This window comes from Streptomyces sp. NBC_00158 (genome assembly GCF_045160885.1).
Classification (GTDB): domain Bacteria; phylum Actinomycetota; class Actinomycetes; order Streptomycetales; family Streptomycetaceae; genus Streptomyces.
The window spans coordinates 3,578,436-3,635,102 of the sequence record NZ_CP108161.1; the positions used below are offsets into that span (position 1 = coordinate 3,578,436).

51 protein-coding genes and 1 riboswitch (2 of these 52 running past the window's edge) are annotated in these 56,667 nt (G+C 71.6%); of the genes, 26 read left to right on the forward strand and 25 right to left on the reverse strand.

Going from position 1 to position 56,667, the window contains the following annotated elements; genetic code table 11:
- The 3 genes from pheA to OG553_RS16470 all read left to right on the forward strand — a co-directional run.
- Positions 1–250, forward strand: partial view of a prephenate dehydratase gene (gene pheA / locus OG553_RS16460; RefSeq protein WP_405979698.1) — the end only. The gene continues 686 nt to the left of window position 1, outside the view; the window shows 250 of its 936 coding nt (coding positions 687–936); the start codon falls outside the window, past its left edge; the stop codon is at positions 248–250.
- Between the two features lie 561 nt (positions 251–811).
- On the forward strand, positions 812–2,089 hold the full coding sequence (gene serS, locus OG553_RS16465; protein ID WP_405979699.1) for a serine--tRNA ligase: 1,278 nt from the start codon (positions 812–814) through the stop codon (positions 2,087–2,089).
- A complete protein-coding gene (locus OG553_RS16470) occupies positions 2,086–2,898 on the forward strand; it encodes an HAD family hydrolase (RefSeq protein ID WP_405979700.1) in 813 nt (270 codons plus the stop codon). The genes serS and OG553_RS16470 overlap by 4 nt, the downstream gene beginning before the upstream one ends.
- A 172-nt stretch (positions 2,899–3,070) precedes the next feature.
- Here OG553_RS16470 and OG553_RS16475 read toward each other — a convergent pair whose 3' ends face one another.
- Entirely contained in the window at positions 3,071–3,634 is a 564-nt protein-coding gene (locus OG553_RS16475; protein ID WP_405979701.1) for a hypothetical protein, read from the reverse strand.
- Positions 3,635–3,798: 164 nt separating this feature from the next.
- Between OG553_RS16475 and OG553_RS16480 the strand changes: the two genes are divergently transcribed.
- The gene (locus tag OG553_RS16480) at positions 3,799–4,791 is read left to right on the forward strand and encodes a sensor histidine kinase (protein ID WP_405979702.1); all 993 of its coding nucleotides are present in this window, start codon (positions 3,799–3,801) and stop codon (positions 4,789–4,791) included.
- 10 nt (positions 4,792–4,801) lie between these two features.
- The gene (locus tag OG553_RS16485; RefSeq protein WP_405979703.1) at positions 4,802–5,461 is read left to right on the forward strand and encodes a response regulator; all 660 of its coding nucleotides are present in this window, start codon (positions 4,802–4,804) and stop codon (positions 5,459–5,461) included.
- A 77-nt stretch (positions 5,462–5,538) separates the two neighbouring features.
- Here OG553_RS16485 and OG553_RS16490 read toward each other — a convergent pair whose 3' ends face one another.
- From OG553_RS16490 to OG553_RS16510, 5 genes are all read right to left on the reverse strand, one after another.
- Entirely contained in the window at positions 5,539–6,222 is a 684-nt protein-coding gene (locus tag OG553_RS16490) for a rhomboid-like protein (protein WP_405979704.1), read from the reverse strand.
- Between the two features lie 84 nt (positions 6,223–6,306).
- Entirely contained in the window at positions 6,307–7,026 is a 720-nt protein-coding gene (locus OG553_RS16495; RefSeq protein ID WP_405979705.1) for an ABC transporter permease, read from the reverse strand.
- 13 nt (positions 7,027–7,039) lie between these two features.
- Positions 7,040–7,951, reverse strand: coding sequence for an ABC transporter ATP-binding protein (locus OG553_RS16500; protein ID WP_405979706.1), 912 nt, complete (start codon positions 7,949–7,951; stop codon positions 7,040–7,042).
- Entirely contained in the window at positions 7,948–8,835 is an 888-nt protein-coding gene (locus tag OG553_RS16505) for an ABC transporter permease subunit (protein ID WP_405979707.1), read from the reverse strand. The genes OG553_RS16500 and OG553_RS16505 overlap by 4 nt, the downstream gene beginning before the upstream one ends.
- Positions 8,825–9,814 carry an ABC transporter ATP-binding protein gene (locus tag OG553_RS16510; RefSeq protein ID WP_405979708.1) on the reverse strand — a complete coding sequence of 330 codons (990 nt, stop codon included), beginning with the start codon at positions 9,812–9,814 and terminating at the stop codon, positions 8,825–8,827. Before OG553_RS16510 ends, OG553_RS16505 begins: the two co-directional genes overlap by 11 nt.
- Before the next feature lie 212 nt (positions 9,815–10,026).
- Here OG553_RS16510 and OG553_RS16515 point away from each other — a divergent pair, with 212 nt between their 5' ends.
- The 3 genes from OG553_RS16515 (at position 10,027) to OG553_RS16525 (ending at position 13,760) form a co-directional block, all read left to right on the forward strand.
- Complete coding sequence (locus tag OG553_RS16515; protein WP_007265293.1) at positions 10,027–10,896, forward strand: M24 family metallopeptidase; 870 nt, start codon at positions 10,027–10,029, stop codon at positions 10,894–10,896.
- Between the two features lie 5 nt (positions 10,897–10,901).
- A complete protein-coding gene (locus OG553_RS16520; protein ID WP_405983055.1) occupies positions 10,902–12,674 on the forward strand; it encodes an SDR family oxidoreductase in 1,773 nt (590 codons plus the stop codon).
- A gap of 171 nt (positions 12,675–12,845) precedes the next feature.
- On the forward strand, positions 12,846–13,760 hold the full coding sequence (locus tag OG553_RS16525; protein ID WP_405979709.1) for a MerR family transcriptional regulator: 915 nt from the start codon (positions 12,846–12,848) through the stop codon (positions 13,758–13,760).
- Positions 13,761–13,875: 115 nt separating this feature from the next.
- Here the strand turns inward: OG553_RS16525 and OG553_RS16530 are convergent, their stop codons facing one another.
- Entirely contained in the window at positions 13,876–14,661 is a 786-nt protein-coding gene (locus tag OG553_RS16530) for an aquaporin (RefSeq protein ID WP_405979710.1), read from the reverse strand.
- A gap of 144 nt (positions 14,662–14,805) precedes the next feature.
- Between OG553_RS16530 and OG553_RS16535 the strand changes: the two genes are divergently transcribed.
- From OG553_RS16535 to OG553_RS16545, 3 genes are all read left to right on the forward strand, one after another.
- The gene (locus OG553_RS16535; RefSeq protein WP_405979711.1) at positions 14,806–15,345 is read left to right on the forward strand and encodes an RNA 2'-phosphotransferase; all 540 of its coding nucleotides are present in this window, start codon (positions 14,806–14,808) and stop codon (positions 15,343–15,345) included.
- 153 nt (positions 15,346–15,498) lie between these two features.
- Positions 15,499–17,424, forward strand: coding sequence for an HSP90 family protein (locus OG553_RS16540; protein WP_405979712.1), 1,926 nt, complete (start codon positions 15,499–15,501; stop codon positions 17,422–17,424).
- Positions 17,421–20,444, forward strand: coding sequence for a tetratricopeptide repeat protein (locus OG553_RS16545; protein ID WP_405979713.1), 3,024 nt, complete (start codon positions 17,421–17,423; stop codon positions 20,442–20,444). Before OG553_RS16540 ends, OG553_RS16545 begins: the two co-directional genes overlap by 4 nt.
- Before the next feature lie 74 nt (positions 20,445–20,518).
- Here OG553_RS16545 and OG553_RS16550 read toward each other — a convergent pair whose 3' ends face one another.
- A complete protein-coding gene (locus OG553_RS16550; protein WP_405979714.1) occupies positions 20,519–21,421 on the reverse strand; it encodes an LLM class flavin-dependent oxidoreductase in 903 nt (300 codons plus the stop codon).
- A 185-nt stretch (positions 21,422–21,606) separates the two neighbouring features.
- On the opposite strand from OG553_RS16550, the gene OG553_RS16555 reads away from it, so the two are divergent.
- Positions 21,607–22,488 (forward strand): Cof-type HAD-IIB family hydrolase, encoded by an 882-nt coding sequence (locus tag OG553_RS16555; protein WP_405979715.1) that lies wholly within the window; start codon positions 21,607–21,609, stop codon positions 22,486–22,488.
- 24 nt (positions 22,489–22,512) lie between these two features.
- On the opposite strand, the gene OG553_RS16560 is transcribed toward OG553_RS16555, so the two are convergent.
- Genes OG553_RS16560 through OG553_RS16575 form a run of 4 tightly spaced genes read right to left on the reverse strand, consistent with a single transcriptional unit; the run spans position 22,513 to position 30,433 of the window.
- Positions 22,513–24,258 (reverse strand): GAF domain-containing sensor histidine kinase, encoded by a 1,746-nt coding sequence (locus OG553_RS16560; RefSeq protein ID WP_405979716.1) that lies wholly within the window; start codon positions 24,256–24,258, stop codon positions 22,513–22,515.
- A 36-nt stretch (positions 24,259–24,294) separates the two neighbouring features.
- A complete protein-coding gene (gene cydD / locus OG553_RS16565) occupies positions 24,295–27,861 on the reverse strand; it encodes a thiol reductant ABC exporter subunit CydD (RefSeq protein ID WP_405979717.1) in 3,567 nt (1,188 codons plus the stop codon).
- 46 nt (positions 27,862–27,907) lie between these two features.
- Positions 27,908–28,909, reverse strand: a complete 1,002-nt coding sequence (gene cydB, locus OG553_RS16570) for a cytochrome d ubiquinol oxidase subunit II (protein ID WP_405979718.1) — start codon at positions 28,907–28,909, stop codon at positions 27,908–27,910.
- 18 nt (positions 28,910–28,927) lie between these two features.
- The gene (locus OG553_RS16575) at positions 28,928–30,433 is read right to left on the reverse strand and encodes a cytochrome ubiquinol oxidase subunit I (RefSeq protein WP_405979719.1); all 1,506 of its coding nucleotides are present in this window, start codon (positions 30,431–30,433) and stop codon (positions 28,928–28,930) included.
- Between the two features lie 202 nt (positions 30,434–30,635).
- Between OG553_RS16575 and OG553_RS16580 the strand changes: the two genes are divergently transcribed.
- Positions 30,636–31,004: a cyclophilin-like fold protein gene (locus tag OG553_RS16580; RefSeq protein WP_405979720.1), complete on the forward strand. Its 369-nt coding sequence runs from the start codon at positions 30,636–30,638 to the stop codon at positions 31,002–31,004.
- A gap of 97 nt (positions 31,005–31,101) precedes the next feature.
- Here OG553_RS16580 and hisC read toward each other — a convergent pair whose 3' ends face one another.
- Positions 31,102–32,181 carry a histidinol-phosphate transaminase gene (hisC, locus tag OG553_RS16585; protein WP_405979721.1) on the reverse strand — a complete coding sequence of 360 codons (1,080 nt, stop codon included), beginning with the start codon at positions 32,179–32,181 and terminating at the stop codon, positions 31,102–31,104.
- 362 nt (positions 32,182–32,543) lie between these two features.
- On the opposite strand from hisC, the gene OG553_RS16590 reads away from it, so the two are divergent.
- The 3 genes from OG553_RS16590 to OG553_RS16600 all read left to right on the forward strand — a co-directional run bounded on the left by OG553_RS16590 (position 32,544) and on the right by OG553_RS16600 (position 36,079).
- On the forward strand, positions 32,544–33,659 hold the full coding sequence (locus OG553_RS16590) for a LacI family DNA-binding transcriptional regulator (RefSeq protein ID WP_007265278.1): 1,116 nt from the start codon (positions 32,544–32,546) through the stop codon (positions 33,657–33,659).
- Positions 33,660–33,875: 216 nt separating this feature from the next.
- The gene (locus tag OG553_RS16595; protein ID WP_405983056.1) at positions 33,876–35,114 is read left to right on the forward strand and encodes a metallophosphoesterase; all 1,239 of its coding nucleotides are present in this window, start codon (positions 33,876–33,878) and stop codon (positions 35,112–35,114) included.
- 149 nt (positions 35,115–35,263) lie between these two features.
- Positions 35,264–36,079: a hypothetical protein gene (locus OG553_RS16600; RefSeq protein WP_405979722.1), complete on the forward strand. Its 816-nt coding sequence runs from the start codon at positions 35,264–35,266 to the stop codon at positions 36,077–36,079.
- A gap of 154 nt (positions 36,080–36,233) precedes the next feature.
- Here the strand turns inward: OG553_RS16600 and thiC are convergent, their stop codons facing one another.
- A complete protein-coding gene (thiC, locus tag OG553_RS16605; RefSeq protein ID WP_405979723.1) occupies positions 36,234–38,021 on the reverse strand; it encodes a phosphomethylpyrimidine synthase ThiC in 1,788 nt (595 codons plus the stop codon).
- Positions 38,015–38,159, reverse strand: a riboswitch (TPP riboswitch). Its footprint overlaps the gene before it by 7 nt.
- Positions 38,160–38,198: 39 nt before the next feature.
- Here thiC and OG553_RS16610 point away from each other — a divergent pair.
- Entirely contained in the window at positions 38,199–39,665 is a 1,467-nt protein-coding gene (locus OG553_RS16610) for a YibE/F family protein (RefSeq protein WP_405979724.1), read from the forward strand.
- Between the two features lie 40 nt (positions 39,666–39,705).
- On the opposite strand, the gene OG553_RS16615 is transcribed toward OG553_RS16610, so the two are convergent.
- The 4 genes from OG553_RS16615 to OG553_RS16630 form a co-directional block, all read right to left on the reverse strand.
- The gene (locus OG553_RS16615; RefSeq protein WP_405979725.1) at positions 39,706–40,155 is read right to left on the reverse strand and encodes an SsgA family sporulation/cell division regulator; all 450 of its coding nucleotides are present in this window, start codon (positions 40,153–40,155) and stop codon (positions 39,706–39,708) included.
- A 97-nt stretch (positions 40,156–40,252) separates the two neighbouring features.
- Positions 40,253–41,023, reverse strand: a complete 771-nt coding sequence (locus OG553_RS16620) for an IclR family transcriptional regulator (protein WP_405979726.1) — start codon at positions 41,021–41,023, stop codon at positions 40,253–40,255.
- A 182-nt stretch (positions 41,024–41,205) separates the two neighbouring features.
- On the reverse strand, positions 41,206–41,430 hold the full coding sequence (locus OG553_RS16625; RefSeq protein ID WP_405983057.1) for a DUF5326 family protein: 225 nt from the start codon (positions 41,428–41,430) through the stop codon (positions 41,206–41,208).
- A gap of 220 nt (positions 41,431–41,650) precedes the next feature.
- A complete protein-coding gene (locus tag OG553_RS16630) occupies positions 41,651–41,968 on the reverse strand; it encodes a cupin domain-containing protein (protein ID WP_405979727.1) in 318 nt (105 codons plus the stop codon).
- Between the two features lie 93 nt (positions 41,969–42,061).
- Here OG553_RS16630 and OG553_RS16635 point away from each other — a divergent pair, with 93 nt between their 5' ends.
- From OG553_RS16635 to OG553_RS16655, 5 genes are all read left to right on the forward strand, one after another.
- Complete coding sequence (locus tag OG553_RS16635; protein ID WP_405979728.1) at positions 42,062–42,442, forward strand: phage holin family protein; 381 nt, start codon at positions 42,062–42,064, stop codon at positions 42,440–42,442.
- Between the two features lie 11 nt (positions 42,443–42,453).
- Positions 42,454–42,963: a low molecular weight protein-tyrosine-phosphatase gene (locus OG553_RS16640; RefSeq protein WP_405979729.1), complete on the forward strand. Its 510-nt coding sequence runs from the start codon at positions 42,454–42,456 to the stop codon at positions 42,961–42,963.
- The gene (locus OG553_RS16645) at positions 42,960–44,129 is read left to right on the forward strand and encodes a cystathionine gamma-lyase (protein ID WP_405979730.1); all 1,170 of its coding nucleotides are present in this window, start codon (positions 42,960–42,962) and stop codon (positions 44,127–44,129) included. Before OG553_RS16640 ends, OG553_RS16645 begins: the two co-directional genes overlap by 4 nt.
- 191 nt (positions 44,130–44,320) lie before the next feature.
- Entirely contained in the window at positions 44,321–45,217 is an 897-nt protein-coding gene (locus OG553_RS16650) for a LysR family transcriptional regulator (RefSeq protein ID WP_405979731.1), read from the forward strand.
- 61 nt (positions 45,218–45,278) lie between these two features.
- Complete coding sequence (locus OG553_RS16655; RefSeq protein ID WP_125813392.1) at positions 45,279–45,758, forward strand: NUDIX domain-containing protein; 480 nt, start codon at positions 45,279–45,281, stop codon at positions 45,756–45,758.
- A 33-nt stretch (positions 45,759–45,791) separates the two neighbouring features.
- Here OG553_RS16655 and OG553_RS16660 read toward each other — a convergent pair whose 3' ends face one another.
- Positions 45,792–46,976, reverse strand: a complete 1,185-nt coding sequence (locus tag OG553_RS16660; RefSeq protein WP_405979732.1) for a globin domain-containing protein — start codon at positions 46,974–46,976, stop codon at positions 45,792–45,794.
- 141 nt (positions 46,977–47,117) lie between these two features.
- Positions 47,118–47,768, reverse strand: a complete 651-nt coding sequence (locus OG553_RS16665) for an HAD family hydrolase (protein WP_405979733.1) — start codon at positions 47,766–47,768, stop codon at positions 47,118–47,120.
- Between the two features lie 136 nt (positions 47,769–47,904).
- Here OG553_RS16665 and OG553_RS16670 point away from each other — a divergent pair, with 136 nt between their 5' ends.
- From OG553_RS16670 to OG553_RS16680, 3 genes are read left to right on the forward strand one after another with little or no spacing between them, the layout of a single operon-like run.
- The gene (locus OG553_RS16670; protein WP_405979734.1) at positions 47,905–48,798 is read left to right on the forward strand and encodes a GNAT family N-acetyltransferase; all 894 of its coding nucleotides are present in this window, start codon (positions 47,905–47,907) and stop codon (positions 48,796–48,798) included.
- Between the two features lie 15 nt (positions 48,799–48,813).
- Positions 48,814–49,275, forward strand: coding sequence for a GNAT family N-acetyltransferase (locus OG553_RS16675; RefSeq protein WP_405979735.1), 462 nt, complete (start codon positions 48,814–48,816; stop codon positions 49,273–49,275).
- A 54-nt stretch (positions 49,276–49,329) separates the two neighbouring features.
- Positions 49,330–50,505, forward strand: coding sequence for a winged helix DNA-binding domain-containing protein (locus tag OG553_RS16680; protein WP_405979736.1), 1,176 nt, complete (start codon positions 49,330–49,332; stop codon positions 50,503–50,505).
- Positions 50,506–50,529: 24 nt separating this feature from the next.
- Here the strand turns inward: OG553_RS16680 and OG553_RS16685 are convergent, their stop codons facing one another.
- On the reverse strand, positions 50,530–51,915 hold the full coding sequence (locus tag OG553_RS16685; RefSeq protein ID WP_405979737.1) for a serine hydrolase domain-containing protein: 1,386 nt from the start codon (positions 51,913–51,915) through the stop codon (positions 50,530–50,532).
- A gap of 9 nt (positions 51,916–51,924) precedes the next feature.
- Positions 51,925–53,388 (reverse strand): replicative DNA helicase, encoded by a 1,464-nt coding sequence (gene dnaB / locus OG553_RS16690; RefSeq protein WP_042803698.1) that lies wholly within the window; start codon positions 53,386–53,388, stop codon positions 51,925–51,927.
- Positions 53,389–53,840: 452 nt separating this feature from the next.
- Between dnaB and OG553_RS16695 the strand changes: the two genes are divergently transcribed.
- The gene (locus OG553_RS16695; RefSeq protein WP_405979738.1) at positions 53,841–55,178 is read left to right on the forward strand and encodes an MATE family efflux transporter; all 1,338 of its coding nucleotides are present in this window, start codon (positions 53,841–53,843) and stop codon (positions 55,176–55,178) included.
- A gap of 158 nt (positions 55,179–55,336) precedes the next feature.
- Here the strand turns inward: OG553_RS16695 and rplI are convergent, their stop codons facing one another.
- The 3 genes in view from rplI to OG553_RS16710 are tightly spaced (at most 42 nt apart) and all read right to left on the reverse strand, a layout consistent with a single transcriptional unit that may run on beyond the window.
- On the reverse strand, positions 55,337–55,783 hold the full coding sequence (gene rplI / locus OG553_RS16700; RefSeq protein WP_125594108.1) for a 50S ribosomal protein L9: 447 nt from the start codon (positions 55,781–55,783) through the stop codon (positions 55,337–55,339).
- An 18-nt stretch (positions 55,784–55,801) separates the two neighbouring features.
- A complete protein-coding gene (gene rpsR, locus OG553_RS16705) occupies positions 55,802–56,038 on the reverse strand; it encodes a 30S ribosomal protein S18 (protein ID WP_005315025.1) in 237 nt (78 codons plus the stop codon).
- A gap of 42 nt (positions 56,039–56,080) precedes the next feature.
- A protein-coding gene (locus tag OG553_RS16710; RefSeq protein ID WP_125813384.1) for a single-stranded DNA-binding protein crosses the window boundary here: on the reverse strand, positions 56,081–56,667 show its 3' portion. It continues 4 nt past the right edge of the window; only the last 587 of its 591 coding nucleotides appear in the window; its start codon lies beyond the right edge, outside the window; it ends in the stop codon at positions 56,081–56,083.

The following is a 56,667-nucleotide window of genomic DNA, read 5'->3' on the forward strand; positions in this document are numbered from 1 at the left end:
CCGCCCCACAGGCGAGGGCATCGGCAACTACTGCTTCGCCGTCGACGCCGAGGGGCACATCTCCGACCGCCGGGTCAGCGAGGCGCTCATGGGCCTGAAGCGGACCTGCCCCCAGGTGCGCTTCCTCGGTTCCTATCCGCGTGCCGGTGTCGCGCTGAGTGAGGTGCGCGCCGCGCGGCCGGGAACCTCCGACGAGGACTTCACCGAGGCCTCCGACTGGCTGACACGCTGCCTCGACGGCCGGGCGTAGTCCTTCGTCCACTGTCCACAGAGTTATCCACAGGCCGAGATGGTGACCTGGGGACAAGTCGACAGAGCGGCACGACAAGGTCGACATATCGGCCGGGTGGCCCAGGTTTCGCGCTGGGGAGCGGCAGGTGAACGGCGTCACCCCCGCATCGCCGATCAACTCTTTGGAGCGAGCCATTCCCACCCGAATGAGTGTGTGAGGGCGGTTTGAACCCTGATCGACCCGGACCGGTCCCGGACGCCCATTGATCTAATTCGATGTCCACAGATCCGACTCACAGCCTGTGGATAAGAGCGGTCCGCGGAGAATTCCTGTGGACAAGGATCGCTCCCCCGCCACCCTCCGGCCCTGCTCAGACCCGGCGCGCCGACCGCCGTTGTGCCCCTTTTCGGAGAAAGGGGATGATTTTATCGACCGGTCCCCAGGGTCGGGATCCAGCCGCCCGACGAGTGCGGGACAAGGCCGGAACCACGCCATTTCCATTCGCCCGAATTGGGACATAGCGACACGCAGCGTGATATCGGTGTGATCCCGGGAAGCCCAGCCCGGTAGCCTGGAGGGGTGATTGACCTCCGGCTGCTCCGTGAAGACCCTGACCGTGTCCGCGCCTCGCAGCGCGCCCGTGGAGAGGACGTCGAGCTCGTCGACGCGCTGCTCTCCGCCGACGAGCGCCGCAGGTCTTCCGGCATGCGCTTCGACGAACTGCGCAACGAGCAGAAGTCGCTCGGCAAGCTCATCCCCAAGGCCTCCCCGGAGGAGCGGGCCGAGCTGCTGACCAAGGCAGAGCAGCTCAAGCAGGACGTCAAGGCCGCCGAGGCCGAGCAGAACGAGGCGGACGACGCCGCCAAGCAGCTCCTGCTCAAGCTGGGCAACATCGTCCACGAGGACGTCCCCGTCGGCGGCGAGGAGGACTTCACCGTCCTGGAGACGCACGGCACGATCCGCGACTTCGGTGCCGAGGGCTTCGAGCCCAAGGACCACCTGGAGCTCGGTGAGTCGCTGGGCGCCATCGACGTGGAGCGCGGCGCGAAGGTCTCCGGCTCGCGCTTCTACTACCTCACCGGTGTCGGCGCCCTGCTGGAGCTCGCCCTGGTGAACGCGGCGATCGCGCAGGCCACCGAGGCCGGGTTCATCCCGATGCTGACCCCCGCGCTGGTCCGCCCGCGCGCCATGGAGGGCACCGGCTTCCTCGGCCAGGCCGCGGAGAACGTGTACCACCTGGAGAAGGACGACTACTACCTGGTCGGCACCTCCGAGGTCCCGCTCGCCGCGTACCACATGGACGAGATCATCGACGCCGAGAAGCTGCCCCTGCGGTACGCAGGCTTCTCCCCCTGCTTCCGCCGCGAGGCCGGTACGTACGGCAAGGACACCCGCGGCATCTTCCGCGTGCACCAGTTCGACAAGGTCGAGATGTTCTCGTACGTCGCGCCGGAGGACGCCGAGGCCGAGCACAAGCGGCTCCTGGAGTGGGAGAAGCAGTGGCTGACCAGCCTGGAGCTGCCGTTCCAGGTCATCGACGTCGCGACCGGCGACCTGGGCGCCTCCGCCTCCCGCAAGTTCGACTGCGAGGCCTGGATCCCGACCCAGGGCAAGTACCGCGAGCTGACCTCCGCCTCGAACTGTGACGGCTTCCAGGCCCGCCGCCTGGCGATCCGCTACCGCGACGGCAAGAAGACCGCTCCGCTCTCCACGCTCAACGGCACCCTGTGCGCCGTCCCGCGCACCATCGTCGCCATCCTGGAGAACCACCAGCAGGCCGACGGCTCCGTGTACGTTCCCCCGGTGCTCCGCCCCTACCTGGGCGGGCGCGAGGTCCTGGAGCCGATCGCCAAGTGAGCCCCGCTCCGTTCCCGTACAAGCTCGTCGCGACGGACCTCGACGGCACGCTGCTGCGTGACGACGACACCGTCTCGGAACGCACCCGTGAAGCCCTCGCCGCCGCCACCGCGGCGGGCGCGGCGCACATCGTCGTCACCGGCCGTGCCGTGCCCTGGACCCGGCACGTGCTGGACGACCTCGGCTACCGGGGCATCGCGGTGTGCGGGCAGGGTGCCCAGGTCTACGACGCGGGCGCGCACCGGCTGCTGACCTCGGTGACGCTGGACCGGCAGCTCGCCGGTCTGGCCCTGTCGAAGATCGAGGCCGAGGTCGGTCCGCTGGCGCTGGCCGCCAGCCGTGACGGGGTGGACGGCGAGGTCCTCTTCGGCCCCGGCTACCAGGTGCAGGAGGGCCTGCCGGCCCTCTACCTGGAGGACACCGCCGAGGTCTGGACCGCGCCGCTGAACAAGCTCTACATCCAGCACCCGGGGATGGGCGAGGACGAACTCGTCAGCGTCGCCCGGACACTCGTGGGCAACCTGGTCGACATCGTCATGGCGGGACCGGGGATAGTGGAGATCCTGCCGCTGGGCCTGAGCAAGGCCACCGGCCTGTCGCTCGCCGCACGCCGGCTGAAGGTGAAGGCGGCGGAGACGATCGCCTTCGGCGACATGCCCAACGACATCCCCATGTTCGGCTGGGCCGCGCACGGCGTCGCCATGGCCAACGCCCACGCGGAGCTGAAGGCGGTGGCCGACGAGGTGACGACCTCCAACCAGGAGGACGGCATCGCGGTGGTCCTGGAGCGCCTCCTCGGCGCCGCGTAGGCACCGGGACGCAACCCGCCCGGGACGCAGCACCCGGGACCGGACGTACGAGAGGTCCGGGACGGCCCGCGCCGCGAGGCGCGCTCGAAGTGGCCGTCCCGGACCTTTTGTTACTCCCCGCACCACTCACTGTGCCCCGGCCGCACGGGCCGTACCAGCGAATTTCCGCCGGTCAGCCGCGGAGCGCGCGGCGTCGCCAGTAGGCCGCCGTGACGAAGGCCAGGAGCGGCCCCCACAGCAGCAGGGGGGCGTAGCAGAGGGTCATGAACCAGTACGCGGCCCCACTGGGGGCGGTGGGGCTCTGGGTGAAGTTGGCGTTCCATGCGAACGCGGAGAGCACCGTGATCGCGGTGACGGCGGCCGCCCCGAGCGCCGCGGGAACCACCGCGACCAGCGGCGGGATACGGCGGCCGCCCAGCCGGGGGATCCAGCGCGGCACCTCCTCGCCCCACCGCTGCACGAGGCCCAGGGTCAGCAGGCCCAGGCATTCGGCGAAGGTGCTGAGCGCGATGAGGTAGAGCGATCCGATGCCCGGGAAGTTGTCGGAGTGCAGCGCGTCGCCGGCGCCCCAGCCGACGGGTATCCCGACCGCTATCAGTACGCGCCACAGCCCGCTCGGGAGCAGGGTCAGGGCCGCGGCCTTCGCGGCCCAGCGGACCGGGCGGGAGACGCCCGGGACGACGGAGACGGCCGAGACGCCGGAGACGGTCGGGGCGGGGGCGGTGAGGGTCGTCATGGCTCAAGTCCTTTTCGGGAGAGGGCTGGTGGTACTCCAAGCCTCGTCCGGCGGGGTACGCCCGGCCATCCGCCGATCAGCAGGTTCGGAGCCCCAGGGACCCGGAGCAGCCTCTGCCGAACGGCAGATGGAACGGCCCCGCACCGGCTCGTAGGGTCAGCGGCATGACCCTGGATCCGCGTGCCCTGTACGCCCCGGCACTGGCCTGCGCCTCCGTGCTGTCCCTGGGCGGGAGCTTCGCCCGGGTGCCCGGGGCGTGGACCCTGACGGGGGTGGCACTGCTGCTGCCCCTGCTTGCCCTCCTGGCCCGGTGGTCACCCGTACGGCCGGCCGCCGTGGCCGGCACCCTGGGCGTCGCCGCGGTCTCGCTCTGGCCGGTACCGCTGCTGTGGACGGACGGGGCGTCGTGGCTGGAGTGCAGCGGGGCGGCGGCCTTCTGGGCGGCGCCCGCTCTCGCCGCACTGGCCCTCGGGGGGCACCTGCGACGGCAGCAGGGCAGGACGCGGCGGGCCGTACGGGACGCCCGGCGCGGCCAGCAGCTCGAACTGGCCCGCGATCTGCACGACTTCGTCGCGCACGACGTGAGCGCCATCGTGGTGCAGGCCCAGGCCGCCCGGTTCGTCGCGGGGACCGACCCCCGACAGGCGGTCCTCGCCCTGGAGCGCATCGAGGCGGCCGGCCTGAGCGCGCTGGCTTCGATGGACCGGACGGTGCACGCGCTGCGCGCGGCGGGCGGCGGCCCCGCCGCCCCGGCTCCGGGGCTCGCTGAACTGCCGCAGCTGGTGGCCCGGTTCGAGGGCGGGGTACTGGAGGCCGAGGAACGGGCCCTGGCCGCGCTGTCACGCGAGGCGGACACCACGGCGTACCGCGTCGCGGTGGAGGCGTTGACGAACGTACGCCGCCACGCGCCCGGAGCTGCCTCGGTCCGGGTGAGCGTCCGCCGGGCCCCGGCGGGGATAGAGCTGAGCGTGGCGAACACCGCGCCGCCGCGCGGACCCCGGGGCATCCTCGGCCGCCGACGCGGCGGCGGGACGGGGCTCGCCGGTCTGCGGGAGCGGGTGGAGGCGGCGGACGGCACCTTCGGCGCCGGACCCGACGAGGACGGGGGATGGCGGGTTTCGGCGGTCTTCCCGGCGGCGGGCGCCCTTCAGGGGTGATCATGACAGCGTGACCACCAGCATCCTGATAGCCGACGACCAAGAGGACATCCGCAGCGGATTCCGGCTGATCCTGGACTCCCAGCCGGACATGACCGTGGTGGGGGAGGCCTCCGACGGGGAGAGCGCCGTGGAACTGGCCCGGCGGCTGCGCCCCGACGTGGTGCTCGCGGACATCCGCATGCCGCGCCTGGACGGGCTGGAGGTGACCCGGCTGCTGTCCCCGCAGACCCGGGTCGTGGTGGTGACCACCTTCGACCAGGACGACTACGTGCACACCGCGCTACGCAACGGAGCCTGCGGCTTCCTGCTGAAGCGCTCGGGCCCGACACTGCTGATCGAAGGGGTGCGGGCGGCAATGGCCGGGGACACCCTGATCAGCCCTCAGATCACCGTCCGGCTGCTGAGCCGGCTGTCGGGGCCCGGAACCACGGCGGCGCCGGTGCCTGCCGGGCAGGTACCGGCCGGGGAGGTCCTGACCCCGCGCGAGCTGGAGATCGTACGGCTGGTGGCGCGTGGGCGGACGAACGCCGAGATCGGGACGGAGCTGTTCATCAGCGCCGGTACCGCGAAGACGCACATCGCGAACGTGCAGGCCAAGCTGAGGGCCCGGAACCGGGTCGGGATCGCCGCGTGGGCCTGGGAGCACGGAGTGGTCGGCCCGGAGTAGGGACCGGTGCGGGGCCGGGCCGATGTTTCACGTGAAACAAGGGCCCCGCGAAACAAGGGGTCACGTGGGACGAGGGGTCAGGCGCGTGTTTCACGTGAAACATCGGCCGCCCGCCCGTGGACGTGCTCGTGCCCGTGTGGATCGCGGTGCAGGGTCAACGGCCAGGCAAGGAGTCCGACGGCGAGCGAGATGGCGTGGCCGAGGTCGGTGAAGCTGCCCCCTGTGAGCAGGGGAAGTCCGAAGAAGGCGACCACGCCGAGGAGGTAGAGCCATCTCCAGGGGTTGGGGAGCCGGTAGGTCAGCACCCCCATGGAGGCCGCCAGCCCGTAGCTGACGCCGATGTCGACGACATGGGTCATGCTGTGCGGCGCTCGGTGGTCCTGGATGGCCATCAGGAGCACCTTCTGGCTGACGAGGGTGGCGACGACGTGCGCGGTCGCGACGATCAGGAGCCAGCGCAAGGTACCGAGCCAGCGCTCCACAGGGGCGTGGAAGAACTCGAAGAGCACGGCGTAGAGGGCGAGCGAGGCCGGGTTCTCGATCCAGAAGGCGCTGCTGAGCAGTGCCCGGACGGGATATTTCACCAGCTGGTGGATATTGCTGCTGTTGCGGTGGAGCAGCACGTGGTCGAGCCGGTCGGGGGCGATCGCGACGACGAGGCTGGTGACGGCGACGATCAGCAGCCATATGTGCGTGCCGGGCGAGGAGCGTATCCAGGACCGCAAGGGCCTGGACGGCTCAGGCTCGGGATGCTGGATCATGCACCCGATGATGCCCCGCAAAGCCGTGCCCCGCCCGGCCGGTGGGCCGGGCGGGGCACGGTGGTGGACGCTGCCGAGGGGTTCCTATTCCTCGCCTGCGAGGGTGAGGCGGCGCAGCTTCTGGCCGGCGTACACGGTGGCGCCGACGGTGACCGCGAGGAGCAGGGCCACGGCGGTGGGCAGGCCGACGCTTGCGTCGACGTATCCCTGTCCGGCGACCTTCTCGGCCAGGGCCAGGGCCCACTGCTGGACGCTGAGCGTCTTGGCTCCGGAGACCAGGCTGCCGAAGAGGGACTCCCAGATGAGGGCGTAGACCAGGCCGAAGACGACCGCGTGCCGGCTGACGGTGCCCAGCAGCAGGAAAAGGGCGCTGTAGGCGATCGAGGCGACGAGGGCGGCGACGGTGTAGGCGACGGCGATCTGCTGGCCGTTGCCATTGAGGATGAAGCCCGCGATCAGGGTGGGGATCGCGGAGAAGGCCATCGTGACCGCGATGGCGACGATCAGCTTGGTCATGATGATCGTCGGGCGCTTCACCGGCTTGGAGAGCAGGTAGACGATCGAGCCGTCGTCGATCTCGGGGCCGATGGCGCCGGTACCGGCGATGACGCCGATCAGCGGGACCATCGTCGCGAGGGCGAAGCCGCCGAGGAGGTCGGCCGCCACCTTGTCGTCCACACCTGTGAAGAAGCGGACGGCGAGGGAGATGACGATCAGCAGCGCGGGGAGCGCGAAGAGGATCAGCGCGCGGCGCCTGCCGAGCAAGGCCCGGTAGGTGAGCCGGGCGACGGTGGGGTTGTACATGGTGCCAGCTCCTTCAGGCCGCGACGAGGTAGGAGAAGACCGACTCGAGGGACTCGTCGGAGGGGGAGACCGTCAGCAGCCGGATGCCGTGGGCACGGGCGACGCGCGGCAGCAGCTCGGTGAAGCGTCCGAAGTCGACGGCCTGGATGCGCAGCGCGCCTTCCTGGAGGTCGACCTCGATGCCTGCCGTGGACGGGTCGGCGATCAGTGCCGCCGCGAGGGCCCGGTCGTCGGAGGAGCGGACGAGGTAGCGGTGCGGCCGGTCCGTCATCAGGCGGCGGATCTTGCGGAAGTCTCCGGACGCCGCGTGCCGGCCGGCGACGACCACCTCGATGTGCGAGGCGAGCTGTTCGACCTCCTCCAGGATGTGGGAGGAGAACAGGACGGTGCGGCCCTCGTCGCCCATCCGCCGCAGCAGGTCCATGAGCTGCATGCGCTGGCGCGGGTCCATGCCGTTGAAGGGCTCGTCGAGGAGGAGCACGGACGGCTCGTGGACGAGGGCGGAGGCCATCTTCACGCGCTGGCGCATGCCCTTGGAGTACGTGGCGATCTTGCGGTCCTGGGCGTACTCCATCTCGACCGTGGCGAGCGCCCGCTGCGCCGCGGCGTCGTCGAGCCCGTGGAGCTCGGCGTTGGCGACGACGAACTCCCGGCCGGTGAGGAAGTCGTACATCGCCTCGCGCTCGGGCACGACGCCGATCTGCTTGTAGACCTGCTCGTTGCGCCAGATCGGCGCGCCGTCGAGGGTGACGGTGCCGGTGGAGGGTGCGAGGAAGCCGCCCATCATGTTGATGAGGGTGGACTTGCCGGCGCCGTTGGGGCCGAGGAGTCCGGTGACGCCGGGACCGATGCGCATGGTCACGTCGTTGACGGCAACGACGTTCCCGAACCAGCGGGAGGTGTGGTCGATGTCGATGATGGTCACAGCCCGGCCTTCCGGTAGCGGGCCATCAGGGCGGCGTAGGAGCCGACGATGAGGCCGAGTACGACGAGCAGGTACACCACTCCGGTGGCTGCGGAGGGGCCCTCGCCGCCCGGGAAGGCGGAGGTGGCGCCGAGGAAGGCGGTCTGCACCCCGTCGATCAGCGAGATCGGGGAGAACAGGCCCATCCACTCGATGGCCCCGGTGTTCCCGGTGGAGTAGGCGACGGCCTGGACGGTGGAGACGGCTCCGTAGGGGATGAGCAGCAGGGCGATGACGGCGGCGACGCCGAAGCCGCGGCGCGGGGTGAGTGCGGCCATGACGAGGCCGAGGCCGGCGAAGAGGAGCGACAGCAGCAGTACCGACACCAGTCCCTGCCCGAATCCCTTGGTCTGGTGACCGAAGTCGAACTTTGCCAGCAGCGAGCCGATCCACATGATCAGCAGCGGTGTGGCGGTGAGGATGAAGAGGGCCGAGGCCATGGCCGCGTACTTGGCCAGTACGTAGTCGACCCGCTCGATGGGCCGCGAGAAGTACAGCGGCACCGTCTTGAAGCGCAGGTCGCGCGAGACCGACTGCGGCGCCTGCGAGGCGAGGTAGAGGCCGATGACCACCTGCGTGGTCAGGGCGTACGTCGTGTACTTGATCGGCAGGTCGCTGGAGCCGGGGACGGCGATGGCCACGGCGACGATGATCAGCGCCGGGACGCACATCACCGCGAAGAGGATCATCGGCAGAACCTTGGACTTGGCGGAGCGACCGAGCCCGTACGCGCCCCGCAGGGACTGCGAGAACAGCGAGGTACGGGCGTAGCCGCGGCCGAGCCGGGGGCCGTCGTAGGACCGGTAGCCGATGTTGTGGATCTGGGTCGAGGTCTCAGGCGCCATCGGGGCCGGCTCCCTTCGGGTGGGCGGGGGACGAGGACCGGTCGCTGTCGCGGAAGACCTCGGCGATGTGGTGGCGGCGCTGCTCCATGCGGACCAGGCCGAGACCGAGGTCGGCGACGGTGTCGCGGACGGTGTCGTACGTCTCGTCGCCGGTGGCCTCGACGAGGAGGATGTGGCCGGCGCCGGGCAGGCCCTGCTCCTCGCCCGCGTGCAGGGTGATGCCCGCCGCGGTGAGTGCCTTGCGCAGGGCCGAGGTGCCGTCCGGGTACGCGTCGGAGTCGGTGACCTCGACCGCGAGGGTGGCCGTGGTCTGGGTGAAGTCGCTGGTGGAGCTGGAGCGCAGCAGCTTGCCGCCGTCGACGACGACCACGTGGTCGCAGGTCCGCTCCAGCTCTCCGAGGAGGTGGGAGGTGACCAGGACCGAGATGCCGAAGTCGGTGTAGACGCGGCGGATCAGGCCGAGCATCTCATCGCGGCCGACCGGGTCGAGGCCGTTGGTCGGCTCGTCGAGGAGGACCAGCTGCGGGTCGTGGACCAGCGCCTGGGCGAGCTTGACCCGCTGCTTCATGCCGGTGGAGTAGCCGCCGATGGGGCGGTAGCGCTCCTCGTACAGCCCGACGTGGCGCAGGGTGTCGGCGGTGCGCTCGCGGGCGGCGGTCGGCGGGAGGCCGGACATGCGCGCCATGTGGACGACGAACTCGGTGGCCGAGACGTCGGGCGGCAGGGCGTCGTGTTCGGGCATGTAGCCGACCCGTTCGCGGATGGCGCTGCCATGCGTGGCGACGTCCAGTCCGAGCACGGCGGCGCGGCCCTCGGTGGCGGGGGACAGTCCGAGCAGGATCTTGATCAGCGTGGACTTGCCGGCTCCGTTGGCACCCACGAGGCCGGTCACGCCGGGTCCGATGTCCAGGGAGAGCCGGTCGAGGGCGGTCACTCGGGGGTACCGCTTGCTCAGGCTTTCGGTCGCGATGACAGTCACGGCTTCGACGTTAGTGCCGCGGAGGCCGCCGATCGTCAGACCTGGAGCGGGATCGCGTATCCGCCTTGAGGACTACGGACCCTGACGGAAGGCTGATGGCTCCGAAGTTTGTCCACAGGTCCGTGCAGGGGCCTTGACGTGATCTCCGCCCATTGTCACATTCATCAGTGGCAGGTTTCGGGAGCGTTGGGCGACAGGGACGGACGGCCGGCATGACTGGGGACACCAAGCAGCGCACCGCGCACGACTCCGGGCAGCTTTCCGCCGGGCTGCGCGGCTTCAGGGAGGTCCAGCGGCTCGCGTACGAGTGCGCGGAGACCGTGGCGGCGCAGCTCCGCCCGGGAGTGACCGAACGCGAGGCGGCGCGGATGCAGCGCGACTGGCTGCGCGAGCGCGGGGTGCGGGACTGGTTCCACCTGCCCTTCGCCTGGTTCGGGGACCGCACCGCCTTCGCGAACTTCAAGATCCCCCTCCAGTTCTTCCCGACCTCGCGGCGGCTGGAGCCGGGTATGCCGTTCATCCTCGACATGGCGCCGGTGTACCGGGGCTACGCGGCCGACATCGGCTACTCAGGCAGCCTCGGACTCAACCCGGTGCAGGACCGGCTGATGTCGGACCTGCGGCCGCACCGGGAACTGATCCTGGAGCAGGTGCGCGAGCGCCGGCCGCTGCGGGAGATCTACGAGAACGTCGAGCGGCTGATGACCCGCCAGGGGTACGCGAACCGGCACCGGGCCTACCCCTTCGGTGTCATCGCGCACAAGATAGACCGGGTCAAGGAGCGCCGCTGGTCCCCGACCGCGTTCGGCTTCGGCACCCAGTCCCTCAAGGGGCTGGCCTCCGACGCCCTGCACGGGCACAGGGAGGGCTGGTCGCCGCTGTGGAGTCCGTACCACTTCTCCGATCATCCGCCGCAGCCCGGCCTGTGGGCGGTGGAGCCGCACCTGGGCTTCCGGGGCACCGGCGCGAAGTTCGAGGAGATCCTGGTGGTCACCGACTCCCGGGACCCCGGGGAGAGCGCGTTCTGGCTGGACGACGACCTGCCGCACGTGCGGCGCTGGGCTGAGGAGAAGGCGGCATGAGCGGGATGATCGGGACGGCTCTGGAGGGTGCGCGCGAGCGCCGGGTGAGCACCGGCGGGGTCGAGCTGTGCGTCGTCGAGCTCGGTGAGGCGGGCCGGCCGACCGTGCTGCTGGTGCACGGGTACCCGGACAGCAAGGAGGTCTGGTCGGAGGTCGCCGAGCGGCTCGCGGACCGCTTCCACGTGGTGCTCTACGACGTACGCGGCCACGGGCGCTCCTCGGCTCCGGTGCCGTTGCGCGGCGGCTTCACCCTGGAGAAGCTGACCGACGACTTCCTGGCCGTGGTGGACGCGGTCAGTCCGGACCGTCCGGTGCACCTGGTCGGCCACGACTGGGGCTCCGTGCAGGGCTGGGAGTTCGCGACGGTCGCCCGCACCGAGGGGCGGATCGCCTCCTTCACCTCCATGTCGGGGCCCTCCCTCGACCACTTCGGGCACTGGATCAAGCAGCGGATGCGGCGGCCCTCCCCGCGCCGGACGGCCCAGCTGCTGGGCCAGGGCGTCCGGTCCTGGTACGTGGGCATGCTGCACACCCCGGTGCTGCCGGAGCTCGCCTGGCGCGGGCCCCTCGGCAAGCGCTGGCCCAAGCTCATGGAGCGCAGCGAGGGGATCCCGGTCGGCGGGTACCCGACGGCCTCGCTGTCCTCCGACGCGGCGCACGGCGCCTGGCTCTACCGGGACAACGTGCGGGCCCGGATGAGCCGGCCGCGCCCCGACGCGTACGCGCACGTTCCGGTGCAGCTGATCGTCCCGACCGGGGACGTCTTCCTGTCCGAGCGGCTCTACGACGACGTGGAGCGCTGGGCCCCGGGGCTGGTGCGGCGGACCCTGCCCGCGAAGCACTGGATCCCAAGGACCCGTCCGGACCAGGTGGCGGCGTGGATCACCGACTTCGTCACGGCCCGCGAGGAGCCTGCCGCGCGGGCGCCGGAGCAGCGGGCTCCGGGCAAGTACGCGGACCGGTTCGGGGGGCAGCTGGTGCTGGTCACCGGCGCCGCCAGCGGGATCGGGCGGGCCACCGCGTTCGCGTTCGCCGAGGCCGGGGCCCGGGTGGTGGCGGTGGACCGGGACGGCGAGGGCGCGGCGCGCACGGCTGAGATGGCCCGGCTGGTCGGGGCCCCGGAAGCCTGGGGCGAGTGCGTCGACGTCAGTGACGAGCAGGCGATGGAGAAGCTCGCGGCGAAGGTCACCGCCGAGTACGGGATCGTCGACGTGCTGGTCAACAACGCCGGCATCGGCCTCTCGGGGTCCTTCCTGGAGACCGGCTCCGAGGACTGGAAGAAGGTCCTGGACGTCAACCTGTGGGGGGTCGTCCACGGCTGCCGGATCTTCGGGAAGCAGATGGCCGAACGCGGGCAGGGCGGTCACATCGTCAACACCGCCTCCGCGGCCGCCTACCTGCCCTCCCGGACGCTGCCCGCCTACAGCACGTCCAAGGCTGCGGTGCTGATGCTGAGCGAGTGCCTGCGGGCGGAGCTGGCGTCCCAGTCGATCGGGGTCTCGGCGATCTGCCCGGGCATCGTCAACACCAACATCACGGCCACCTCCCGGTTCGCCGGTGTGGACGCGGACGAGGAGAAGCGCCGTCAGGAGCGCTCGTCGCGGCTGTACGGACTGCGCAACTTCCCCCCGGAGAAGGTCGCGGACGCGATCCTGCTGGCCGTGGTGAAGAACCGGGCGGTGGTCCCGGTGACGCCCGAGTCCAAGGCCGCCCTGTGGATGTCGCGCTTCGCGCCGAACGCCCTGCGCCGGATCGCCCGGCTGGAGCCCCGGCTGTGATGCCGTGCGACGGCATGCGCGGCACGGCCATACCCCGCTCCTGCCCGCGGTCGTACCATCCCTCGCAGGAGGGCTCGCTGCTCAAGGCGGTCGAGTACCTGGCGGCGCCTCCTGCCGCCCGGACCGCGGCGGGCGCGGTCGGCCGAGCCGCCATGTCGTAGGGAGCCGGGATTGTCCGATCAGGCGGTAGCCGAGTACAGGATCGAGGATCTGGCCCATCACAGCGGGGCGACGGTGCGCACGATCCGGGCGTACCAGGACCGCGGCCTGCTGCCGAAGCCGGAGCGGCGGGGCCGGTCCAACGTCTACCGGGACACGCATCTGGCGCGGCTGCGGCAGATCGCCGACCTGCTGGACCGCGGCTACACCCTGGCCTCCATCAAGGAGCTGCTGGAGGCCTGGGACGCGGGGCGCGGGCTGGGCGGCGTACTCGGCCTGGTCGCCGAGGTGCACGGGCCCTGGACCGACGAGGAGGCCGACCGGATCAGCCGGGACGACCTCAACGCGCGGTTCGGCGGCCTGCCGGACGACGAAGCGGTGGACGAGGCCTGTGAGCTGGGGGTGCTGGAGCGGATCCCCGGCCGCCCGGACGAGTTCCTCGTGCCCTCGCCGCAGGAGCTGGCCGTAGCGGCCGAGCTGTACGCGGCGGGGGTGCCCCTCGGGGCGATCACGGGGCACCTGCGCGAGCTGCGCGGGCAGGTGGAGCACATCGCCTCGCGCTTCCTGGAGTTCACCACCGAGCACGTCTTCGCCCGCTACCTCGGGCAGGTGCCGCCGACCGACGCGGACGCGGCCGAGGCGGCGACGATGGTGCGCAGGCTGCGGCCCCTGGCCCAGCAGACGGTGGACGCCGAGCTGGCCCGGGCGATGCGGCTGTTCGCGACCCGGCACCTCCAGCGCCACCTGGGTGCGCCCGGTGCGGCCCAGCCGACGGGGCCCGCCCCGGTGGCCCTGCCCGCCGGGACGGTGCGGGCGGTGCAGGAACTGGTGGGGCCGGAGCACGTGGCGGAGTTCGTCCGGGCCGCGACGGAACGGGAGCTCCAGGCCCGGACGATGAACGATCTGGCCAGCCGGGGCGGCCGGTAATGCTCGCTCGGTAGTCCACAGGGGGTCCCCGGGGCGAATCGCTCAGATGTCGCCGAAACCCGCCGAAACGGCTGTGGACAACTCCCGTCCGCCTGTGGGCAACACGGGTTATCGGCTAGACGATGGCTTCGAACGCCGAGCCGGTGCGAGCGGTATCGGCCACCACGGCCTCCGTCTCCGGCTGCCCGGAGCGCGGCGCGGCCGTGTCGCCGTCACGGCGCTCCCGGCCGTAGAGGAGTGTGGCCAGGGCGAGTCCGAGGACGCCTCCGAGCAGCTGCGCCGCGACGAACCCGGGCAGCGACTGCGGGGCGATGCCGGTGAAGGAGTCGCTGAAGGCCCGCCCGACGGTGCCGGCGGGGTTGGCGAAGGACCCCGACGAGGTGAACCAGATCGCGGCGGCGATGTACGCGGCCACGGCGGCCGGGATCAGCCTGGGCCTGCCGATGCGGCCGAGCCCCTGGATGACCAGGACCAGCCCGGCGGTGGCTACGATCTCGCCGATCAGCAGGTGACCCCCGTCGCGGACCTGGGTGGAGAAGGTTCCCGGGGTGCGGCCGAACATCGTCTCCGCCAGTACGGCGCCGCCGATGGCGCCGGTCGTCTGGGCGGCGGCGTACGCGAAGGCCTCACGCGCGTCGAGTCCCTCGCCGCCGGTGCGCCGCGCCCACCAGGCGGTGAGGGTGACGACCGGGTTGAGGTGGGCTCCGGAGAGGGGGCCGAACAGGGTGATGATCAGGCCGAGGCCGATCGCGGAGGCGAGCGAGTTGGCGACGAGGGCGACACCGGTGTCGCGGCTGAGGTTCGCGGCCTGAATGCCCGAGCCGATCACCACCACGAGCAGGCCTGCGGTGCCGATGAGCTCGGCAGCCACACGCCGAAGCAGTGAAGCCTTATTTGTCATAGTTTCTCCCTCTGGATAAGTCGTGATGCGGAAAATGTATTCCGTATCTTGGAAAAGCGATAGAGGGGTGCCCATGGGCGTCCCGCCCGTCCGAAGGGTGGAAAATCGCTGCCCCGGGCGCTCGCGAGCCGCCAAGCTGGGCACATGGATGACCGACGCACCGTGAAGGTGTCCAAATACGTCTCGAAACACCTGCGGCACCAGCCGGAACGGATCGGACTGGTGCTCGACCCCCAGGGCTGGGTGGAGATCGACGATCTCCTGCGGGCCGCCGCGGAACACGGATTCCCGTTCAGCAGGGCCGAACTCGACCACGTGGTCGCCGCCAACGACAAACAGCGGTTCGCCGTCGACGGCACCCGCATCCGGGCCAGCCAGGGGCACACCGTCACGGTGGACCTGGGCCTGCCGGAGGCCGAACCGCCCGCCTACCTCTACCACGGCACCGTGGCCGCGGCCCTGGACGCGATCCGCGCCGAGGGCCTGCGCCCCATGGCCCGCCACCACGTGCACCTGTCGCCCGACCGCGAGACGGCGACCCGGGTCGGCGCCCGCCGGGGCCGGCCGGTGGTCCTCGCCGTGGACGCCGGGGCGATGCGCGCGGCCGGGCACGTGTTCCGGGTCAGCGCCAACGGGGTGTGGCTGGCGGACGCCGTGCCCCCGGAATTCCTCCGCTTCCAGTGACCGGCCGAAGGCCCCGGCCGGGGCCTTCGGCCGGGGCGGAATTCACGGCGTGATTGTCGGATCGTCCACCTACTCTGTTCCTCGTTCCGGGATCAGTGAGGGGGGTACCTCGCGATCGCCGACCGACCACGCGAGCAAGCGAGCTGATGCCTGATGACATCCGTGTCCCCGTCCCCGTCCGAATTCCCCTCCGAATCCCCCGCCGAGGGCGCCGCCAACAACTTCCAGGTCGATCTGCGCGGCCTGGTCGACCTGCTCTCCCACCACCTCTATTCCAGCCCCCGCGTCTACGTGCGCGAACTCCTCCAGAACGCCGTGGACGCCGTGACCGCCCGTCACGCGCACGAGCCCGGCGCGGAAGTGCGCATCCGCCTGTCGGCGTCCGCCGGCCGCATCACCATCGAGGACTCCGGCATCGGCCTGACCGCCGCCGAGGCCCACTCCCTCCTCGCCACCATCGGCCGCAGCTCCAAGCGCCGGGGTGAAGGCGCCTCCGCCGCCGAGCTGCAGGGCCTGGAGACCACCCGCCGGCAGTTCCTGGGACAGTTCGGCATCGGCCTGCTCGCCTGCTTCGTCGTCGCCCGGCAGATCCGGGTCGTCACCCGCTCCGCCCGCGACCCCCAGGCCGCGCCCGTCGAGTGGCTGGCCACGGACGACGGCTCGTACACCGTGCGCGAACTGCCCCACGACGCCCGCCCCGAACCCGGCACCACCGTCCACCTGGAAGCCCGCCCGGGCGCCGAGGAATGGACCGAGCCCACCCGGGTCGAACGCCTCGCCCGCGACTACGGCTCCCTGCTGCCCTACCCCATCACCTTCGACGACGGCCTCGGCGGCGCCCCCCGGTCCATCACCGACCGGCCCGCCGTGTGGGACCGCGCCCATCCCACCCCGGCCGCCCGGCGCGTCGCGCTCGCCGGGCACTGCGCGCAGCTGTTCGGCTTCACCCCGCTCGACAGCATCGACCTCGACCTGCCGGTCGCCGGGGTGCGCGGCGTCGCGTACGTACTGCCCGAGCCGACCAGCCCCGCCCACCGGGCCGGCCACCGCGTCCACCTCAAGGGGATGCTGCTCACCGACCAGGCCGACAACCTGCTGCCCGACTGGGCCTTCTTCGTCCGCGCCGTCCTCGACACCGACACCCTGCGGCCCACGGCCTCCCGCGAGAACCTCTACGACGACGAGACGCTCGCCGCCGTGCGCGAGGCCCTCGGCGCCCGCATCCGGACCTGGCTGGCCGAGCTCGCGGCGAGCGAACCGGACCGCCTGGCCGCCTTCCTGAGCGTCCACCACCTCGGCGTGAAGTCCCTCGCCCGGCACGACGCCGAGCTGCTCGGCCTGATGCTGCCGTGGCTGCCGTTCGAGACCAGCGACGGCTCGATGAACCTGGAGGAGTTCACGGCGGCCCACTCCGAGATCCACTTCACGCGCACCGTCGAGGAGTTCCGGCAGATCGCACCGATCGCGGCGGCCCACGGCCTCGGCGTCGTCAACGCCGGCTACACCTACGACGCCGACCTGCTGGCCCTGCTGCCCTCCGTCCGCCCCGACCTGAAGGTCACCGAGCTGGACGCGGGAGCGGTCACCGACCGCCTCGACCCGGTCCCCACCACCGTCGAACTCTCCCTCGCCGCGTTCCTCTCCACCGCCCGCACCCGGCTGGAGCCCCAGAGCTGCGACGTGGTCCTGCGCGCCTTCCAGCCCGTGGCCGTGCCCGCGCTGTACCTCGACGACCGCCAGGCCCGCCAGGAGCGCGACCGGACCGCCGCACTCGAATCCGCCGACTCCCTGTGGAGCGGCATCCTCGGCTCGCTGCGCGGCTCCGGCCCGCGCGCCCGCCTCGTCTTCAACCACAACAACCCGCTGGTCCGCCGGATCGCGGGCCTTCCCGACCCGACGCTCGCCGGCACCGCCGTCGAATCGCTGTACGGCCAGGCGCTGCTGATGTCCCAGCGGCCGCTCCGCCCGGCCGATTCGGCCCTGCTCAACCGGGCCTTCCTCGGCCTCCTGGAATGGGCGACCCACCCCGTCAACGCCCAGGCCACCCCGACCGCCACGTCCGAGGAGAACGAGAAGTGAGCACCCTGACGGCCGACGAGATCCGGCGCGCCCTGTACGAGAACCGCAGCCTGCCCCACGGCGCCGCGCGCAACGCCCAGGCCGAGGCGCTGACCGCCGCCGCCGAGGTCTGCGGGGACACCGGCGTGTTCCGGGCCGCGCTGGTCAACCAGATCGACGCCTACGAGTACAGCGCCGAGCGGAGCCGCATGGTGGTCCCGTTCGCCCGCCTGCTCCAGGAGCACGACCGCGACCCGTCGGCGTTCGACTCGGGCGACGCCCACTCCCTCTTCTGGCGCTTCAAGTGGGTCTCGGGCCAGATCATCAGCTCCCCCGACGTGCCGATCTCCTCCGTCACGGGCTACCTCGACGACATGGAGAAGCGCTACCGGATCGCCGGCTACAGCGAGCGGGCGGTACGCCAGTCCGAGTACTTCCTCGCCGACGCCATCGGCGACGACGACCGCGCGGAGCGGGCCATGGCCCAGTGGCGCGCGGCCGACCGCGACGCGATGAGCGACTGCCACGCCTGCGAGACCAACTCCCAGGGCGTCTTCTGGGCGACCAAGGGCGAAGACGCCAAGGCCATCGAGGTCTGGGAGCCCGTGCTGACGGGCGAGCAGACCTGCATGGAGGAACCGCACCGGGTGCTGGCCCGGTCGCTGCTCCCCCTGCTGCGCCTCGGCCGCACCGACGAGGCCCGCTCGAACCACCTGCGCGGCTACCGGATGGCCCGGGGCAAGGAGAGCCTGCTGCGCGCGATCGGCCAGCACATCGAGTTCTGCGCGCTCACCGGCAACGAGGCGCGCGGCGTGGAGATCCTCGCCGAGCACGGGGCGCACCTGCGGCCGCTGGTGGACGTCAAGACCCAGCTGGACTTCTACGCCGGAGTCCTCGTCCTGCTCCGGCGGCTGGTCGAGCTCGGCCACGGCGCCGACCCGACGGTGCCGTACGAGGGCTCCGCGCGCACCGTCGAGGAGCTGCACGGCATCCTGCGTGCGGAGGCCCTGGACATCGCCCGGCGGTTCGACGTGCGCAACGGCACCGCCCGGGTCTCCGAGCGGCTCACCGAGCGGCTCTCCCGGGCCCCGCTGGCCGACGCGCTCCCCCTGGGCGTGCGCAGCGCCGCCCTCCCGCAGCCGGCCGGGGCCGCTCCGGCACCGGCCGCCGCGTCCGTGCCCGTCAGCGCCGCCGAGTTCGGCGGGCTCGTGGAGCAGGCCCGTGTCGCCCGCGACACGGGCCACCCCGGAGCGGACCGGCTCTGGGCGGAGGTCGTCGTACGGGTCTCCGCGCTGCCGGAGCCGGACGTGCACCCGCTGCTGCTGGCCGAGGTCGCCGAGCACCGGGCCCTGACGGCCGCGCGGGCCGGGGCACCGGACGCGGCGGAGCTGCTGACGGCCGTCCGCGACGGATACCGGGCGCTGGGGCGGGCCGACCGCGCCGCCCTGGCGGAACTGCGGCTGGCGAGCTCGGCCGCGCAGGCCGGGGCCGCGCCGGAAGAGGTCCGCGCACTGCTGGCGGCGGGCCTGCGCGCCGCCGAGGAGCTGGACGCGGCGGAGCCCCTGCGGGCCCGGCGGATCGCCGTGGCGGAGCTGTCCGCGCTGCGGCTGGAGCCGTACCTGCGCTCGGCCGAGGCCGCGCGGGAGCACGCCCGTGAACACGGGGACGGGGACGGCCACGCGCACGAGCACGGTCATGACCACGAACACGAGCACGGGCTGCTGGTGGCCGAACTCGCCTCCTTCGTCTCCTCCTACGGGCAGGACATCCCGGACCTGGCCTCCGAGGCCGAGGAGATGCTCGGCCGGGTGGCCCTCTCGCAGGGCGACACCGAACGGGCCCTGGAGCTGCTGGCCTCCGCCGCAGACCGGGCCGTCGGGGCGGGCCGGCCGTGGCGGGCGACGGACGCCCTCGTCCTGCGGGCCGGGGTGCTGCTCTCGCTGGGACGGCCCGAGGAGGCCGAGGAGGCCGCTCGGTCCGGCCTGGAGCACTCCGCCGAGGTGACGGACGCCGAGGAGCAGGGGATCGTACGCCTCACCCTCGCGGACGTCCTGCTGCGCGGGCAGGGCACCGCGGCGGAGGCCGCCGAGCACGCCCTCGCGGCGGCGCACTGGTTCGACCAGGCGGGTCTGGCCGCCGACGGCGGGGCCCAGGCCCGGCGGATGCTGGCCCAGGCCTACGCCCGGGACGGCCGGACCGCCGACGCGGCGGAGGTCCTGCAGTCGGCGCTGCCGGACCTGCTGGAGCACGGCGAGGGGCAGGCCGTGTCCGCGCGGGACTTCCTGGGGAACCTGCTGCGCGACCTGCGCGAGCCCCGGGCCGCCGCGGAGCAGTTCCTGCTCGCCGCCGACCTGGTCGAGGACTGGGAGGACCCCCGGCCCCAGGCGGGCTTCGCCCAGGCGGCGGCCGACAGCCTCTCCGACGCCGGTCTCGCCGACGAGGCCGTCGCCGCGTACCGGCGCGCTCTGGAGCTGCGCCGGCTGACCGGCGACGCGGTGGTGTCCGAGGTCCGGATCCTGCGCTCGCTGGCCTGGCTGGAGATGCGCGAGGAGGTCACCGAGGAGACCGTGGCCGCCGCCCGGGCCCTGATGGACGAGGCCGCCGAGGTCCTGGAGGCGGCCCTGGCGGCCGATGGCGGCGAGGCCGCGGAACTGCTCTCCGAACTGGCGCAGACCTGGCACCAGCTGGCGCAGGTCCTGGACCGGCTGGTGGGCACCCTCGGGCCCGACCGGGACGGGAAGGAGGAGCCCCCGGCCGGTGGCCACCTGAGCGCGGCCGCCGTCGAGGCCCTGCGGCTTGAGGAGATCGAGCTGTGGGAGCGCGCGGCCGAGCTGTACGCGCGGCTCGGGCTGGAGAACCTCCAGGACCGCTTCCAGTGCCTGAACAACGCCGCGTGGACCGAGCACGAGCTGGGCCGCCCGGAGGCGGGCGCCGCCAGGATGTCGGCGCTGCTGGAGGAGGTCGAGACCCTGCCCGAGGGCATGGCTCCGGAGTGGGTGGTCCCCCAGGCACGGCGGATCATCGCGAACCTGACGGCCTGAGCGCCCGAGCATCCGACCGACCCGGCCGGGGCCCGTCGTACGACGGGCCCCGGCCGGGGGCGTTGGGGGGAGGCTCAGCCGCCCAGCTGGGCGAGCGCCTCGGTGGCGATCCGCTCGAAGACCGCCTCGTCGGCGGCGAAGTCGGAGTCCGGGATCGGGGCGTGGATGACCAGCTCGGTGAAGCCCAGCTCGCGGTGGCGGCCGGCGAAGTCGACGAACGCGTCCACGGACTCCAGCATGGCGCCGCGCTCCGGGGTGAAGCCGGTCAGCAGCACCTTCTCGATGGAGCCGGAGTCCCGTCCGATCTCCGCCAGCGCCTTCTCCAGGCGCCCGTGCTGGACGCGCAGGGCCTCCAGCGACTCCTCGGGCGTGCTCTCGGCGTGCTTCGGGTCGCCCGCGGTCACCCAGGCCTGACCGTGGCTCGCCGCGAGCCTCACCCCGCGCGGGCCGGTCGCGGCGACGGCGAACGGCAGGCGCGGGCGCTGGACGCACCCGGGGACGTTGCGCGCCTCGTCGGCCGAGTAGAACGTGCCGTGGTGGGTCAGCGCCTGCTCGGTGAGCAGCCGGTCGAGCAGCGGAACGAACTCGGCGAAGCGGTCCGCCCGCTCGCGCGGGCTCCACTCCTCCTGGCCCAGTGCGGTCGCGTCGAAGCCGTTGCCGCCCGCGCCGATGCCGAGGGTGATGCGGCCGCGCGAGATGTCGTCCAGCGACATCAGCTCCTTGGCCAGGGTCACCGGGTGCCGGAAGTTCGGCGAGGTGACCAGGGTGCCCAGTCGGATCCGCTCGGTGACGGAAGCCGCGGCGGTCAGCGTGGGCACCGCGCCGTACCAGGTGCGGTCGCGGAAACCGCGCCAGCTCAGGTGGTCGTAGGTGTAGGCGGTGTGGAACCCGAGGCGCTCGGCCCGCTCCCACTGGTCGCGGCCTCCCTCATGCCACGGGCGTACCGGCAGGATCACGGTGCTCAGGCGCAAAGTCATGCCGTCGAGCGTACGGCGGTCCGTGGCTCGTACACCAACCACACCTCGCCCATCAGGGCCCGGCTCATCCGGTTCGGCGCATGTTTCACGTGAAACATGCGCCGGGCGAACCGTCCCCCCGGGAGCGCCTACCGGCCAGGCGGGTGAGAAATGTCTGGACGATCATGGTCCGGCAGCAGGGACCCATGGGCGAAGATGGAGCGGTGACCTCGGCTTCTCAGCGCCCGGACGGGCCGACCCCCGCACCCCGGCTCATCGCCACCGACCTCGACGGCACCCTGCTGCGCGACGACAAGTCCGTATCGCTCCGCACGGTCGCCGCGCTCGCCGCTGCCGAGGAGGCCGGGATCGAGGTCTTCTTCGTCACCGGCCGCCCGGCCCGCTGGATGGACGTGGTCAGCGATCACGTCCACGGCCACGGCCTGGCGATCTGCGCGAACGGCGCCGCCGTCGTCGACCTCCACGCGGGTCGCGAGTTCGTACAGGTCAGGGCACTGCCCCGAGCCACGGCCCTGGCCGTCGTGGAAACCCTGCGCGAGGCCGCCCCCGGCACCTCCTTCGCGGTCGAGATGACCACCGGCATCAACTACGAGCCGGCCTACCCGCCGTTCTTCCAGGACCCGGGCGCCACGGTCGCCACCGCGGAGAAGCTGCTCCACGAGGAGCACGACGACCATGACGCGCCGGTGCTCAAGCTGCTCGCGCACCACGCCGAGATGACCCCGGACGACTTCCTCGCCCTGGCCCGGTCCGCCGCCGGCGCCTACGCCTCCATCACCCGCTCCAGCCCGACCGCACTGCTGGAGATCAGCGAGCTCGGCGTTTCCAAGGCCAGCACCCTGGAGCTGTGCTGCGCCGAGCGCGGGATCTCGCCCGCAGAGGTCGTCGCCTTCGGGGACATGCCGAACGACGTGGAGATGCTCCGCTGGGCCGGCACCTCGTACGCGATGGGCAACGCCCACCCGGACGTGATCGCGGCCGCGTCCGGCCGTACGGTCGACAACAACGAGGACGGCGTCGCCGTGGTCATCGAACGGATCCTGGCCGAGCGCGCGGCGCGCGGCTAGAAGCCCACGGCGGGGAGCGGTGGATCACAGCGGGGCCTCCCACACCAGGGTGGTCCCGCCTTCGTCCTCCCCGATGCCGGATCCGTACCAGCTGGACCCGCCGAGCGACTCCGCCCTGCGACGCAGGTTCCGCAAGCCGCTGCGCCGACCGCCCTCCGGCATCCCCACCCCGTCGTCGGCGACTTCCAGCCGCACCCCGGGCCGGCCGTCGGGCAGGCTGACGGTGGAGTCGACCAGCACCTCGATCCGGGACGCGCCCGCGTGCCGGAAGGCGTTCGACAGGGCCTCGCGCAGGGCGGCGATCAGGTTCTTGCCCACCAGCTCGCCGACGACCGTGTCGACCGGGCCGACGAAGCGGTGCGCGGGCTTGAAGCCCAGGGGCACGGCCGCCATGTTGATCTCCCGCAGCACCCGGGTCCGCAGCCCCGACGGAGCCTCCGCCGGACCCTGCTGGAGGGCGAAGATCGCGGTGCGGATCTCCTGGATGGTCACGTCCAGCTCGTCCACCGCCTTGCCCACGCCGTCGCGGACCTCGGGGACGATGGACCGGCGCTGCGCGCCCTCCAGCATCATCCCGGTGGCGAACAGCCGCTGGATGACCAGGTCGTGCAGGTCCCGGGCGATCCGGTCGCGGTCCTCGAACACCGCGAGCCGCTCCCGGTCGCGCTGGGCCTCGGCCATCATCAGCGCGAGAGCGGCCTGGGAGGCGAACTGCGTGGCCAGGGTCCGCTCCGCCTCCGTGAAGGGCCTCTTGCCCCGGGCCCGCGGGGTGACGAGCGCGCCCAGCACCCGCCCGCCGCTGTGCAGCGGCAGCATCATGCAGGGTCCGTACTGGCTGGTCAGCCTGCTGATCATGCGGGGGTCGGAAGCTGCGTCGTCCACGAACACGGGCTCGCCCCGCAGCAGGTCGTCCACCACCGGGCTCTCCGCGGGAATGACCACGCCGAGCGAGGTGGCCGGGTTGTCCGCGGAGACGGCGACGATCTCCATGCCCCCCTCCTCCGCCGGCAGCATCACGATCCCGGCGGCGGAGTCGGCCAGCCGGCGCGCCTGTTCGGCCACCACCGACAGGGCGTCGTCCGCGTCCCCGCCCGACAGCAGGGCCGTGGTGACGGCCACCGAGCCGTCGATCCAGCGCTCGCGCTGCGTGGCGGCCTCGTAGAGCCGGGCGTTGCCGATGGCGATGCCCGCCTCGGTGGCCAGCACCCGGACCATGTGGACGTCGTAGTCGTTGAACTCGCCGCCGCCGTTCTTCTCGGCGAGGTAGAGGTTCCCGAAGATCTCGCCCTGGACCCGGATCGGGACGCCCAGGAAGGTCTTCATCGGCGGGTGGTGCGCGGGGAAGCCCGCCGACCGCGGGTCCTTCGTCAGGTCCGAGAGCCGGACGGTGTCCGGGTGCGAGATGAGCGCCCCGAGCAGGCCCCGCTTCCCGTCCGGGCGGTGCCCGATCTTCCGGGCCAGCTGAGCGCTGACGCCGAAGGTGACGAAGTCCGACAGCCCCGGGCCGTCGGTGTCCACGACCCCGATCGCCGCGTAGCGGGCGTCCGCGAGCTCGGCGGCCGTCTCGCAGATGCGGTCGAGCGTGGAGTGCAGTTCGAGGCCGGTGCCGACCGAGCGCATGGCCTCCAGCAGTTGCGGGACGCGCGCGGTCAGCTCCGTGGACAGCCCGTGCAGGCTCCGGGTGGCCTGGGTGGCGGCCTCCATGGGATCCGGTGCGCCCCCACGGGATTCCGGTGGCTCCGGCGATTCCTGCGACTCCTGCACTGACATGCCCTGAGCGTAGTTAGTCCCGTTTAGGAGGGAAAGTCAGCCCCTGCTGCCGATGAGGGCCCGATCGGCCTCCCGCTCCCGCTCCAGGAGGCTCCGCAGCGGCCCCTCGACCGCTGCCAGCTCGGCATGGGGACCGCGCTGCACTACCTCTCCGCCGTCCACTACGAGCACCTCGTCCACCGCCTCCAGTCCGGCGAGCCGGTGCGTGATCAGCACGGTGGTCCGGCCCTCGGTGGCCGCCAGCAGATCCGCCGTCAGGGCGTCCGCGGTCGCCAGGTCCAGGTGCTCGGCCGGCTCGTCCAGGACGAGGACGGGGAAGTCCGCCAGCAGCGCCCGCGCCAGGGCCAGCCGCTGGCGCTGCCCGCCGGAGATCCGTTCCCCGTGCTCCCCGACCAGGGTGTCCAGACCGTCCGGAAGCCCGTCGGCCCACTCCAGCAGCCGGGCCGCGGCCAGCGCCTCGCGCAGCTGCTCCTCGCTCGCCCCGGTCCGGGCCAGCCGCAGGTTCTCCCGCACCGAGCTGTCGAAGAGGTGCGCGTCCTGGGCGCACAGGCCCACGATCCGGCGCACCTCGTCGCCGTCGAGTTCGCGGACGTCCGTCCCGCCCAGGGTGTACGCGCCTTCGCGCGGGTCCAGGAAGCGCAGCAGGACCTGCGCCAGGGTGGTCTTGCCCGAACCCGACGGGCCGACGACCGCGATGCGCCGGCCCGCTTCCAGCGTCAGGTCCAGCCCGTGCAGCGCGTCGCGCTCCTGCCCGCCGTGCCGGGCGGCGAGGCCGGTGAGCCGCAGCGGGAACGGCGAGGCCGGCAGTGCCCGGGGCCGGGCCGGCTCGGCGACGGGGACCGGGGCGTCGATGACCTCGTAGACCCGCTCGGCGCTGCGGCGCACCCGCTGGCGGTACTGGACGGCCAGCGGAAGCCCGCTGACGGCCTCGAAGGCGGCGAGCGGGGTCAGCACCACCACCGCCATGGCCACCCCGGACAGCCTGCCGTCCGCGACGGCCTCCGCACCCGCGAACGCGGCGCACACCACCGTGAGTCCGCACACCAGGGCGGACAGCCCGCCGCCGAGCCCGGTGGCCGCGGCCCCGCGCGAAGCGATCCGGGTCAGTACGCCGTCGCTCTCCCGCGCCCGCTGCTTCCGGCCGGCCAGCGCACCGGCCACCGTCAGTTCGGCGGTACCCGTCAGCAGATCGGCCACCCGGGTGGCGAGTTCGCCCCGGGCGGGTGCGAGCCGCCGCTCGGCACGCCGCGCACAGGCCCCGCTGAGCAGCGGGACCCCCACCCCGGCCGCCAGCAGCCCGACCGCGAGCGCGGCCCCCGCACCGGGCAGCATCCAGGTGGTGAACGCCACCGATCCGGTGCCGACGAGCACCGCGGTGCCCACCGGCAGGAGCCAGCGCAGCCAGTAGTCCTGGAGCGCGTCGGCATCGGCCACCAGCCGGGAGAGCAGGTCCCCGCGCCGCTGCCCGCGCAGCCCGGCGGGGGCGATCCGCTCCAGCCGGCGGTACACCGCGACCCTCAGGTCGGCGAGCATCCGCAGGACGGCGTCGTGCGACACCAGCCGCTCGGCGTAGCGGAAAACGGCCCGCCCGATCCCGAAGGCCCGGGTCGCCGTGACGGCCACCATCAGGTACAGCACCGGCGGCTGCTCGGAGGCCCTGGAGATCAGCCACCCGGAGACGGCCATCAGGCCGACGCTGCTCCCGACGGCCAGCGCCCCGAGCAGCAGCCCGAGCCGGAACCGGCCCTGCCAGGCAGCGGCCGCGGCCCGCACCCGCCGCAGCGGATCGCCGGCCGGGCCCGCGCCGGCGTTGTTCCCGCCGCCCGGTCCGCGTCCGGTCCGCTCCGGTCCGCCCCCGAGGGTCCACTCCCCGGGTCCGGACACCGCAGCGGCCCCGCGCGAAGCCGTTCCCGCGCCGACCGCGGGTGCGGTGGCCGCGGGGACCACGACCGGCCGGGCCGGGGCGCCCTCGCCCACCGCCACCACCCGGTCGGCCACCGCCAGCAGCGCCGGCCGGTGCACCACGAGCAGCACGGTCCTCCCGACCGCGAGGCGGCGTACGGCATCCACGACGGCCGCCTCGGTCTCCCCGTCCAGGGCCGCCGTCGGCTCGTCCAGCAGCAGCACCGGCCGGTCCGCGAGGAACGCCCTGGCCAGGGCGAGACGCTGGCGCTGCCCGGCGGAGAGGCCGGCGCCGCCCTCGCCGAGCGGGGTCCGCGCCCCGCTCGGCAGGGCCGAGACGAACTCCCACGCCCCGGCGTCGCGCAGGGCCGCCTCCACGGCTTCGTCATCGGCCCCGGGCCGGGCCAGGCGGACGTTCTCGGCTATGGTCCCGGCGAACAGGTGCGGCCGCTGCGGAACCCACGCGATGCGCTCCCGCCACTGTTCCAGGGAGAGCTCCGCCAGGTCCGTGTCCCCGATCCGGACCCGTCCGGCCGTCGGGGTGACGAAGCCGAGCAGCACGTTGAGCAAGGTGGACTTGCCCGCCCCGCTCGGCCCGGTGAGGGCCACGCACTCGCCCGGTCCGACGACGAGCGAGACGGGACCGGGAGAGCTCGCCCCGCGCCCCTCGTACCGCACCTCGACCCCGTCGAGCGCGATCCGCAGTGCCGTGGCCGGCACGTCGGCGCCGCCGCCCGGGGTGGGGGCCGGGGTCTCCAGCACCTCGAAGATCTCTTCCGCGGCAGCCAGTCCCTCGGCGGCCGCGTGGTACTGCGCCCCGACCTGGCGCAGCGGCAGATAGGCCTCCGGCGCGAGGATCAGGATGACCAGCCCGGTGTACAGGTCCAGTTCCCCGTGGACGAGCCGCATGCCGATGGTGACCGCGACGAGCGCCACCGACAGCGTGGCAAGCAGCTCCAGCGCGAAGGAGGAGAGGAAGGCGATGCGCAGGGTGCGCATGGTGGCCTGGCGGTAGTCGTCGGTGATCTTCCGGATGGACTCGGCCTGCGCCTTCGCCCGTCCGAACACCTTCAGCGTGGGAAGACCCACCACCACGTCGAGGAAGTGTCCCGACAGCCGGGAGAGCAGCCGCCACTGGCGGTCCATCCGGCTCTGGGTGGCCATGCCGATGAGGATCATGAACAGCGGGATCAGCGGCAGGGTGACGACGATGATGGCCGCCGACACCCAGTCCTCCGTGACGATCCGGGCGAGGACCGCCACCGGGACCACCACGGCGAGCCCCAGCTGGGGCAGGTAGCGGGAGAAGTAGTCGTCGAGCGCGTCCACGCCCCGGGTGGCCAGGGACACCAGGGATCCGGTGCGCTGTCCGCTGAGCCAGCCGGGCCCCAGGTCGGCGGCTCGGTCCAGCAGCCTGCCCCGGAGCTCGGACTTGACCGCCGCGCTCGCCCGGTGCGCGGCCAGCTCCGTGAGCCAGGCGACGAGGCCGCGCCCCAGAGCCACCGCCGCGAGCAGCAGCAGTGGCGTCCGGAGCGCGGCTCCGTCGAGTCCCCGTTCGAAGGCGCCGACCACGATCTCGGCGATGAGCATCGCCTGACCGACGACCAGCCCCGCTCCGGCCAGCCCGAGGGCTACCACCGCGCCCAGGAAGAGGCGGGTGGAACGGGCGTACCGCAGCAGGCGCGGGTCGATCGGTTTCACGTGAAACATCCCCTCGGCAGGGTCGGGCAGGAGGGACGCGCGCGGCTCAGTGCGCGTCGACGATGTGCTGCGTACCGATCCGCTTGCGGAAGACCCAGTACGTCCAGCCCTGGTAGAGCAGGACCAGGGGAGTGGCCACGGCGGCGCACCAGGTCATGATCTTCAGGGTGTACGGGGTGGACGAGGCGTTGGTGACCGTGAGGCTCCAGGCCGGGTCCAGCGAGGACGGCATGACGTTCGGGAACAGGGTCAGGAACAGCATCGCGACGGCCGCCGCGATGGTGATCCCGGACAGGGCGAACGCCCAGCCCTCCCGGCCCGCCAGGTTGAACCCGAGGGCCGCGACCAGTGCCAGTACGGCCACGGCCATCGCCACCAGGCTCCACGCGTCACCGCGCGAGGCCTGGGTCCAGATCAGGAAGGCCAGGGCCAGGACGGCCGTCACCACACCCAGCCGGGTGGCCAGCGCACGCGCACGGTCCCGGATGTCCCCGACGGTCTTCAGCGCGGCGAAGACCGCACCGTGGAAGGTGAACAGGGTCAGGGTGACCAGGCCGCCGAGGACCGAGTAGACGTTGAGCAGGTCGAGGACGTTCCCGACGTACTCCATGTCCTGGTCGATCTTCACGCCGCGCGCGATGTTGGCGAAGGCCACGCCCCACAGGAAGGCCGGGATCAGCGAGGTCCAGAAGATCGCGTGTTCCCAGTTGGTCTGCCACCGCTCCTCGGACCGCTTGTGGCGGTACTCGAAGGCGACGCCGCGGACGATGAGGCAGCCCAGGATGAGCAGCAGCGGCAGGTAGAAGCCTGAGAAGAGGGTCGCGTACCACTCCGGGAAGGCGGCGAAGGTGGCACCGCCCGCCGTGAGCAGCCAGACCTCGTTGCCGTCCCAGACGGGCCCGATCGTGTTGATCAGGACCCGCTTCTCCGTGCGGTCCCGGGCGAGGAGCTTGGTCAGGACCCCGATGCCGAAGTCGAAGCCCTCCAGGAAGAAGTAGCCGGTCCACAGGACGGCGATCAGTACGAACCAGACGTCGTGAAGTTCCATGGTGTGGTCTCCTCAGCCTCAGTACGAGAAGGCCATCGGCCGGTCGGGGTTCTTGTCGTCCCCGCCGATCCTGGTGGGCGGGTTGAGGTCGGCCTCGGTGAGCTCGGGCGGACCTGCCTTGACGTACTTCACGAGGAGCCTGACCTCGATCACCGCGAGTACGGCGTAGAGCAGCGTGAAGCCGATCATCGAGGTGAGCACCTCGCCCTGCGAGACGCCCGGCGAGACCGCGTCCCTGGTGCGCAGCACTCCGTAGACCACCCAGGGCTGACGGCCCATCTCGGTGAAGATCCAGCCCCAGGAGTTGGCGATCAGCGGGAAGAGCATGGTCCAGAGCGCGACGATCCAGTACATCCGGGTGAAGCGGGGGCTGAGCGCCTTCTTGAAGAGCACGAGATGGGGGACCTCGTCCTCAGCGGTGCGCAGCGCCGGCGGCAGCAGGAACCGCTTGCGGGTCAGCCACAGCCCGAGCATGCCGATCCCGAGGGAGGCCATGCCGAAGCCGATCATCCAGCGGAAGCCCCAGTACGCGACGGGGATGTTGGGTCGGTAGTCGCCGGGGCCGAACTTCTCCTGCTCGGCCTTGTTGACGTCGTTGATGCCCGGGACGAAGGAGCTGAAGTCGTCGTTGGCGAGGAAGGACAGCAGGCCCGGGATCTCGATGGCCACCTTGTTGTGGCCCTTCTCCACGTCTCCGTAGGCGAAGACGGAGAAGGGGGCCGGCGCCTCGCCGTCCCACAGGGCCTCGGCGGCGGCCATCTTCATCGGCTGCTGCTTGAACATGACCTTGCCGAGCAGGTCGCCGCTGATCGCGGTGCCCATACCGGCGATGATCATGACGACCAGGCCGAGCCGCAGCGAGCTGCGCATCACGGGGATGTGCTTCTTGCGGGCGAGGTGGAAGGCGGCGATGCCGACCATGAACGCGCCGCCCACGAGGAACGCGGCCGTGATGGTGTGGAAGAACTGGGTGAGGGCCGTGTCCTGCGTGAGGACCGCCCAGAAGTCGGTGAGCTCGGCCCGGCCCCGCTCCTCGTTGATGCGGTAGCCGACCGGGTGCTGCATCCAGGAATTGGCCGCCAGGATGAAGTAGGCGGACAGGACGGTGCCGAGGGAGACCATCCAGATGCAGGCGAGGTGGATCTTCTTCGGCAGCTTGTCCCAACCGAAGATCCACAGCCCGATGAAGGTGGACTCGAAGAAGAAGGCGATCAAGGCCTCGAACGCCAGTGGGGCGCCGAAGATGTCACCCACGAATCGCGAGTAGTCGGACCAGTTCATTCCGAACTGGAACTCCTGGACGATGCCGGTGACGACACCCATCGCGATATTGATCAAGAAAAGCTTGCCCCAGAACTTCGTGGCCCTGAGGTACTTCTCCTTCTCCGTCCGGACCCACGCGGTCTGCAGGCCGGCGGTCAGCGCGGCGAGCGAGATCGTGAGCGGCACGAAGAGGAAGTGGTAGACGGTGGTGATGCCGAACTGCCAACGCGCCAATGTCTCAGGCGCCAAAGCTAGGTCCACGTCGTCTTCTCCTTGTCGTCGCCGTGGTCACAGCGGGCAGTCTGCCTGGCGGGTTCCTCCCCATAACGGGAGAAAGCAGGACACGCTTGTGAACGCGTTCACATTCACAAGCATTATGTCCTACCGCCCACGACCCGAATCAGCCGGGGTCCCCCTTATCGGCCACTAGCCAAGGATTTCAACAGATTGTTGAATGTGGCCCATGCAGATTCGAATCTCCTGGCCTGCGGGCCTGCTCACCGCAACCCTCGACGAGACCCCGACCAGCAAGGCGCTGGCCGCGGCCCTCCCGATCTCCGCCTCCGCGAACACCTGGGGCGAGGAGGTCTACTTCGACACCGGGGTCTGCGTGGCCCTGGAAGACGACGCCCAGCAGGTCGTCGAGCCCGGCACGGTCGCCTTCTGGACCGAGGGCGACGCGCTCGCCCTGCCCTACGGCCCCACACCCATCTCGCGCGGAGGCGAGAGCCGCCTGGCGAGCCCGTGCAACGTGCTCGGCTCGTTCGACGGCGACCCCCGCCTCCTGGCCACCGTCCGCGACGGCGACCCCATCCGCGTGGAACTGGTCTGAGCCCGGCTACCCGGACTGCGGCCACCTGACCGCAGCGCTCTGACAACAGCTCCTCGAAGGACTGCAGCCCCTCGAAGGACCACAGCTCCTCGAAGGACTACAGCTCCTTGAAGAACGCCTCCGCCGTGTGCAGGAAGAGGTCGTTCGCCTCCGTCTCACCGATCGTGACCCGCAGGCCCTCGCCCGCGAAGGGCCGGACCACCACACCGGCCTTCTCGCAGGCCTCCGCGAAGTCGGAGGTCCGCTCCCCCAGCCGCATCCACACGAAGTTGGCCTGGGTGTCCGGGACCGTCCAGCCCTGCGCGAGCAGCGTCTCGTGCACCCGGTTGCGCTCGCACACCAGCGCCCCGACCCGGCCCATCAGCTCGTCCTCGGCCTGGAGCGAGGCGACCGCCGCGTCCTGGGCGAGCTGGCTGACGCCGAAGGGCACCGCCGTCTTGCGCAGCGCCGCGGCCACCGGCTCGTGCGCCACCGCGAAGCCGACGCGCAGGCCGGCCAGCCCGTACGCCTTGGAGAACGTGCGCAGGACGGCCACGTTCGGGCGGTCGCGGTAGAGCTCGATGCCGTCCGGGATGTCGGCGTCGCGCACGAACTCGCGGTAGGCCTCGTCCAGCACCACCAGGACGTCCGAGGGCACCCGGTCCAGGAACCGCTCCAGCTCGGCGCGGCGCACGGCGGTGCCGGTGGGGTTGTTGGGGTTGCAGACGAAGATCAGTCGGGTCCGGTCCGTGATCGCGGCGGCCATCGCGTCCAGGTCGTGGACGTCCCCGTCGGTCAGGGGCACCTGTACCGACTTCGCACCCGCGATCTGGGTGATGATCGGGTACGCCTCGAAGGACCGCCAGGCGTAGATGACCTCGTCACCCGGCCCGGCCGTCGACTGGATCAGCGACTGGGCCACGCCCACCGAACCGGTGCCGGTGGCGATGTGCTCGACCGGCACGCCGAAACGCTCCGCCAGCTCGTTCACGAGACCGGTGCACGCCATGTCCGGGTAGCGGTTGAACCGGCCCGCCGCCGCCACCGCGGTCTCCAGGACCCCGGGAAGCGGCGGATACGGGTTCTCGTTCGAGGACAGCTTGAACGCGACGGCCCCGCCCGCGGCGGCGGGCTTGCCGGGCTTGTAGGTGGGAATGCCGTCCAGCTCGGCGCGCAGCTTCGGGCTCTTCTCGCTCACCGCAGGTCCTCCTCGACCGTCCCGTCGACGTCTCCGTCGACTCAATACTGCTCACCTTATGAGGATTCCGCCGATCCGAGAATGGCGGGCGCCAGGAACACAGGGGGAGCGCACGCATATATGCGCGCGCCGGTGGCCTGCGCCGTGGCGCGCGTCCCTCGTGCAGGTGAGTTGAGGACGGCCCGAGACGGCTCCGTTTTGGCATGCTCGTACCCGCCGACAAGCCTCACTCTCGACACAAGGCGGCAAATACCTTCAATTCCAAGGTCATTGGGGGTGGCGAACCATGCAGAATCGTGCCTGTCAACGCGTGCATATGCACCTGAACCACCCTCCCCTCCGAGCCCTACTATCGGCTCGCCATGACAGCAGCAGGGAAGCATCAGGTGAGCCGGACCGAGACCACCCGGCGGGTCGGCGGCCGACAGGGCCGGGCCGGCATCAGGGACGTGGCCGCCGCGGCGGGCGTGTCCATCACAACCGTCTCCGACGCGCTCAATGGCAAGGGGAGGCTGCCGGACGCCACCCGCCGCCACGTCCGCGAGGTCGCCGACCGGCTGGGGTACCGCCCCTCCGCCGCGGCCCGCACCCTCCGTACCGGCAAGTCGGGGCTCATCGGCCTGACCGTGACCACGTACGGGGATGAACCTTTCACCTTCACCGAATTCGCGTACTTCGCCGAGATGGCACGGGCCGCCACCTCCGCCGCGCTCGCCCGCGGCTACGCCCTCGTCATCCTGCCCGCCACCTCACGACACGACGTCTGGTCCAACGTGGCCCTGGACGGCACCGTCGTCATCGACCCCTCCGACCACGACCCGGTCGTCAGCGAGCTGGTCCGCCAGGGCCTGCCCGTGGTCTCCGACGGCCGGCCGGCGGGCACCCTCCCCGTCACCGCCTGGGTGGACAACGACCACGAGGCCGCCGTACTGGGCCTCCTCGACCACCTCGCCGCCGCCGGAGCCCGCCGCATCGGGCTGCTGACCGGCACCACCACCGACACCTACACCCGGCTCTCCACGACCGCCTACCTCAACTGGTGCGAGCGCGTCGGACAGGACCCCGTCTACGAGTCCTACCCCGCCCACGACCCGTGCGCGGGCGCCGTCGCCGCCGACCGGCTCCTCGCCCGCCCCGACCGGCCGGACGCCGTGTACGGGCTCTTCGACCCCAACGGCACCGACCTCCTCGCCGCCGCCCGGCGCTACGGGCTGCGGGTCCCCGAGGACCTCCTCCTCGTCTGCTGCAGCGAATCCACCGTCTACGCCAACACCGAACCGCCCATCACCACGCTCTCCCTCAAGCCCCGCCGCATCGGCACCGCGGTCGTGCAGCTGCTGATCGACGCGATCGAGGGAGTGGACACCGGACGTCCCGTCGAACAGGTCGTGCCGACCGAGCTGATCATCCGCACCTCCTCGCAGCGCAGGACGCCCCGGACGACCGTCAGCCCGCCGCGTTCACCGGCCCAGGACTGACCGCCACACCGTCACCTGGGCGGAGCCGACGGCCCCGCCCAGGATTTCCACATCACCGAAATCGGAACAAAAGGGCAGGAAGCAGAGGCTCCGCCCAGGATTCACCACCCCTGGTGCGTCACAGAGCGCGAGCCGCATTCCTATGATGGGCGCACGACATCACGGACCCTCCGCCCCGGAGGTGAGCAGGGTCCGCAGGTGTACGGCAGCGCGACGGTGGTGGAGGGGTCGATGACTCAGGGGGCCGGTCAGGGACCCGCGATGCGGACGGACACGCTGCGGGACTTCCGGGTGCCGGTCGTCGAACCCGCGCCGTACGCCGCACCCGCCGCACTGCCCGGCGAACCTCCCGTCTTCGGCGAGTGCCCCGCGTACTTCGAGGAAAGCGCCCCCGTGCCCCCGCGGCCCGGGTACGCCCCCGACCTGCCCGCCGCGGCCCCTCCCGCCCACCCGGGCACGGAGACCGTCCCGCAGCAGCGCACCGCGGGCGACGGCGAGTACGACGGCGGCGGTGACGACGGCTACACGCCCACGCAGCGCGACCTGCCCATCATCGTCCGCGGCTCGGCCGGCGGCCCCGGGGACACGGTGCAGGTCCAGTACGTACCCCAGGAGAACCCGGGCTCCGGCCCCGGGCCGCTCTACGTCGTGGGCGACGTGCACGGCTACCTGGACGAGCTCATCCGGGAACTCCAGGCCCAGCACCTCATCGACGCCGAGTGCCGCTGGTCCGCCGGCAACGCCCGGCTCTGGTTCCTCGGCGACTTCACCGACCGCGGTCCCGATGGGATCGGCGTCATCGACCTCGTCATGCGGCTCTCCGCCGAGGCCGCCGCCGCGGGCGGCTACTGCAAGGCCCTGATGGGCAACCACGAACTGCTCCTGATCGGCGCCAAGCGCTTCGGCGACACCCCCGTGTCCTCCGGCGCCGGGACCGCCACCTTCCAAGCCGCCTGGCTGCTCAACGGCGGCCAGCGCACCGACATGGAGCGCCTGGAGGACGTCCACCTCCAGTGGATGTCCCGCCTCGACGCGGCGACGCTCCAGGACGGCCACCTGCTGCTGCACTCCGACACCACCGCGTACCTGGACTACGGCGACTCCATCGAGGACGTCAACGACACCATCCACGAGCTTCTCAACCGCAACGACGCCGACATCACCTGGGATCTCTTCCGCAAGTTCACCAAGCGGTTCGCCTTCCGCGACGAGGAGACGGGCCCCCAGGCCGTACGGGAACTGCTGAGCACCTACGGCGGCGGCCGCGTCGTCCACGGCCACAGCCCCATCCCGTACCTGCTCGGCGAGGTGGGCACCGAGGACGGCGACGACTCCCACGGCCCGGAGGCCGTGGACGGGCCGCACGTGTACGCGGACGGGCTGGCCATCGCGATGGACGGCGGAGTGACGATGGCCGGCAAGCTGCTCGTCGTTCAACTACCTCTGCGCGACTGAGCGTTCTCGGAGCGGGGTATTTCAGCAAAGCCCCTGTCACGGCGTGGCAGGGGCGCTCTACCATCGCTCTATCCGTAGCAGGCTCTCCTCCGTTTGTGCCGGAGCCCCGGATCTACGCGGGCATACCGGCATGTACGGAGCATCGGGGGATGCACATGACCAGCGCTCCGCACCTGCTCACCGAAGACCGACCGGAGTTCGACCGCCTCCTCGACGAGGTGTTGCGCACCGCGGACGAACGGCCCGAACTCGCCACCCTCGGCGAACGGCTGAACGCCGAACAACTGCGCACCATGGCCCTGGCAGCCACCACGCTCCTGACCGCCGCGGCCGCCGCCGAGTACGACCACTACGTGAAGGTGCGGGAGGAGCTCCGCGACGGGGCCCTGTCAGCCTCCGGGACGGTCGCCGAGGACGGCGGCGAGGACCATGACGGCGGAGCCGGCGTCAGCGCCGTGGTCGGCGTGCTGGCACCGGTCCTGGCGGGCACCGCCATGCTGATCTTCCTGCTGGTGGGATACGTCCTCAAGATGATGGACCCCGCACCGGCCTTCGCCGAGACGATGCTGACGGCGGGTTGGCTCTTCGGCGGACTCACCGTGGCCGCGCTCCTGTTCGCGGTGGTCGGGCTGCTCGTGACGGCCCTGCGCAACAGCTCCACCGAGGTCGCGGCGGAGGAGAGCGTGCCGATACCCGACGAGCTCTCCCGCGCGCGGGAGGCTTGGCGGAACGCGCTGCTGGAGCGGGGAATCGTGCCGTTCCTGCGCGACGCCCTGGCCGACCCGACCGCCCGAGCGGGCTACCCGGTGCCGCGCACGCCGGGGGCCGGACGGATCCCCAGCCTGGGATACACCCGCCCGGACTTCACCAGCCCCGGCCCGAACTCCCAGGGCCCCCGCCCCGGCTTCAGCTCACCGGACTTCACCAGCCCGGACTTCGGCGGGCCGGATCACGACCCGGAGTAGGCCTCCGGGAAGGGCCCCCGGGAACGCTGCCCGTCCGGGACTGTTTCACGTGAAACATCCACACCGAAGCCGTGCCGAAGCCGTGCCGAACGCATGCGTAAGGCCGGCCGACGACTCCCCCCGGAATGTCGTCGGCCGGCCCTCTCCGCACCGATCAGTCGGCCAGCGGCAGGTAGACCCTGTTGCCCGAGGCCGCGAACTCGGCGGACTTCTCCGCCATGCCCGCCTCGATCTCATCGGCCTTGAGGTCACCGCCGTGCTCACGGCGGATGTCCTGCGAGATCTTCATGGAGCAGAACTTCGGACCGCACATGGAGCAGAAGTGCGCGGTCTTGGCCGGCTCGGCCGGCAGGGTCTCGTCGTGGAACTCACGGGCCGTGTCGGGGTCGAGGGCCAGGTTGAACTGGTCCTCCCAGCGGAACTCGAACCGCGCGTCCGACAGGGCGTCGTCCCACTCCTGGGCACCCGGGTGGCCCTTGGCCAGGTCCGCCGCGTGCGCGGAGATCTTGTACGTGATGACGCCGGTCTTCACGTCGTCCCGGTTGGGCAGGCCCAGGTGCTCCTTGGGCGTCACGTAGCAGAGCATCGCGGTGCCCCACCAGGCGATCATCGCGGCGCCGATGCCCGAGGTGATGTGGTCGTACGCGGGCGCGACGTCCGTCGTCAGCGGGCCGAGCGTGTAGAACGGCGCCTCCTCGCAGATCTCCTGCTGGAGGTCGATGTTCTCCTTGATCTTGTGCATCGGGACGTGGCCCGGGCCCTCGATCATCGTCTGCACGTTGTGCCGCTTGGCGATGGTGTTCAGCTCGCCCAGGGTCTTCAGCTCCGCGAACTGCGCGGCGTCGTTGGCGTCCGCGATGGAGCCGGGCCGCAGGCCGTCGCCCAGCGAGTACGTGACGTCGTACGTCGCGAGGATCTCGCAGAGCTCCTCGAAGTTCGTGTAGAGGAAGTTCTCCTTGTGGTGCGCCAGGCACCAGGCAGCCATGATCGAACCGCCGCGGGAGACGATGCCGGTCTTGCGACGGGCGGTCAGCGGCACGTACGGCAGCAGCACGCCGGCGTGGACCGTCATGTAGTCGACGCCCTGCTCGGCCTGCTCGATGACCGTGTCCTTGTAGATCTCCCAGGTCAGGTCCTCGGCCCTGCCGTCGGCCTTCTCCAGGGCCTGGTAGAGCGGCACGGTGCCGATCGGGACCGGGGAGTTGCGCAGCACCCACTCGCGGGTGGTGTGGATGTTGCGGCCGGTGGAGAGGTCCATGACCGTGTCGGCACCCCAGCGGGTCGCCCAGGTCATCTTCTCCACCTCCTCCTCGATCGAGGAGGTGACCGCGGAGTTGCCGATGTTGGCGTTGACCTTCACCAGGAACTTCTTGCCGATGATCATCGGTTCGATCTCCGGGTGGTTCACGTTGGCCGGGAGCACCGCGCGGCCTGCGGCGATCTCCTCGCGAACGACCTCGGGGGAGACGTTCTCGCGGATCGCGACGTACTCCATCTCCGGGGTGATCTCGCCCCGGCGGGCATACGCGAGCTGCGTGACGGCGGCGCCGCCGCGGCCCCGGCGGGGCTGGCGCGGACGGCCCGGGAAGACCGCGTCGAGGTTCTTGAGGCCCCCGCGCGGCGAGGTGTGCTTGATGCCGTCGTCCTCGGGGCGGACGGGGCGTCCCGCGTACTCCTCGGTGTCGCCGCGGCCGATGATCCAGTTCTCGCGCAGGGGGGCGAGGCCCCGGCGGACGTCGGTCTCGATCTGCGGGTCGGTGTACGGCCCGGACGTGTCGTAGAGCGTCACGTCCTTGCCGTTGGTGAGGTGGACCTGGCGGACCGGCACCCGGATGTCGGGGCGGGAGCCCGCCACGTAGCCCTTGTGCCAGCCCGGCTGGCGCTCGGTCTGGCCGTCGGCGTCCTGGCTGACGGCAGGCGTGCGTGCGTCCTGAATGGTCATGAGACCTATCTCCCTACGCCGGCATTACCCGGTAACAGGTTCGGCGGTCGACGCAGCCTCCTCCCGTACGCATTCTCATGCGCGTACGGTGATCAGCGCCCTCTCAGCCCGGTGCTCCGAGCTCCCGCGTTGTGCAAAGTAGCCCCCACGTTAGCGTCGTGTGTGGCGTGCTGAACAGTGGGCCCCCTCATCTCTTGCGATGATCTGCCGGTGACGTCCTCGCCGCAGCCTCCCCACGAGCCCACAGAGCCCTTGGGCCACACCGGCCACGAGCATGCGTCCCACGGGCATGCCGCAGCCTCCTCCCACGGGCATTCGCACGGCCAAGGACACGGCCACGGTCATGGCCACAGCCATGGCCACGGGCCGGCCGCTCCGGTCTCCAAGCACCTGCGCAAGGTGATCGCCGCCGTACTGATCCCCTTCGCCGCCGCCGTCTTCGTCGGCATGGCCGTGCTCTGGCCCGGCGGAGCCCCCGCGCACGAGCGCACCGGGGTGGGCTTCGACCGGCAGACCCAACAGGGCAAGGTCGTCGCTCTCGCGAAGGTCGACTGCAAATCGGTGAACGCCGCGCAGGTCCCTCCCACTGGCGACACCTCCACCCCCGAGGGACGCGAGGCGCAGGCCGCCCGGACCGGCGAGTGCAAGAAGGCCACCGTCGAGGTGACCAGCGGACCGGAGCAGGGCCGGGCCTTCTTCGAGATCGTCCAGCCGGGTGCGCCGCGGCAGTTGGAGAAGGGGCAGGAGGTGGTGGTGGCGTACGCGCCGGACGCTCCCCGGGACCTCCAGTACTCGGTGATCGACCTGAACCGGAAGTTCCCGATGGCGCTGCTGGCCGGCATCTTCGCCGTCGCGGTCGTCGTGGTCGGCCGGATGCGCGGCCTCTTCGCCCTCATCGCGCTCGTCGTCAGTTTCGGGGTGCTGACGCTCTTCATCCTCCCGGCGATCCTGCAGGGCTCCAACCCGCTGCTCGTGGCGGTCATCGGCGCCAGCGCGATCATGCTGATCGCCCTCTACATGTGCCACGGGCTGACGGCGAGGACCTCGGTCGCCGTCCTCGGCACGCTGGTCTCGCTCCTGCTGATCGGGCTGCTGGGCTCGCAGTTCATCGGCTGGGCGTTCCTGAGCGGCAACACGGACGACAACACCGGGCTGATCCACGGGCTCTACCCGAACATCGACATGAGCGGTTTGCTGCTCGCAGGCGTGATCATCGGATCCCTGGGCGTGCTCGACGACGTGACCGTCACTCAGACCTCGGCCGTCTGGGAACTCCACCAGGCCGACCCGGACATGGGTCCGCGCGCCCTGTACCGGGCCGCCATCCGGATCGGCCGCGACCACATCGCCTCGGTGGTGAACACCCTCGTCCTGGCGTACGCGGGCGCCGCGCTGCCGCTCCTGCTGCTGTTCTCGATCGCGAACAGCAGCATGGGCACGGTGGCCAACAGCGAGCTGGTCGCGGAGGAGATCGTACGGACCCTCGTGGGCTCGATCGGGCTCGTGGCCTCGGTGCCGGTGACCACGGCGCTCGCGGCCCTGGTGGTCTCAGCCGACCGGCCCGGCGCGGCCGGCGGAACGACCGGGAGCCCGGCGGCGGCCCCGGCCCGCGGCGGCCGGGGCCGCCGCCGGCGCAAGCGCTGAGGAGGGGCGGGGCCCGGGCCGAGGCTCGTGGGGCCCTGCCTCAGCCCGCCTTCCGCTCGTCGTGCTGCGACTCGGAGAGGATCTTTCCGAGTGCCTGGTCGAGGCTCTCCTCGAAGTCGCCGAGGTTGCGCTCCTGACCGAGCGGAACGAGCCGGTCGGTCCGGTCCAGGAACGCGACGAGCGGCCCCGCGCCGGCCCGGAACAGGGCCCGGTCGCCACCGACCTGAAGCCGGATGTGGACGTCGGACAGCTCGTCCGGATCGGTGGGCGCGATGTGCACGTCACCGTCACCACTGGGCTTGTTGATGCCGTCGAGAAGCAGCTCCCGGCCGAACGCCCAGGTCACCGGCGCATCTCCGGGAAGGTGGAAGGTCAGACGTACCGCGTAGGGGTCACGGGCCTCGTACCGGAGCTCGACCGGGATCCGGAACGCGAGCTCCTCGGAAACGAGGAAGCTCATCATGACCTCTGCCTGTACCGACTCGCGCATTGCCTACCCCGCTGTAGTGGAAGTGGCCAGGAATGATCCCCCAGGGCCGTCTTGACAAGGGTGGTGGAAGCGCCAGCAGATCACAAGGAGTGAGTTTTCAGATACTGATAGAGAAGGAGAGGGTGCTCAACAGCGCGCCTACTTCACTCCGTAGTCGATCAACCACATAGAGCAATCGGTCTTCTTGGTGCACAGGAAGGGAAACCGCCATGGTCGCGGCGGCATCGCCGGCCGTGATCGGGATGGCGGCGCACACCGTTCCGAGCGCGTACTCCTGACGCTCCGTAACCGGCTGCATCCGTTCCAGGGACCCGATCCGCTGCTCCAACGCGTGCATGTCCCGGACCGTGTAGGGCGTGATGCTCTCGACCGGGTGCCGGTCGTAGTAGTCCCGGCGCGTCTTCTCGTCGAGCTGGCCCAGCAGGCACTGGCCGATGGCGTGGGCGTGGGCGGTCGCACGGAAGTCGGCCCATTCCTGGCAGGCCGGGCTGGCCGGGGTGTCCGAGACGCCCACGACCTCGATCTCACCCTCGCGGTAGACCGCGAAGTAGACGGGGGCCCCGACCGCGTCGCGGAAGTGCGCGAGCGAGTCGAGGATCATGCTGCGACGTTTCTGCTGAAGTCCGCCGCCCGCCAGCCGACCGGCCGCGTCGCCGAGAACGAACACCCCGTCCTCGCGACGCAGATAGCCCTCGTGCGTCAGGGTGCGCAGCAGGTGGTACGCGGTGGGGAGCGGGAGCCCGGCTTCGCGCGCCAGCTGTTTCGCCGGGGCTCCCCCGCTATGGGACCCCGCTGCTTCGAGGAGCCTCAACGCCCGCTGCACCGAACCGATCAGGGTCGGGACACCGGGATTGTGAACCGAAGGCAAAGCTCACCCCCAGGCGTGGCGGCGGGCCTCGGGGTGGCCCGCTCTGCGGGGGCCGCCCCCAGGGAACGGCGCAGATCGCCACCGTATCGGCCGGTTCCCGCCATGTGGGCGGTTCGGCCGGTCCCGTTCCCCCGCCTGGGTCAATCCCCTTACCCGTTGGGGGAAGGGTGACGGCGCGGTTCCTACCAGTCGCTGGAAGAGGCCTTCGCCCCGCTGCCGCTGCCGCTGAACTTCTTGACCACGAAGATCAGACCGCCGACGAGGGCCACGAAGAGCAGCGCCTTGAAGGCGAAGGAGATCAGCGCACCGAGGATGGAGGTGACCACGCCGCCGAAGACGAAGAGCGCCAGCAGCGGAACGGCGACCCACTTGACCCACCAGGGCATGCCCGCGAACATCGCTCGGATCCCGTCCATGTTCCTACCTCTTCCTCGTCGGTGACCCCGTGAGTCCGGGACTTCGTGAGTCCTTGGGTCCGTTTCTTTCCTCGCTCTCGATGCTAGGAGGCGACGGCCCCGCGCAGGGGCCCGCGAGCCCCCGGAACCCCCTGACCCGCCCCCTAGGGGGATCAGGGGTCCGACCCTCAGACCCTCAGGCCCTCGCCCTCGCCCTCGCCCTCAGAAGCGGTCAGCCCTCCGGCGGGGAGAAGACCACCATCACCTTCAAGGGCTCGGTGATGTGGTGGAACTTGTGCGGCACCCCCGCCGGCACGTAGACGACGCTGCCGTTGGCCACCACCGTCGTCTCCTCCCCGACCGTGATGGAGGCACGCCCGCTCACCACGAAGTACACCTCGTCCTGGAGGTGCGGCTGCTGCGGGTCGCTCTGCCCGGCATCGAGCGCGTAGAGCCCGACGGACATGTTCCGCTCCCGCAGGAACTGCAGGTAGGCGCCGTCGTTCGCGGCGCGCTCCGCTTCGAGCTCGTCCAGCCGGAAGGCCTTCATCTTCGCTGTGCCCCTCGTTCTCGCCCGGTGGTGCCCCGGGATCCGCTGATCTGCCGATGCCCGGCCGGGATCTTCTCTGCCACGATCAGACACATGACGAATTTCGTAGTCAAGACGCTCGCCAACGCGGCGGCCCTGGCCGTCGCCGTCTGGCTGGTCTCGGGCATCACGCTCGACGACGGCAGCAGCACGGGACGCCGCGCGCTGACCCTGATCCTGGTCGCGCTGGTGTTCGGGCTGGTCAACCTGATCGTCAAGCCGGTGGTGAAGCTGCTCTCGGTCCCGCTGTTCATCCTCACCCTGGGCCTGTTCACCCTCGTCGTGAACGCCCTGATGCTGATGCTGACCTCCTGGCTGGCCGGGAAGTTCGACCTGAGCTTCCACGTGGACGGCTTCTGGACCGCCGTCCTCGGCGGCCTGATCATCTCCATCGTCTCCTGGGCCGTGAACCTGGCCCTGCCCGACAAGAACTGAGCGGACCGCCCATGTACCGCGTGTGCTTCGTCTGCACCGGCAACATATGCCGGTCCCCCATGGCCGAGTCGGTCTTCCGCGCCCGCGTCGCCGAGGCAGGACTCGGCGGGCTGGTCGAGGTGGACAGCGCCGGCACCGGCGGCTGGCACGAGGGCGACGGCGCCGACCCGCGCACCGTCGCCGTGCTGGAGGCCGCCGGGTACGAGCAGGACCACCGGGCCCGGCAGTTCAGGGCCTCGTGGTTCGACCGCCTCGACCTCGTCATCGCCCTCGACGCCGGCCACCTGCGGGACCTGCGCGCACTCGCGCCCACCCCTCAGGCCGCCGCCAAGGTCCGGCTGCTGCGCTCGTACGACCCGGCGGCCCGGTCCACCGGGACCGGGGCACCGGGCGCGGCGGACGTGCCCGATCCGTACTACGGCCCGTTCGACGGGTTCGAGGAGTGCCTGGCCCTGGTCGAGGCCGCGAGCACCGGCCTGCTGGACGCCGTACGCACCGCCGTGAAGGAGCCCACCCCGTGAACGAGCGCACCCCCGGCGGTACGACCCCGGCCCCGGCCGACCGGTACGGCGACGGTACGCGCGCCGTACGCGCCGGACTGCCCGAGCCCGTCAAGAACGAACCGCCGCTGCCCGGCCCGGTCTTCGCCGCGCACTTCCACCTCCCCGGCGAGGTCTCGGGCCCGTACGCCTACGGCCGTGACACGAACCCCACGTGGACCCTGCTGGAACGGGCCATCGGGGAGCTGGAGGCACCCGGGGAAGCGGTGGAGACCGTCGTCTTCGCCTCCGGCATGGCGGCCGTCTCCGCCGTCCTGCTCTCCCAGGCACGCACCGCGGAGACGGTCGTCCTGCCCTCCGACGGCTACCAGGCACTGCCCCTGGTGCGCGAGCAGCTCGAAGCGTACGGAGTCCGCGTGCGCACCGCGCCGACCGGCCAGGACGCGCAGCTCGCCGCCCTCGACGGGGCCCGGCTGCTGTGGATCGAGACCCCGTCCAACCCGGGGCTCGACGTCTGTGACGTACGCCGTCTCGTGGCGGCCGCACACGCGGCGGGGGCCCTGGTCGCCGTCGACAACACCCTCGCCACCCCGCTCGGTCAGCGGCCCCTGGAGCTGGGCGCCGACTTCTCGGTCGCCAGCGGCACCAAGGGGCTCACCGGCCACGGGGACCTGCTGCTCGGCTACGTCGTCTGCCGCGACCCGGAGCTCGCCGCGGCCGTCCGCCGCTGGCGCAAGATCGTCGGGGCGATCCCGGGTCCCATGGAGGCCTGGCTGGCCCACCGTTCCCTGGCCACCATCCAGTTGCGGGCCGGGCGCCAGTGGGGCAACGCGCTGGCGGTGGCCGAGGCACTCGCAGACCGGCCCGAGGTCACCGGGGTGCGCTACCCGGGGCTCCCCTCGGACCCCTCCCACAAGACGGCCGCCCGGCAGATGCGCGGCTTCGGCTCGGTGGTCTCGTTCACCCTCCCGGACCGCGCGCACGCGGAACGCTTCATGACCGCCCTGCACCTGGTCGAGGACGCCACCAGCTTCGGCGGAGTCCGCTCCACCGCGGAACGGCGCGGCCGCTGGGGTGGTGACGACGTGCCGGAGGGCTTCATCCGCTTCTCCGCCGGCGTCGAGGACCCCGAGGACCTGGTCGCCGACGTGCTCCGGGCCCTGGATTCCGCTGCCGCCGGGGCATGAACGCCCGGGGCGCATCAGGGCGCATCAGGGCGGTCCGAGCCTCCCCCCTGGTGGCTCGGACCGCCCCGGGTTCCCCGAGAGAAGAACCACGCCGACAAGGCTAGTTGACTCTGCGTCAGAGTCCAATCACGGTAACGACAGGGGCCTATCGGCATATTTATAGTTGAAGGCCCCCACCGAGAGGGGCCGCCATGGACCTGGCCCTGCTGCGCACCTTCGTCGCCGTGCACCGGGCCGGCTCGTTCACCCGGGCCGCCGCGCACCTCGGGCTGTCACAGCCCGCCGTCACCTCACAGATCCGCACGCTCGAACGGCAACTCGGCAGGCCCCTGTTCCACCGGCGCGCCCGGGGCGTCACGCCCACGGCGGTCGGCGACGAACTCGCCCACAAGGCCGCCCCGCACCTAGACGCGCTGCTCCGGATCGCCGAGACCGAGCGGGAGGCCGCCGGGGCCCTGCGGACCCTGCACCTCGCCGGGCCCCCGGAGTTCCTCTGCCTGCGCGTACTGCCGGCCCTGGCGCCCCTGGTCGGCCAGGGCCAGACCCTGCGGACCGCCCTCGCGCCCGGCTCCGAGGAGAACCTCGCCGGTCTGGCCGCCGGGCAGCACGACCTGGTCGTCACCACCGCCCGGCCGCGCGGTGGCCCCTTCACCACGACCGCCCTCTGCGACGAGGAACAGGTACTGGTCGCCGCTCCCTACTGGGCCGCCCTGGCCGACCCCGCCGCACTGGGTGCTTCGGGCCCCGCCGCGCTCGACGGGATCCCGGTCGTCGAGGTCCACGAGAGCCTGCCCCTGGTCACCCGCTACTGGGCCGCCGTCTTCGACTCCGTGCCCGACTCCGCCGCCACCGTCGTGGCCCCCGACCTGCGGGCGGTACTGGGGTGCGTCCGGGCCGGAGCCGGACTCGCCGTCCTGCCCCGCTACCTGTGCCAGGAAGCCCTCGACCGCGGTGAGGTCGTCTCCCTGCTGGAGCCCGCCGTGCCACCGCTGCGCACCTGGTTCCTCGTCGTACGGGCTGGCAGCCTGGCGCTCGCCCACCTCGCCCGGGCCCACGACTGCCTGCTGCGCGCCGCCGTGCACTGGTGAGCCCCTCGGGTTTCGGACGACGGCGCGTTTCGGAAGGGCGGACGTGGGCCACTCTTCTCCCATGACCGAACGTCCCGTGGTCAAACGCACCGCCCGCGCGATCCTGCTCGACGGTGACGACCTGATCCTCATCAAGCGCACCAAGCCCGGCGTCGACCCGTACTGGCTCACGCCCGGCGGCGGTGTCGAAGCTTCGGACAGCACTGTCGTCGAAGCCCTCCACCGTGAGCTCCACGAAGAGCTCGGCGCCAAGATCACCGATGTGGTGCCCTGTTTCGTCGACACCGTCGAGCACATCGCCTCCGGGGGAGTGACCGGGGTGAAGGTGCAGCACTTCTTCGTCTGCCGGCTCGCGTCCATGGACCCCGGCCTGCGCCACGGTCCCGAGGTCGACGAGCCCCAGGGCGAGTACGAGATCGTCCGCGTGCCCTTCAGCCGGGTGGGCATCGCCGCCGTCCACCTGGTTCCGCTGTCACTGCGCCACTACCTCGACGGCAACATCGAGGGGGTGCGCGCCATGCACGCCCCCGATCTGGGCTGAGGACACCGAGGGGACGGGCGGGCCTGGCCCTGATCAGCCCGCCACGCCCGCCAGCTCCTCCAGGGCGTCGAAGCGGATGCGCTCACCGGGGATCCCGATCCGCTTGAGCGCGTCCACACCGCTGCGGACCATCGCCGGCGGCCCCGAGATGAAGGCGTCGTATGAGCGCCAGGGCCCGTGCTCACCGACCGCCTGCGGCAGCTGTCCGGCCAGGCCCTCGCCGATCACCGGGCGGACCGACAGCCACGGGTGGGAGCGCTGCAACCCGAGCAGGGTGTCCTTGTCGTACAGGTCGTGGTCGCTGCGCGCCCCGAAGAAGACCTCCACCGGGCGCCGCTCGCCGTGCTCGGCGACGTCCTCGATCAGCGCCTTGATCGGGGCGATGCCGGTACCGCCGCCCAGGCACAGCATCCCGTTGTCGGTGCTGTGGTCCACCACCATCGAACCGGCCGGCGGTCCCAGCCGCAGGACGTCGCCCGGCCTGGCGTGCCGCACCAGGGCGTTGGAGACCCAGCCCGCCGGAACGGCCTTGACGTGAAAGGACAGCAGTCCGTCCGCGCGGGGCGCCGAGGCGAAGGAGTAGTGCCGCCAGACCCGCGGCCACCAAGGGGTCTCCAGACTCGTGTACTGGCCGGCGAGGAACGGGTACGGCTGGTCGGGGCGGACCGTCAGCACGGCGATGTCCGAGGTGCGCAGGTCGTGCGAGACCACCTCGGCGTGCCACCAGGCCGGCGCCTTGGCCTCGTCATCCGCCGCCGCGTCGATCATCGTCTGCGAGATGGCGGTGTACGCGCGGACCCACGCCGCCTCGGTCTCCGGCCCCCAGGTGAGTTCCGCGTACCGGGCCAGCGCGCCGATCAGCGCTTCCCCGACCGCCGGGTAGTGGGCGGACACGGTGCCGTACTTGCGGTGTCCGGCACCGAGGCGGCGCAGGTACGGGGTCAGCACCGCAGGGTCGTCGATGTGCTCCGCGGCGGTCAGCAGGGCCTTCAGCAGCCGGTCGCGCTGGACGTCCATGGCCGCCGGGAACATCTCACGGACCTCAGGGTGCCCCGTGAACACCAGGGCGTAGAAGTACGAGGTCACCTTGTCCGCGACGGGTGCGATCTCGGCAAGGGTCCGGCGGATGAGCACGGCGTCCGGGGAGGGCTCGATCGCACCGCCCCCGGAGGGTATCCGGCCCGTCGGTCTGGCCGATCTGGTGGGCGGAGCGTCCATGCGGTGCCTCGCTTCGAGCATCTCGGTCGGGTCTCACACGCCACGGCCTCGAATCCGTGGTTCCGGGTTCCACAGCGTGCCAGCCGACCGAGAGCGCTGCGGAGGAATGGAGGAAACGGGGTTTCGAACCCCCTTTTCCCCTTAAGATGCCTCGACTCCCGGGCGCGCCGCGCCCACGAGCTGGTATGCCTCCCGGAGGTCCCGGCCCTGGTAGACGTGCGTGGCCCGCGCCGCCAGATAGGGCCGCGCGTTCACCGCTACCGAGCGCGGCACCGCCTCGAAGAGCACCGCGTCGGTCATCGAGTCCCCGTACGCGACGCAGTCGGCCCGGCCCACTCCGAACCGCGCGCACAGCGAGTCCGCGACCTCCACCTTGCGCTCGGGTGTCAGGATCCCGGTCACGTCAACGGGGCGGGTGAAGGGCACCGCCGGGAAGACCGAGCCGTGCGCGGCGTGCGCCCCCCACTCCAGCAGCAGTTCGACGAAGAACGAGGGGGACAGCGAGATCACCGCGCAGTAGTCACCGCGCTCGCGGATCTCCGTCCAGACCTCCTGGATGCCCGCCAGCCACGGCGACCCGTCGAAGGCCGCCCGGACGTGCTCGGGAGTCAGGTCCGCCCACAGCTCCCGGGCCGCGACCGAGAACTCGTGCGGCCCGATCTCCTGCGCGCCGAAGGCCCGCTCCAGCTCGGCGATCCCGGTCTCCACACCGAGCTGCCGGGAGATCTCCACCGGGGCGGCAGAGCCGTACATCAGGGTGCCGTCGAGGTCGAACAAGTGCAGCGAAGTCATAGCTGCCGAGGCTATCCGCTCCGTCCGGCGAGGCCGATGTTTCACGTGAAACCGTCGATGTTTCACGTGAAACATCCGGTGCCCGGATCCTTCAATTCCCTGGACTCGCCACGAGCCGATGATCCACTCTGGGCCGGTGACACCACCACCGCTCACCGACCTGCCGATCCGCGCGCTGACCATGGAAGACCTCCGTCACTGCGCCGACCTGTCCGAGGACCGCGGCTGGCCGCGCGAGGACCACAAGTGGGGGCTGCTCCTCGCCGCCGGCGACGGCTACGGCATCGACGCACCCGACGGCCAGGGTCTCGCCGCCGCCTGCGTCGTCACCCGGTACGGAGACATCGGAGCGAAGCCCGACCTCGCCGCCATCGGGATGGTCCTCGTCGCCGACCGGTACGCCCGCAAGGGCCTGGGCCGGCGCCTCATGAAGCACGTGTGCGACGACGTGCTCGCCGGCGTCCCGCTCACCCTGCACGCCACCCCGTACGGCCGCCCGCTCTACGAGGAGCTCGGCTTCGACACCACGGGCCGCGCCGAGATGCTCCGGGGCGCCTTCCGACCCGAGCCGGACGGTCCCGCCACCGGCCCCGCCGGCGTCCGTGTCCGTCCGGCCACCGCCGAGGACCTCCAGGGGATCGTCCGGCTGGACAACGAAGTGTTCGGCACCGACCGGACCCACCTCATCACCCGGCTCCCGGCCTTCACCGACAGGCTCCTCGTCGCCGAGGACCGCTCCGGCTCCCTCATCGGCTACGCCGCGATCTGGCCCAACATGGACACGCATGTCGTCGGCCCCCTGATCGCCCGGGACACCGCCACCGCCAAGACCCTGGTGTCCGCGCTGGCGGCCGGCACCGGACGGGACCTGCGCACCGACGTCGACGTACGCCACGAGGAACTCCTCGCCTGGCTCAAGGAGCGCGGACTGGGGTCCGTCGCCTTCAACTCCGTCATGACCCGGGACATCCCTGGCCTCCCCGGCGACTGGTCCCGCCGCTGGGCACCGCTCACCGTCGCCGCCGGCTGAAACGAGGAGATTCCCATGACCGGAGCCCCCGAGCTCACCATCCGCCCGGCCACCGAGGCCGATCTGTCCGCCATCGTCGCCATGCTGGCCGACGATCCGCTCGGCGCCACCCGTGAGTCCCCGGACGACCTGGCCCCGTACGCCACGGCGCTGAAGCGGCTGACCGACGATCCCCACCAGCACGTGGTCGTGGCGGTCCGCGGCGAGCGCGTCGTGGGCACCCTCCAGCTCACGATCGTCCCCGGGCTGTCCCGCAGGGGCACCACCCGCTCCATCATCGAAGGCGTCCGGGTCCACGCCGACGAGCGCGGCAGCGGCCTCGGGACCCGGTTCGTCGAATGGGCCGTCGAGCGGTCCCGGCAGGAGGGCTGCGCGCTGGTCCAGCTCACCTCGGACGTGACCCGCACCGACGCCCACCGGTTCTACGAGCGGCTCGGCTTCACGGCTTCCCACGTGGGGTTCAAGCTCCAGCTCTGAGCGGTCCCGGCACGGGCCGGGCCGCTGTCGGCGGCCCGGCCTACGATCGGGAGGATGAGCACCGGCCTCCCCCTCGTCACCACCACCGAGCGTCGCCACCGGCTGGGCCGGCGGCACCGCCTCGCCCCCTCCGTCCGCGCGGCCACCACGGGCCAGGCCGCGGACGCCGTGGTCGCCCTGCACGCCACGGACGCCGCCACCGTCTTCCTCTCCGTCCGCGCCCGGCTGGCCGACGGCGGCCCCGCCACGGTCGAGCGGGCGCTGTACGAGGACGTGAGCGTCGTCCGCATGCTCAGCATGCGCAACACCCTCTTCGCCGTCTCCACCGAGCTCGCCCCGTACGTGGACTCGTCCACCGCCCGGGGCATCGCCGTGAAGGAACGCCGGACCTTCCTCAAGCACCTCGCGGAGGACGGTCAGGGGCTCGACGCCGACTGGCTGGAGAAGGCCGAGGCCTCCGCCCTCGACGCGCTCGACGCCCTGGGCGCCGCCGCGGGCAGCCAGATCTCCGCGGCCGTGCCCGCCCTGCGGCAGAAGATCACCATCGGCCGGGGAAAGAAGTACGAGACCGAGACGGGTGTCGCCACCCGCGTCATCCGCCTCCTGGCCGCCGACGGCCGCATCCGCCGGGACCGGCCGCGCGGGACGTGGACCTCCAGCCAGTTCCGCTGGGTGCACACGCAGCCCTGGGCCGCCGTGCCCGCCGCCGAAGCCCGTGCCGAACTGGCCCGCCGCTGGCTCCACGCATACGGCCCGGCCACCGAGGCCGACCTCAAGTGGTGGACCGGCTGGAGCCTCACCGACGTGCGCAAGGCCCTGGCCGCCGTGGGCCCCGAGCAGGTGCGCCTCGACGACGGCGGCACGGCGCTCGTCTGCCCGGGTGACACAGGGCCCGAACCGGCCCCCGAGCCCTGGGCCGCTCTGCTGCCGGGTCTCGATCCCAGCGCCATGGGCTGGGCGGACCGGGGCTTCCACCTCGACCCCGCCCATCGTCCGGCGCTGTTCGACTACGCGGGCAACATCGGGCCGACCGTGTGGTGGAACGGCGAGATCGTCGGCGGCTGGGCCCAGCGCTCCGACGGGGAGATCGTCTGGCGGCTGCTGGGCAGCCCCGGCCGGGAGGCCGAGGAGGCGGTCGCCGCCGAGGCCGCCCGGCTCGCCGACTGGGTGGGCGAGGCCCGTGTAACCCCCCGCTTCCGCACCCCGCTGGAGCGCGAGCTCGTCGCCTGAGCCGGGCACCGGGCCCGCCGGGGGTCAGCCGACGCCGCGCCAGCCCTGCGGGTCGGCCCCGCCGGGCACCGGGGCCGTCGGGTCGTAGGGCTCACGGGTGAAGACGAACGACGCGAGGTCGAGGTGGCTGACGGAGCCGTCCTCACGCCGGACCGCCCGCAGCGTCTCGCCCGCGTAATAACCCGTCAGGCCGGTCCAGGTGCCGTCCGGTTCGGCGCGGAAACGGGCCGGGCGGCCGGTGGCGCCGACCGGGCTCAGCTCCAGCGAGCCGTCCTGGCCGAGCCGCAGGATCTGGGCCGAAGTGCCCCAGTACCAGGGGCCGCACAGCTCCAGCGGCACCTGGTCGTCCTCCTTGAACGGACGCCACGGCTCGGGGATCCGCGGCTCCGCCTCCGCGACGATCGCGATGAGGTCGGCGGCGACCGTCGAGGCGGGCAGGCCCGAGGTGCAGTTGGCCAGTACGACCGCCGCCACGTCGTCCGCCTCGCTGAACCAGAGGCCCGCGACAAACCCGGGCAGCGAGCCGCCGTGCCCGGCGAGCCGGCGCCCGCCCTGGTCCGCCAGCTGGAGTCCCAGCCCGTACCCGAGGTCGGCGGAGCCGGGCTCCGGCGGCGCCATCGACGTACGCATCTCCCGGACGCTCCCGGCGCTCAGCACCCGGTCGTCGCCCCGCATCAGCAACCGCGCGAACCGGGCCAGGTCGCCCGTGGTGGACCACAGCTGGCCGGCCGCCGCCATCAGCCCCAGGTCCTCGGCCGGCTCCGGCATCATCACGTCCGCCCACGGGTGCACCGCCCAGCCGCCCGCGTGCGGGGCCTGCGGCAGGCCGCTCGTCCGGGCGAGCCCCAAAGGCTCCAGCACCTCGGCCCGCAGCACTTCCTCCCACGGCTTGCCGCGGAGCGCCTCCACGAGCGAACCCAGCAGGGTGTAGCCGGGGTTGGAGTAGTGGAACCGGGTCCCCGGCACGTGCTTGAACGGCTCCTCGCCGAGCACGTCGGCGAGCTCGGGCCGCAGCGCCGCCGACGATCGCTCCCACCACTCGCCCGGGGTCTCCGCCGCGAGCCCCGAGGTGTGGGCCAGCAGCTGGGCGATGGTCACCTCGTCCACACCGCTCCCGGGCAGGTGCTTGCCCAGCGGGTCCGAAAGGTCCAGCAGGCCCTCGTCCCGCAGCCGCATGACGAGTACGGCGGTGAAGGTCTTGGTGATCGAGCCGATCCGGTACTGCACGTTCCCGTCCGGCCCGTGGCCCTCCACGCAGGTCCGGGAGCCCTCCCAGACCACCTCCCCGCCGCGTACGACGGCCGCCACCAGCGAGGGGGACCGGCCGTCGCGCTGGGCGACGGCGACCCGGTGCCGCAGGGCACGCCGGGTGGCGGGGAGGAGTTCCAGGTCTTCGGAGAGCGCGTCCATGATCGGATGCTACGTGTTGGCCATGTCCACGAACCTCGAATAGTGGCCCTGGAAAGCGACGGTGATGGTGGCCGTCGGACCGTTTCGGTGCTTGGCGACGATCAGGTCCGCCTCGCCCGCGCGGGGCGACTCCTTCTCGTACGCGTCCTCGCGGTGCAGCAGGATCACCATGTCGGCGTCCTGCTCGATCGAGCCGGACTCACGCAGGTCGGAGACCATCGGCTTCTTGTCGGTGCGCTGCTCGGGGCCACGGTTCAGCTGGGAGAGCGCGATCACCGGCACCTCGAGCTCCTTGGCCAGCAGCTTGAGGTTTCGGGACATGTCCGAGACCTCCTGCTGGCGGCTCTCGGGCCGGCGCGAGCCGCCCGACTGCATCAGCTGGAGGTAGTCGATGACGACGAGGGAGAGGTCGTTGCGCTGCTTGAGCCGACGGCACTTGGCCCGGATCTCCATCATCGACAGGTTGGGGGAGTCGTCGATGTACAGCGGGGCGGCCGAGACGTCCGGCATCCGGCGGGCGAGCCGGGTCCAGTCGTCGTCGGTCATGGTGCCCGAGCGCATGTGGTGCAGCGCCACCCGGGCCTCCGCCGAGAGCAGGCGCATGGCGATCTCGTTGCGGCCCATTTCGAGGGAGAAGATGACGCTCGGCAGGTTGCTCTTGATGGAGCAGGCGCGGGCGAAGTCCAGCGCGAGCGTCGACTTGCCCATGGCGGGGCGGGCGGCGATGACGATCATCTGGCCCGGGTGCAGCCCGTTGGTCAGGGAGTCGAGGTCGGTGAAGCCGGTCGGTACGCCGGACATCTGGCCGGAGCGCGAGCCGATGGCCTCGATCTCGTCGAGCGCGCCCTCCATGATGTCGCCGAGCGGCAGGTAGTCCTCGGAGGTCCGCTGCTCGGTGACGGCGTAGATCTCGGCCTGGGCGCTGTTGACGATCTCGTCGACATCGCCGTCCGCCGCGTAGCCCATCTGCGTGATCTTCGTACCGGCAGCGACGAGACGGCGCAGGACGGCCCGCTCGTGGACGATCTCCGCGTAGTACTCGGCGTTCGCCGCGGTCGGCACGGACTGCACCAGGGTGTGCAGGTACGAGGCGCCGCCGACCTTGCTGATCTCACCGCGGCGGGTCAGCTCGGCGCCGACCGTGATCGGGTCGGCGGGCTCGCCCTTCGCGTACAGGTCGAGGATGGCCTGGTAGATCGTCTCGTGCGAGGGCCGGTAGAAGTCGTGGCCCTTGAGGACCTCGACCACGTCGGCGATCGCGTCCTTGGACAGCAGCATGCCGCCGAGCACCGACTGCTCGGCGTCCAGGTCCTGCGGCGGGACGCGCTCGAAGCCGCCCCCTCCGCCGTCCCAGGAGCCGCCCTCGCGGCCCCGGTCCTGCTGGTCGTCCCCGCGACCGCGGCCTTCGCCGCCCCGTCGCGAGCGGGCGGGCAGACGGTCACTGGGACCACTGTCGGCCCAGGGGTCGTCCATGGGCTCGGGCATGCTCACCGGGCCACCTCCTCCCGTCCGCAACGCGGACCTCGCCGTGGCAATCTTTCTACGACACGGCTCTGACATTTGGGACACCCGAAACGGCTGTGGGCGCGTCGGGCAACGCACAACGGTAGGGCCGCGGGCGACGTCAGCCAATCTTGTTATCCACAGGCTGTGTGGATGAGATGTGGACGACGGAGCCAATGCTGTGGGTAAGTCGCCCGAAGCTGTGCACAGAGCGGGGGACGACGCTGTGGACAAAATCACCCACCCCCTCCGGACACCCCACCTGACCTGCGGTTTCCTCTTCCAGCGGCGGTCCCGCGGAAAATTCTTGGCCACTGTCTCAAGATCGCCCCCAACGGGCCGGAAAGAACGCCCAAGTCAGAGGCTTGGTAAGGATCCAAATGCCCTTGTGTCCGTTACCTGTGGAAGATTAGATTGAGCACATGACACAGGCCCCCACCACCGCGAAGCCGGCCACGAGACGGCACGACCGCGAGATCCTCGCGCTGGCCGTACCGGCCTTCGGCGCCCTCGTGGCCGAGCCGCTCTTCGTGATGGCCGACAGCGCCATCGTGGGACACCTCGGCACCCCCCAGCTGGCCGGCCTCGGCGTCGCGGCGGCGCTCCTGACCACCGCCGTGAGCGTCTTCGTCTTCCTCGCCTACGCCACCACCGCGGCCGTGTCCCGGCGCGTCGGCGCGGGCGACCTCCAGGCAGCCATCCGGCAGGGCATGGACGGCATCTGGCTCGCCCTGCTGCTCGGCATCGCCGTACTCGTCGCCGTCATGCTCACGGCGCCCGGCCTGGTCTCGCTCTTCGGAGCCTCGGAGACCGCCGCCCCGTACGCGGAAACGTATCTTCGGATCTCCGCGCTCGGCATCCCGGCCATGCTCATGGTCCTCGCGGCCACCGGTGTCATCCGCGGCCTCCAGGACACCCGTACGCCGCTCTACGTGGCCATCGGAGGCTTCGCCCTCAACGGCGCCCTCAACGTGGCCCTGGTCTACGGCGCCGGCCTCGGCATCGCGGGCTCGGCCTGGGGCACGGTGATCGCCCAGTTCGCCATGGCCGGCGCGTACCTCTTCGTGGTCGTCCGCGGCGCGAAGCGCCACGGCGCCTCCCTGCGGCCCGACGCGGCCGGCATCCGCGCCTGCGCCCAGGCCGGTGCACCGCTGCTGGTCCGCACCCTGTCCCTGCGCGCCATCCTGATGATCGCGACCGCCGTGGCGGCCCGGCTGGGGGACGCCGACATCGCCGCCCACCAGATCCTGCTGTCCCTCTGGAGCCTGCTCGCCTTCGCCCTGGACGCGATCGCCATCGCCGGCCAGGCCATCATCGGCCGCTACCTGGGTGCGGGCGACACCGAGGGGGCCAAGGCCGTCTGCCGGCGGATGCTGATGTGGGGCGTGGTCTCGGGCGTCGTCCTGGGCCTGCTCGTCGTCCTGGCCCGTCCCGTGTTCATCCCGCTGTTCACCAGCGACCCCGTGGTCGAGGACGCACTGCTGCCCGCCCTGCTGGTCGTGGCCCTGGGCCAGCCCGTCTGCGGGGTCGTCTTCGTCCTGGACGGAGTGCTGATGGGAGCCGGCGACGGGCGCTACCTGGCCTGGGCGATGCTGCTGACCCTGGCCGTCTTCGCCCCGGCCGCGCTCCTGGTCCCCGCCCTGGGCGGCGGGCTGACGGCGCTCTGGTGGGCCATGACGCTCATGATGCTGGTCCGGATGGCCACCCTCCAGCTCCGCGCCCGCTCCGGCCGCTGGCTGGTCGCTGGAGCCACCCGGTGACCCGGTGAACGGGGGATGTTTCACGTGAAACGTCCCCCGGTTTCACGTGAAACATCCCCCGGGGCCTACGTGAGAACGGCGAGAGCCACGAGAACGGAACGGCCCCGGAAACGACGAAGGGCCGCACCCCGGAGGGTGCGGCCCTTCATGCGCTGCCCTTAGGCGGCGACGACCTCGATGCCCACGTTCGCGACGACCTCGGCGTGCAGACGCACGGAGACCTGGTACGAACCGAGGGTCTTGATCGGGGAGCCCAGCTCCACGCGACGCTTGTCGACCTTGGGGCCACCGGAAGCCTCGACCGCGGAAGCGATGTCGGCCGGGGTGACGGAACCGAAGAGACGACCGGCGTCACCCGCGCGGGTGGCCAGACGGACCTTCACGCCCTCGAGCTTGGCCTTGACCTCGTTGGCCTGCTCGATGGTCGCGATCTCGTGGATCTTGCGGGCGCGGCGGATCTGCGCCACGTCCTTCTCGCCACCCTTGGTCCAGCGGATCGCGAAACCACGCGGGACCAGGTAGTTGCGAGCGTAACCGTCCTTGACGTCGACGACATCGCCGGCGGTGCCGAGGCCAGAGACCTCGTGGGTCAGGATGATCTTCATTAGTCGGTCACCCTTTCCTTATCGCGCGGTGGACGTGTAGGGCAGCAGCGCCATCTCACGGCTGTTCTTCACGGCCGTGGCGACGTCACGCTGGTGCTGCGTGCAGTTGCCGGTAACGCGGCGGGCACGGATCTTGCCGCGGTCGGAAATGAACTTCCGCAGCATGTTCGTGTCCTTGTAGTCCACGTACGCGGTCTTGTCCTTGCAGAACGCGCAGACCTTCTTCTTAGGCTTGCGCACAGGCGGCTTCGCCATTGTGTCTCTCCTGTGTGATCAAGAAGTTTGGAAGGAGCTGCCCTAGAAGGGCGGCTCGTCCGAGTAGCCACCGCCGGAGCCGCCGGAGCTTCCGCCCCAGCCGCCCCCGCCGCCGCCCTGCTGGCCGCCGGCCGGCGCGCTGGACGCCCACGGGTCGTCGGAGGGAGCTCCGCCGCCCTGGGGCCCGTTGCTGGGGGCTCCGCCCCAGCCGCCGCCACCGCCCTGCTGCTGCTGACCGCCGCCGCCGTATCCACCCTGGCCACCGCGACCGGTGGTCTTGGCGACCTTGGCCGTGGCGTTCTTCAGGCTGGGGCCGACTTCCTCGACGTCCAGCTCGTAGACCGTGCGCTTGACACCCTCACGGTCCTCGTAGGACCGCTGCCTCAGCCGGCCCTGCACGATGACGCGCATGCCCCGCTGAAGGGACTCGGCGACGTTCTCAGCCGCCTGCCGCCACACCGAGCAGGTCAGGAACAGGCTCTCGCCGTCCTTCCACTCGTTGGTCTGGCGGTCGAAGGTGCGGGGGGTGGACGCGACACGGAACTTCGCGACCGCCGCACCCGAGGGGGTGAAGCGCAGCTCGGGGTCGTCGACGAGATTGCCGACGACCGTGATGACGGTCTCGCCTG

Coding starts and splice junctions, on each gene's coding strand:
- thiC (WP_405979723.1), bottom strand. CDS start 38,021: ATGACCATTCAGGACGCACGCACGCCTGCCGTCAGCCAGGACGCCGAC.
- OG553_RS16515 (WP_007265293.1), top strand. CDS start 10,027: ATGACTGGGGACACCAAGCAGCGCACCGCGCACGACTCCGGGCAGCTT.
- OG553_RS16650 (WP_405979731.1), top strand. CDS start 44,321: ATGGACCTGGCCCTGCTGCGCACCTTCGTCGCCGTGCACCGGGCCGGC.
- cydB (WP_405979718.1), bottom strand. CDS start 28,909: ATGGAACTTCACGACGTCTGGTTCGTACTGATCGCCGTCCTGTGGACC.
- OG553_RS16590 (WP_007265278.1), top strand. CDS start 32,544: ATGACAGCAGCAGGGAAGCATCAGGTGAGCCGGACCGAGACCACCCGG.
- OG553_RS16655 (WP_125813392.1), top strand. CDS start 45,279: ATGACCGAACGTCCCGTGGTCAAACGCACCGCCCGCGCGATCCTGCTC.
- OG553_RS16685 (WP_405979737.1), bottom strand. CDS start 51,915: ATGGACGCGCTCTCCGAAGACCTGGAACTCCTCCCCGCCACCCGGCGT.
- OG553_RS16555 (WP_405979715.1), top strand. CDS start 21,607: ATGGGCGAAGATGGAGCGGTGACCTCGGCTTCTCAGCGCCCGGACGGG.
- OG553_RS16480 (WP_405979702.1), top strand. CDS start 3,799: ATGACCCTGGATCCGCGTGCCCTGTACGCCCCGGCACTGGCCTGCGCC.
- OG553_RS16635 (WP_405979728.1), top strand. CDS start 42,062: ATGACGAATTTCGTAGTCAAGACGCTCGCCAACGCGGCGGCCCTGGCC.
- OG553_RS16540 (WP_405979712.1), top strand. CDS start 15,499: ATGACATCCGTGTCCCCGTCCCCGTCCGAATTCCCCTCCGAATCCCCC.
- OG553_RS16665 (WP_405979733.1), bottom strand. CDS start 47,768: ATGACTTCGCTGCACTTGTTCGACCTCGACGGCACCCTGATGTACGGC.
- rpsR (WP_005315025.1), bottom strand. CDS start 56,038: ATGGCGAAGCCGCCTGTGCGCAAGCCTAAGAAGAAGGTCTGCGCGTTC.
- OG553_RS16675 (WP_405979735.1), top strand. CDS start 48,814: ATGACCGGAGCCCCCGAGCTCACCATCCGCCCGGCCACCGAGGCCGAT.
- OG553_RS16660 (WP_405979732.1), bottom strand. CDS start 46,976: ATGGACGCTCCGCCCACCAGATCGGCCAGACCGACGGGCCGGATACCC.
- OG553_RS16490 (WP_405979704.1), bottom strand. CDS start 6,222: ATGATCCAGCATCCCGAGCCTGAGCCGTCCAGGCCCTTGCGGTCCTGG.
- OG553_RS16505 (WP_405979707.1), bottom strand. CDS start 8,835: ATGGCGCCTGAGACCTCGACCCAGATCCACAACATCGGCTACCGGTCC.
- OG553_RS16630 (WP_405979727.1), bottom strand. CDS start 41,968: ATGAAGGCCTTCCGGCTGGACGAGCTCGAAGCGGAGCGCGCCGCGAAC.
- OG553_RS16600 (WP_405979722.1), top strand. CDS start 35,264: ATGCACATGACCAGCGCTCCGCACCTGCTCACCGAAGACCGACCGGAG.
- OG553_RS16640 (WP_405979729.1), top strand. CDS start 42,454: ATGTACCGCGTGTGCTTCGTCTGCACCGGCAACATATGCCGGTCCCCC.
- OG553_RS16495 (WP_405979705.1), bottom strand. CDS start 7,026: ATGTACAACCCCACCGTCGCCCGGCTCACCTACCGGGCCTTGCTCGGC.
- OG553_RS16560 (WP_405979716.1), bottom strand. CDS start 24,258: ATGTCAGTGCAGGAGTCGCAGGAATCGCCGGAGCCACCGGAATCCCGT.
- OG553_RS16535 (WP_405979711.1), top strand. CDS start 14,806: ATGGATGACCGACGCACCGTGAAGGTGTCCAAATACGTCTCGAAACAC.
- OG553_RS16580 (WP_405979720.1), top strand. CDS start 30,636: ATGCAGATTCGAATCTCCTGGCCTGCGGGCCTGCTCACCGCAACCCTC.
- dnaB (WP_042803698.1), bottom strand. CDS start 53,388: ATGGACGACCCCTGGGCCGACAGTGGTCCCAGTGACCGTCTGCCCGCC.
- OG553_RS16680 (WP_405979736.1), top strand. CDS start 49,330: ATGAGCACCGGCCTCCCCCTCGTCACCACCACCGAGCGTCGCCACCGG.
- OG553_RS16520 (WP_405983055.1), top strand. CDS start 10,902: ATGATCGGGACGGCTCTGGAGGGTGCGCGCGAGCGCCGGGTGAGCACC.
- OG553_RS16550 (WP_405979714.1), bottom strand. CDS start 21,421: ATGACTTTGCGCCTGAGCACCGTGATCCTGCCGGTACGCCCGTGGCAT.
- OG553_RS16530 (WP_405979710.1), bottom strand. CDS start 14,661: ATGACAAATAAGGCTTCACTGCTTCGGCGTGTGGCTGCCGAGCTCATC.
- OG553_RS16615 (WP_405979725.1), bottom strand. CDS start 40,155: ATGCGCGAGTCGGTACAGGCAGAGGTCATGATGAGCTTCCTCGTTTCC.
- OG553_RS16695 (WP_405979738.1), top strand. CDS start 53,841: ATGACACAGGCCCCCACCACCGCGAAGCCGGCCACGAGACGGCACGAC.
- OG553_RS16475 (WP_405979701.1), bottom strand. CDS start 3,634: ATGACGACCCTCACCGCCCCCGCCCCGACCGTCTCCGGCGTCTCGGCC.
- rplI (WP_125594108.1), bottom strand. CDS start 55,783: ATGAAGATCATCCTGACCCACGAGGTCTCTGGCCTCGGCACCGCCGGC.